The organism is Streptomyces sp. 135, assembly GCF_020026305.1.
Taxonomy (GTDB): Bacteria; Actinomycetota; Actinomycetes; order Streptomycetales; family Streptomycetaceae; genus Streptomyces.
The window spans coordinates 3,693,649-3,751,319 of sequence record NZ_CP075691.1 but is presented as its reverse complement, the minus strand read 5'-3'; the positions used below and the strand labels follow the sequence as shown (position 1 = coordinate 3,751,319).

Here is a 57,671-nt window from a genome sequence, read left to right as displayed (position 1 = left end):
CTGCTTCCACAGGTGCCGGGCGGCCGTCCAGGCGGGCCCGGAGAGCGGGTCGTCGTTCCAGTAGTTGACCATGCCGTGGTGCTGCGCGGGCAGGCCCTGTGCGGCGGAGTGGACGTACACGGGTCTGGTGCGGCAGTCGCGGGCCCGCTCCGCCGACACGACCACGCACGCCAGCGCGCCGTCGGTCTCCAGGCAGTTGTCGAAGAGGCAGAGCGGTTCGCTGATCCAGCGCGACGTCATATACATGTCGCGGGTCAGCGGACGGTCGTACATCATCGCGGCGGGGTTCTGGTTGGCACGGTTGCGGCAGGCCAGGGCGACGTTGAAGAGGTGGTCGCGGGTGGTTCCGTACTCGTGCATGTGGCGGCGCGCGAGCATCGCGATCTCGTCGACGGGGCGGAGCAGGCCGAAGGGGCGGGTCCACTGGGCGGGCGTGGGGAGCTGGACGGCGGTGTTCTTCCAGGGGCGGGGGCCGCTGCCGCGTTTGCGGGAGCGCCAGGCGATGCCCACGCTCGCCTGGCCGGTGGCGATGGCGGAGGCGAGGTGGCCGACGGTCGCGCAGGAACCGCCGCCGCCGTAGCCGACCTTGCTGAAGAAGGTGACGTCGCCGGCGCCGATGGCCTTGGCGACCTCGACCTCGTCGGTCTCCTCCATCGTGTACGAGGCGAAGGCGTCCACCTCGGACGGGGCGATGCCCGCGTCGTCGAGCGCGGCGAGGATCGCCCGGCACGCCAACGTCTTCTCGCTGTCGGCGAGTTGTTTCGCGAAGGGGGTCTGGCCTATCCCGACGATCGCTGTGGCGTCCTGGAACGAGGGCATGGGAAGCGGCACCTCCGGGAGACGGGAAACGGTCAGCGCCCGGCGGCGTCCCGCCTGCTGACAGTGCGTCAGGCTACCGCTAATCTGACGGACAGTCAGCTACTGCGGTGGGAGGGCTTGCGATGCGCGGCGATCTGGGGCGAGCGATGCGCGGTGACCTGCGGTGGGGCAGCATCCCGGGGCTGGTGCGGGCGGCCGCCGAGCGGTACGGCGAGCGGGAAGCGGTCGTGGAGGGCCGCACCCGCGTCTCGTACGGAGAACTGGGCCGGCGCGTGGAGCACGCGGCGGCCGCCTGCCTCGCGAACGGCGTCGAGCCCGGCGACCGCGTCGCCGTCTGGGCCCCCAACACCCTCGACTGGATCGTCTCCGCACTCGGCGCGGTCTCGGCCGGCGCCGTCCTCGTCCCCCTGAACACCCGCTTCAAGGGGTCCGAGGCCGCCTACGTCCTGGCCCGCAGTCGCGCGAAGCTCCTCTTCGTCACCGGCACCTTCCTCGGTACGTCGTACGTCGCCTCCCTGCGCCGCGCGGCGTCCGACGGCACCGGGAGCGGGCCGCTGCCCGGTCTGCCGCACCTGGAGCAGGTGATCGTCCTCTCCGACGACGCGCCGCAGGACTTCCGTACCTGGAAGGAGTTCCTGGCGAGCGGCGACGGGGTGGACGCGGCGGCCGTCCGCGCGCGGGCGGCCTCGGTCGACGGATCGGCGCCCTCGGACATCATCTTCACCTCGGGCACCACCGGCCGCCCCAAGGGTGCCGTGATCACCCACGCGCAGACGCTGCGCTGCTACGACGTGTGGAGCGAGCTGGCGGGGCTGCGGGAGGGCGACCGCTATCTGATCGTGAACCCCTTCTTCCACACCTTCGGCTACAAGGCGGGGATCATCGCCTGCCTGATGCGGGGCGCCACGATGGTCCCGCAGCCCGTCTTCGGCGTGGACACCGTCCTCGCGAACGTCGCCGCCGAACGCGTCTCCGTCCTGCCGGGGCCGCCCACCCTGCACCAGTCGATCCTCGACCACCCCTCCCGCGACCAGCACGACCTCTCCGCGCTGCGGCTCGTGGTGACGGGCGCGGCGGTCGTCCCCCTCCGGCTGGTCGAGCGGCTGCGGCGCGAGCTGCGGGTGGGCACGGTCCTGACCGCGTACGGCCTCTCGGAGGCGAGCGGCATCGTCACGATGTGCCGGCGCGGCGACCCGCCCGAGGTCATCGCGTCGACGTCGGGCCGTGCCATACCGGACACGGAGGTGAGGGTGGTCTCCCCCGCGGGGCGGCCGGTGCCGCCCGACCACCCCGGCGAGGTCCTCGTCCGCGGCCACCACGTCATGCGGGGCTACTTCGAGGACCCGGCGGAGACGGCCCGCGCGCTCACTCCGGACGGCTGGCTGCGCACCGGGGACGTCGGTGTCCTCGACAAGGACGGCAACCTCCGCATCACCGACCGCATCAAGGACATGTTCATCGTCGGTGGCTTCAACGCCTATCCGGCCGAGATAGAGCAGCTCCTCGGCCTCCACCCCGATGTCGCGGACGTCGCGGTGATCGGCGTGCCCGACGCGCGGCTCGGTGAGGTCGGCAAGGCGTACGTGGTGCGGCGGCCCGGTGCGGTGGTGACGGCGGACGACCTCATCGCCTGGTCCCGGCGGGAGATGGCGAACTACAAGGTGCCGCGCGGCGTCGAGTTCGTCGCGGAGCTGCCGAGGAACGCGAGCGGGAAAGTGGTGAAGGGGGAGCTGCGGGGCGGGGTCACCCGCTGACGGCTGCCGTGAGGGCGGCGCGCTCGGCGGCGCTGCACTCCACGCAGAATTCGTTGCCCTCGGGGTCGGCGAGTACGGCCCAGCCGCGGCCGTTCGGCTTGCGCCGGTCGTCGATGAGTTCCGCGCCGAGGGCGAGGAGCCGCTCGACCTCCTCGTCGCGGGTGCGGTCCTGCGGCTGGAGGTCGACGTGCAGGCGGTTCTTGACCGTCTTGGCGTCGGGCACGGTGACGAAGAGCAGCGTGACGCCGCCGCCCTCCACCAGGGCCTCGGGGTCGCCGGGGAAGTCGTCGTCGGCGAGCTTGCCGCCGAGTACCTCCGCCCAGAAGGTGCCCTGGCGGTAGGCGTCATGGGCGTCGAACGTGAGGTGGCGCACGAGAGAGGCCATGGGCGGCACTATTCGCCGTGGCGGCGGCGCCTGTCCACAGGTTATGGAACGGGGCCGAGCGCTGGGCCCGGCCCCGTGGGGTGGCGCGGCGGTCAGTCTCTCGGGGATATCGGCGTGTGGCCGTCCCCCAGGGGCGCCGTCGGCCCGTGGCTGTCCTGTGCGGTGATCGGCGCGCGGTCACCGTAGGGGGAGACCGGGGTGTGGCCGTCGGCGAACGCCGGGGTCGCCGCCAGGCCCCCGGTGGCGACGACAGCGGCGCAAGCGACGAACAACCTCTTGGTGTGACTCATTCCGACTCTCATTCCAACTCCTCTGACCTCGAACGGACTTCGGACGTCGTGGACCCTACTGACCAGGGTGTCCGAACGTTCGGTTCCGTCCATCCGCCGGGCGTGGCATCCCGCCCCGTTGCCCGGACATGCGTCGGCCGCGACGGCTCCCCCTCCGCGCCGCCGCGGCCGATCGATCCCCCGTCGGGATATGAAGTGGTTCAGTCCTCGGGCGGTTCAGTCCTTGGGCGGGGCGGGCGTGTGGCCCTCACCCATGGTGGTGATGGTGCCGTCCTTCGGCGGGGCGGGCGTGTGGCCCTCGCCCTGCGTCGTGACGGTGCCGTCCTTGGGCGGAGCCGGCGTGTGGCCCTCACCCATGGTGGTGATGCCGACGTTCTTGTCGATCTCGCTCATGTGTGACAACTCCTTGGGTCAGAACGGGGTTCCGGTAGTGGTTACGCCCGCTCGGCGACTCCCCCGAGGACCGCCGAACGGGCGTACCGGGCCGCTCACCTTATCCACAGGGCCCTGGCGACCCGTCTGCCCCCCGACGCGACGGATCGACTCCATGAGAGTGCCAGCCGCTCATAAACGTTCGATGAACGTCACCCGGGTGCCGTCAGGTGACGGTGGTGGGATGGAGGAGGTTCCTGACCCGAGCGGCTTCCGGCGCGCCCGCTTCCTCGAGGATGGCCAGGGCCTCGCGCCAGCAGGCCTTCGCGCGGTCCAGCTGCGCCAGTTCCGCCAGTGACCTTCCCAGTAGCGTCAGGACGTTGGCCCGCATCCACTCGCCGCCGACGCAGCCGATGGCGAGCGCCTGCTCGGCGTGCTGGGCGGCGCGGGCCGCGCGGCCGTACGCGAGCTCCACCTGGGCGATGCGGTAGTGCGTCGTGCCCTCCCACAGGCGCTGACGGTTCTCCACGAAGATCTGTACGGCGTCGGTCAGCTGGCCCAGGGCGTCCGCGTGCCGGTTCGCGTCGCTGAGCGCGAGACCGAGGGTGTACTTCGCGTTGGCCAGGCGGAAGGTGACCCCGAGGTCGGTGTAGATGGTGATCGCCTGCCGGGCGAGGTCGATCGATTTGTGGATGCGGCCCATCGCGAGCAGCGCCCGGGACAGGTTGCACAGGGCGCTCGCCTCGCTGTGGCGGTTGCCGTCGGCACGGAAGGCGTCGATCGCCTTCAGCAGGTGCGTCTCACTGACCTCCGGCCGGTTGATGCAGTTGTTGACGATGCCCTGTTCGTTCAGGGCGTTGCCGGTGGTCCACGGGTCCCCGGATCCCGTGGCGAGCGCGGCGGCCAGTTCCAGCTCGGTGGCGGCGGCGTCGAAGCGGCCGACCTTGTTGAGCACCTGGGCGAGGCTCACCCGCGCCCGTCCCTCGGCGAGCGCGTCACCGGCCGTGGCGGCCGCCGCGCAGGCGGCGCGCGTCGCCGTCTCGTACCGGTGCGATATGGCCCCCGACTCCGCCAGGTCCTTCGCGGCGAGGAGCAGGTCGACCGCCCGCCGCAGCCCCGTACGGCCCAGCGACTGCTGGACGCACGCCAGAATGCAGGAGGCCTCCGCGTGCAGCCAGTCGAAGGCCGTGGTGCCGTCCGTGAAGTCGAGGCCGACCCGTTCGGTGACCTCCAGGTGGTCCACCGTGCGGTCCCCGGGGCGCTCTATCGCGTAGACCCGCGCCGCCGATGCCAGATAGAAGTCCAGGAGCCGCGACATCGCCGCTTCGCGTTCGCTCGGGGGCTGTTCGTCGCGTTCGGCGCATGCACGCGCGTAGAGGCGTACGAGGTCGTGGTAGCGGTAGCGGCCCGGCGCCGCGGACTCCACCAGGGACGTGTCCACCAGGGACTCCAGGAGGTCTTCCGTCTCCTCCGGGGAGAGGTCGAGGACCGCCGCGGCCGCCGCCAGGGACAGGTCGGGGCCGTCCGCGAGGCCGAGGAGGCGGAAGGCCCTCGCCTGGGCGGGCTCCAGCTGGCCGTAGCCGAGTTCGAAGGTGGCCTTGACCGCGAGGTCGCCCGCCTGGAGCTCGTCGAGGCGGCGCCGCTCGTCCGCCAGCTTCGCGGCCAGCGTCGAGACCGTCCACGTGCGGCGCGCCGCCAGGCGGGACGCGGCGATGCGGATGGCGAGCGGCAGGAAGCCGCACGCCGCCACCACGTCGAGGGCCGCCTCCCGCTCCGAGGTGACGCGCTCCTCGCCGACGATGCGGGTGAACAGGAGCAGGGCCTCCTCCGGGGACATCACGTCCAGGTCGACCAGGTGGGCGCCCGCCAGGTCGACCATGCGGACGCGGCTCGTGACCAGGGCCGCGCAGCCCTCCATGCCGGGGAGCAGCGGCCTGACCTGGGCGGCGTCGCGCGCGTTGTCCAGGAGGACCAGCACCCTGCGGCCGTCCAGGGCCGAGCGGTACAGCGCCGCCCGCTCCTCCAGGGAGTCCGGGATCGCCGAGTCGGCCGTGCCGAGGGCCCGCAGGAAGGCGCCGAGCACCGTCTCCGGCTCCGCCGCCCGCGCGCCCGCCCCCTGGAGGTCCACGTACAGCTGGCCGTCCGGGAAGTGGGTGCGCGCGACGTGCGCGACGTGCACGGCCAGCGTCGTCTTGCCGACGCCCCCGATGCCCGCGAGCGCCGAGACCGCCATCACGCGGCCCTCGGCGGCGGAGAGGATGTCGCTCAGCTCGTCCACGAAGGACGCGCGGCCCGTGAAGTCGGGGACGGTCGCCGGGAGCTGGGCGGGCCGGACCAGTTTCCCGGTGGGCTCGGGCGAGGGCGCCGAGGGCTCGGCGAGCGCGGGGTCGGCCTGGAGGATGCGCTGCTGGAGTTCCTTGAGGCCGGGGCGCGGGTCGACGCCGAGCTCGTCGGCCAGCAGGCGGCGCGTGTCGGCGTAGACGGCGAGGGCCTCGGCCTGGCGGCCGCTGCGGTAGAGCGCGAGCATCAGCAGTTCGCGCAGTCGCTCGCGCAAAGGGTGGGCCGCCGTCAGGGCGGTCAGTTCCGAGACGGCCTCCGCGTGGCAGCCGACCTCCAGGTCCATGTCGAGGCGGGACTCGACCAGCTGGAGCCGCCATTCGTCGAGGCGGGCGCGCTGCGTCTCGGCGTACGGGCCGGGCACGCCGGCCAGGGGCTCGCCGTCCCACAGGTCGAGGGCCTTGTTCACCAGCGTGCGGGCCTGGCACAGGTCGCCCACGCCGCGCGCCTTCTCGGCCGCCGCCCAGAGGTCCTCGGCCTGGGCGAGGTCGAGGGCGCCGTCCGCGACCTGGATCGAGTAACCGCCGGATTCGCTGACGAGAACACCGGAGGGCAGTACCTTCCGCAGCCGGGACGCGTACGTGCGTACCGCGGCCAGTGCCTGCGAGGGCGGTTCCTCGCCCCAGAGGGCGTCGATCAGCTCCGAGGCCGTGGCCGTGCGGCCGTCCCTCAGCAGGAGGGCCGCCAGCAGGGCCCGCTGCTGGGGCGAACCGGTCTGGAGCTGATCCGTGCCGTGCCACGCGCGCACCGGGCCGAGCACGCCGAAGCGTGACGCCTGGACCTCGGGGGGGTGCCCCTCGGTCCGTCCCTCGGGGGTGTTCCCCGAGGCCGGACGCCACTGCTCCGGTACTCGCGGTACATCGACCATCGCTCCCCCTGCCGCCCTGCCGTTCCCAAGTCCTGCCGGTCGCGGGCCTGCCCTGCCCGCGTCGTGCCGTATTCGGTCGTGCCTCGGCCGGGCCGCGGCCCCGCTTCGGGCGGTCCGTGGCCGTACCTCGGTTCGTGCACCCGCCAGTTTGCCTTGTCCGCGGCGGATGCGTCAGCCATGGGAGACGGCTCTCACAGGGTCCTCGCACGCCGTTCCGCACGACGCCGTGCTCCCGTGCGCCTCGGCGAGCGCCGTACGACTTGCTGACGCCCCGTCAGATCGGCGCTACCGTGGCCGCATGGAGACCATGGCGAGCCCGGAGACCTTCCCGAAGATCATCTCGGTGGACGACCACACCGTCGAACCCCCGCACGTCTGGCGGGACCGGCTCCCGTCCAGGTACCGGGAGAGCGGACCCCGCGTCGTGCGCGCCCCGCTGAGGCAAATGACCTTCCTGGGCGGGAAGTTCGCTCCGGTGATGGGGCGGCAGGGGGACGACGGGCCCATCGGCGACTGGTGGGTGTACGAGGACCTGCACCGGCCCCTCACCCGCCTCGACACGGCGGTCGGCTACGACCGGGACGAGATCAAGCTCGAAGTCATCACCTACGAGCAGATGCGGCCCGGCTCCTACAGCGTGCCCGACCGCCTCGCCGACATGGACGTCAACCACGTCCAGTCGGCCCTGTGCTTCCCCACCTTCCCGCGCTTCTGCGGCCAGACGTTCACCGAGGCCAAGGACCGTGAACTCGGGCTGCTCGGGGTACGCGCGTACAACGACTGGATGGTCGAGGAATGGTGCGGCCCCGAGGCCCACGGCCGCCTCATACCGCTCACCCTCATCCCCCTGTGGGACGCCGAACTGGCCGCCGCCGAAGTGCGGCGCAACGCCGCGCGCGGGGTGCGGGCGGTGGCCTTCTCCGAGATTCCGCCGCACCTCGGGCTGCCGTCCATCCACACCGACGAGTGGGACCCCTTCCTCGCGGCGTGCGACGAGACGGGGACGGTCGTGGCGATGCACATCGGCTCCTCCAGCCGGATGCCGTCGACCTCGGCGGACGCGCCGCCGGCCGTGGGTTCGACGATCACCTTCGCCAACTGCTGCTTCTCGATGGTGGACTGGCTGATGAGCGGCAAGTTCGAACGCTTCCCGAACCTCAGGATCATGTACGCGGAGGGGCAGATCGGCTGGATCCCGTACATCCTGGAGCGGGCCGACGTGGTGTGGGAGGAGAACCGGGGCTGGGGCGGCGTCGCCGACAAGGTGCACCGGCCGCCGTCGGAACTCTTCGCGGAACACGTCTTCGGGTGCTTCTTCGACGACGCGTTCGGGCTGCGGAACCTCGACTCCATCGGCGTCGGGAACGTGCTCTACGAGACGGACTACCCGCACTCGGACTCGACGTGGCCGAAGTCGAGGGAGGTGGGGGAGGCGCAGATGGGGCACTTGGCGCCGGACGTCGTGGAGCGGATCGTACGGGGCAACGCGATCCGCCTGCTGGGACTGACGGATTCGGGGCTCTGGTCCGGGGCGTGAGGCGGGGGCTCCGGGCCTACCATCGGGGTACAGCAGCCGGAGCGAACGCACTGGGGTGACCGTGAGCAACTGGGCGGATCTGACGAACGGCAAGCGCATCAAGTGTCTGCGGGGCTCCGATCTGACCCAGCAGGGGCTGGCGGAGGCGGCGGGGCTGTCGCTGGCCCTGGTGCAGAAGGCGGAGCAGGACCGGGGGGAGTTGTCCATCGGCTCGCTGCTGAAGCTGGCGCATGCGTTGAATACGGACGTGTCGGTGATCCTGGGGCAGCAGGCGCCGCGGCGGGGGATGGCCCAAGGGGACCGCGCCGCGCTGCGTCAACTGTCCGACGCCGTACACGGGAGTGCCCTCGGCGAGTGGGACGGCATCGACGAGCCGAGCAGCACCGATGAGCTGAGCGAGGCCCGCGACCGGGCGTGGGACGCGTACTGGGCGAGCGATACGGCGGCGCTCAGCGCCTACGCCTCGAAGGTGCTCATGGAAGGGCAGGCCAGGTACGCCGGTTCCACCGGCGCTGAGCGTGAGCGGCTGGGAGCCGTCCTGGCGAGCACGTACCGCGTGGCCGCGTCCTGCTCGAACGGGTTCGGGCGACGTGACCTCGCGCTGAGCGCGCTCACGTCGGCGAAGTGGCTCGCGAACGACGTCGGCGACCCCGTGCTGACGGCCCTCTTGGAGTCCACGCTGTCGTGGGTCCACCTGCGTGGCGCCAAGTTGCCCCGTGCCGTGGCAGGGGCCGAGCGGGCGGCGCTGGCGATCGAGCCGTCGTTCAGCAGCGGGTCGCGCCCCCAACTGCTCGCGTACGGGCGGCTGATGATCTCCGCGGCCGTGGCGGCGTCGAGACGCGAGGACGAGAGCGCGGCCGACGACTACCTCTCCCAGGCGCACGCCGCGGCGGCGAGGCTCGGCCGTGACGAGAAGCTGTACGGCACCAGCTTCGGCCCAACGGCGGTGAAGGCAGAGGCCGTTGGCATCCACGTTGCACTGAAGAACTACGGGCGCGCCCTCAAGCTCGCAGGGCACCCCGACATGAAGAAGCTCCCCCAGACCATGTCGAAGGTGGCCCGCAACCGCTACAAACTCGACGTCGCTCTCGCGCAGTGCGCGGCAGGGCTGCACGACAAGGCGGCGGACACGCTGATCGAGGTGGGCCTCGACGCCCCGGAGTGGGTCAGGCACCAGGCGCTGCCCGGCGTCATCGGCAAGCGCCTCGCCAAGGTATCCACGGCACGGGTGCGGCACATCAGCGAACTGATCGGTGTGCCGCTGATCGCGTAGGTCCGACGGAGCGTACGAGCGGGGGCCGGGTGACCTCGGCCGCTCCTATGACCCATCCCTTCACCGTGGGTGATCAGCTGGGCACTATGAGTGCATGGCCAGCATGGACGAGGAACAGCAGCAGAGCGGCACCCGCACCGGTCGAACCGACGGTGACCTGAGACGCCGACGCGCACTGGCGGACGCGGCGGCCGGCATCGCACCGGAGGGGTCCGGCCGGATCAAGCGATTCCGCTGCGTGATCTACCTGTGCGGGGCCCCGCAGGCGAACATCGTGGGGCCCCGCATCGACTGCGTGGAGTACGCCGAGGCGTTCGGCTGGGAGATCACCGAGGTGATCGAGGAGCGCGCGGGGCTGCTGCCGCCGCAGGGGCGGGACGGGCTGGGGCGTGCCCTGTGGCGCGTGCGCCGCGGGGAGGCGGGGGCGGTGCTCACGGCGTGCCGCTCGATGATCTCCGCCGTGCCGCAGGAGTACGACGAACTGGCGAGCGAGATCGAGAAGGCCGGGGGCTTCCTGCACGTCGCGGGCGCGCCGCGCGCCGAGCGGTAGCCGTGATCTTCACCCCGGCCGCGGCACGCCAGTGGCGCGACGCGTGGCCGCTCGTCGCGCGGACCGACGACGGGAACCGGTGGGTGACCGGTTCCTGCTGGCTGTACTGCCGGCGCCGGGACGTGCGTGTGCTGTGGATCGGTTCGGTGACCACGCCCGGCGCGACAGGCGACGTATACGGTTGCGGCCCTTGCGTCGCCGAACTCGCGCACATGACACGCGCTCAGGCACACGAGCGGGACCGGATCCCGGACCACCCCGAGGGAACCACTTCGGCGCGATGGGCGAAGGAGAGGTGAAAGCCCAAGTATTCGAGCATCGTCCCTTGGACGAAAGGAGCCCCGATGGCCGTCGGACCAGGCGTCGGCATCGGCACCACACGTGCCGATCCGGAGAGCGACGCCTCAGTGATCGCGCGGTCCCGGGATGAGCCCGAGGCGTTCGCCGCGCTCTTCGACCGGCACGCCGACGCGGTGCACCGCTACGCGGCCCGCCGCCTCGGCGGCGAGGTCGCCGACGACCTCATGGCGGAGACCTTCACCACCGCGTTCCAGCAGCGGCACCGCTACGACCCGGCCCGTGGCGCGGGCGCCGACGCCCGGCCCTGGCTGTTCGGCATAGCGACCAACCTGGTCGGCCGGCACCGGCGGGCCGAGGCGCGCCGGTTCAAGGCCATGGCCCGGGTCCCGGCCCCCGCCGATCACGACGAGCCGCTGGCCGACCGGGCCGCGGACCGGGTGGTGGCGCGGGCCGTACGCCGCGGGACGTGCTGCTGCTGGTGGCCTGGGGTGGTCTCGGCTACGAGGAGACGGCCCAGGCCCTCGGTATCCCCGTGGGCACGGTCAGATCACGGCTGCACCGGGCTCGCGGCAAGCTGCGCGAAACATTGGGCGGATCCGATCCGACGGCACTGCGAGAGGTATCCGACCATGAATGACGAACTCGAACTCCTGAGGGAGTGGGACGCGGACGCGGCCCCGCTCACCGGTCCGGCCCGGGACCGGGCCCGGCACCGGCTGCTCAACACGATGGTCCACGCGGACCGTCACACCGGCACCGGTACTGGCCCCGGTCGCCGCCGCGCGCTGCGCCTCGTGGCGGCCGCGGTGGTCGCCACGGCGGTCACGGGGACGGCGGTGCTCATCGGCACGGACGGCTCCGGGGAGGGCGGCGGTGCTCCGGGCACGAGCACCCCGCGGGTGGAGAACGCCGCCGCGACGGTGCTGAACGGGGCGGCGGCGTGGGAGCGCCAGCGGGAGAAGGAGCCGGTGGCGCCGCGCGACGACCAGTTCATCTACTCGAAGCGGATCATCAAGGAGACGGAGCGGAAGACCGGCGAGGTCAAGACCTACACCGACGAGATGTGGGACTCGGTGGACGTCTCCAAGCGCTCCTTGTCCATGGAACTGGGCCGCGAGATGTGGGAGGAGCCCGCGGGGAAGGGCGGCGGGGTGTGGCCACCCCGGAAGTGGAGTGAGCTGAAGAAGCTGCCCCAAGATCCGGAGAAGCTCATCTGGGCCATCATCTCCCTCGGCTCCCGCGGCGGGTCCGACGACCGGTCGGTCAGCGATCTCGACAAGCACCAGCGGTTCGAGGCCTACTGGCTGCTCGGTGAGCTCCTGAAGAACCCGGTGCTGCCCCAGGGACTGCGCCCCGCGGCGTACGAGGCGCTGGCCCTCGTGCCCGGCGTCAGGACGATCCCGGGAGTGAAGGACTCCGCCGGGCGGGCCGGGGTGGGGGTCGCCCACGCCGAGCGCGGGTCCCGCGAAGGCGCGTACCTGATCTTCGACCCTGCCTCGTATGAGTTCCTGGGCTTCCGCGACGAGCGGATCTCGGCTTCCGGGAAGAAGAAGTACATCCAGTTGTCGCACGTGGTGGACTGGGGGATCGTCGACCGGGTGAGGCAGCGCCCGTAGGCCGCTGTCCCGCAGGGCCGCCGGCACCGGCAGACGGTCGTCGGCGGCTCACCGGCGAACAGGCGGCGGGCGCTCTCCCGCGACGAAGCCACATGGCCAGGCCCTTGCCTGACGGACCGTCAGCCCGCACCATGGCCACCGACGCGTAAGTGACGTGCCGTCAGGTCTCGTCCGGCCGAGAGGCAGGAGTCGCCAGCCATGTCCCCGCCAGCGCAGTGGAATTCGTCCCTCGCGTACGGGATGCAGCTCCCCGTACAGTCCCAGAGCTCCCTCTACGCCGAACCCTGGGAAGCCGACGCGACCCCCGGCGACCTCGTCGAGATCGCCCGCACCGCCGACCGCGCGGGCTTCGCCTACCTCGCGAGCTGCGACCACGTCGCGATCCCCCGCCGCCTCGCCGAAGCCATGGGCACCACCTGGTACGACCCCGTGGCGACCCTCTCCTACCTCGCCGCCGCCACCGAGGGCGTCCGGCTGATGAGCCACGTCGCCATCGTGGGCCTGCGCCACCCCCTCCTCACCGCCAAGCAGTACGCGACCCTGGACCACCTCAGCGGCGGCCGCCTGATCCTCGGGGTCGGCGCCGGGCACGTACCGGAGGAGTTCGAGGCGCTCGGCGTCGACTTCGCGCGGCGCGGGCCGGTCCTCGACGAGACGATCGACGCGCTGAGGGCCGCGCTCGGCCCGGACGAATACCCCGAACACCACGGCACCCGCTACCACTTCGGCGGACTCGGCCAGCGCCCCCGCCCCGCCCAGCGGCACATACCCCTCTGGGTCGGCGGCTCCTCACCCGCCGCCATCCGCCGCGCGGCGACCCGCGCCGACGGCTGGCTGCCCCAGGGCGACCCGCGCGACAAGCTGCCCGCGCAGATCGCGAAGCTCAGGCGGCTGCGGGCACAGGCGGGGATCGAGGAGCCGATCGTCATCGGCGCGATCACCGAGGCCCTGTACGTCGGCGAGCCGGGCTGGCCCGTGGGGCGCCGGACGCTGCACGGCAAGCCGGAGGCCCTCGCCGAGTCCCTGCGCGCGTACACCGCGATGGGCGTCGACCAGATCCAGGTCCGCTTCCGCAGCCGCGGGCGGGACGAACTCACCGACCAGATGCGGGCGTTCGCCGCCGACGTGGCCCCTCACCTCACCGACTGAAGGAAGTGACCCCATGGGCAAGCTGGACGGCCGCGTCGTCATCGTCACCGGCGCGGCGCGCGGACAGGGCGAGCAGGAGGCCCGCCTCTTCGCCGCCGAGGGCGCCGAGGTCGTCGTCGCCGACGTGCTCGACGACCAGGGCGAGGCGCTGGTCAAGGAGATCGTCGAGGAGCGGGGCGAGCGGGCGGCCACGTACGTCCACCTGGACGTGAGCAAGGAAGCCGACTGGCAGGCGGCGATGGCCACCGCCAAGGACGCCTACGGCAAGGTCGACGGGTTGGTGAACAACGCCGGAATCCTCCGCTTCAACGAACTCCTCGCCACGCCCCTGGAGGAGTTCCAGCAGGTCATCCAGGTCAACCAGGTCGGCTGCTTCCTCGGCATCCGCACCGTCGCCCCCGAGATCGCGGAGGCCGGCGGCGGCACCATCGTGAACACCGCCTCCTATACGGCGCTCACGGGCATGGCCTTCGTCGGCGCGTACGCCGCGACCAAGCACGCCATCCTCGGCCTCACACGCGTCGCCGCCATCGAGCTGGCGGCGAAGGGCATCCGCGTCAACGCCATCTGCCCCGGAGCCGTGGACACCCCCATGACCAACCCGGCGCGGCTGGACCCGGCCGCCGACCCGGAGGCGGCGCGCGGGGCGGTGGCGAAGCTGTACGAGAAGCTGGTGCCGATGGGACGGATCGGCACGCCCCAGGAGATCGCGGCCCTCGCGCTCTTCCTCACCGGCGCGGACTCCTCGTACATCACCGGCCAGCCCTTCGTCATCGACGGCGGCTGGCTGGCCGGGGTCAGCGTCATCTGACGTTACGTCAGCTATTGACGCCCCGCCCACCCGGTGGAACAGTCGACGCATCCTGAACTGACGGCCCGTCAGAAAACGTGTGGTGCGAGCCCGGCCCGTCAGAACCTCACGAGGACGGTGAACCTCCTTGGAATTCGGTCTCTTTGTACAGGGATACGTGCCCGCCGCGCGGGCCCAGGTCGACCCCGAAGCGGAGCACAAGGCGCTCATCGAGGAGACCGAGTACGTCATCCAGGCGGACAGGTCCGGGTTCAAGTACGCCTGGGCCTCCGAACACCACTTCCTGGAGGAGTACTCCCACCTCTCCGCCAACGACGTCTACCTCGGATACCTGGCCCACGCCACCGACCGCATCCACCTCGGCTCGGGCATCTTCAACCCGCTCGCGCCCGTCAACCACCCGGTGAAGGTGGCGGAGAAGGTCGCCATGCTCGACCACCTCTCCGAGGGCCGCTTCGAGTTCGGCACGGGCCGCGGCGCCGGATCGCACGAGATCCTCGGGTTCATGCCGGGCATCACCGACATGAACCACACCAAGGAGATCTGGGAAGAGACCATCGCCGAGTTCCCGAAGATGTGGCTCCAGGACGAGTACGCCGGTTTCCAGGGCAAGCACTGGTCCCTGCCGCCGCGCAAGATCCTTCCCAAGCCGTACGGGAAGTCGCACCCCGCCATGTGGTACGCCGCCGGGTCCCCCTCCTCGTACGCGATGGCGGGGAAGAAGGGCCTCGGGGTGCTCGGATTCAGCGTGCAGAAGGTGTCCGACATGGAGTGGGTCGTCGACTCCTACAAGTCGGCCGTGAAGGAGGCCGCGGCGATCGGCGACTTCGTCAACGACAACGTCATGGTGACCTCCACGGCCATCTGCGCCGAGACACACGCCAAGGCCGTCGAGATCGCCGTCGGCGGCGGCCTCAACTACCTCCAGTCGCTGCTCTTCCGCTACCACGACACGTTCCCGCGCCCCGAGGGCATCCCCGAGTGGCCCGAGCTGCTCCCCGCGTACAGCGAGGAGATCATCGAGCTGCTCATCGCCGAGGAGCTGATGATCTGCGGCGACCCGGACGAGGTCTTCCGGCAGTGCAAGCGGTGGGAGCAGGCCGGTGCCGACCAGCTCAGCTTCGGGCTGCCGATCGGTATCTCGCCCGAGGACACGATGAACACCATCAGGCTGATCGGCGAGCACGTGATCCCGAAGATCGACACGGATCCGGTCCACCGCACCACGCGCTTCCGGCAGGCCGCCGGCGCGTGAGCCCTGAAGCCACCCCGGCCTCCCCTCCCGGACGGAGGCCGGGGTTCCGCCACGCCCGCCTGCTTCCGGCCGCCCGCCCCACTACAGGCACTACAGGAAGGGACACGCCATGCTCGACCACCTCATCCGCGCGGCGACCGTCGTGGACGGCACCGGCGCCCCCGCCCGCGTCGCCGACGTCGGCATACGGGACGGCCGCATCGCCGTCATCGCCGCACCGGGAGCCGTGTCCGAGGAGGCGCGGACCAGCGAGGACGCCCAGGGCCTGGTGCTCGCCCCCGGGTTCGTCGACCCGCACACGCACTACGACGCGCAGCTGTTCTGGGATCCGTACGCCACCCCGTCCCTCAACCACGGCGTGACGACCGTCGCGGGCGGCAACTGCGGGTTCACGCTCGCGCCGCTGCACCCCGGCCGGCCCGAGGACGCCGACTACACGCGGCGGATGATGTCGAAGGTCGAGGGCATGTCGCTGGTGTCGCTGGAGGAGGGCGCGCCCTGGACGTGGAGTTCGTTCGGGGAGTACCTCGACGCCCTGGAGGGGCGGATCGCCGTCAACGCCGGGTTCATGGTGGGCCACTGCGCCCTGCGGCGGTACGTCATGGGCGCGGACGCCGTCGGCGGGCAGCCGACCCCCGCCCAGCTGGAGGAGATGCTGCGCCTCTTCCACGACGCGATGGACGCGGGCGCGTGGGGCCTGTCCACCACGCAGTCCTCGACGCACTCCGACGGCGACGGACAGCCCGTCGCCTCCCGCCACGCCCGCCCCGACGAACTGCTCGCACTCTCCCGCGCCGTCGCCGAGCACGAGGGCACGCAGCTCGAAGCGATCGTGGCGGGGTGCCTGGACCAGTTCGGCGACGACGAGATCGATCTGCTGGTGGAGATGAGCGTGGCCGCCGGGCGGCCCCTCAACTGGAACGTCCTCACCATCGACGCCGCCGTCCCCGAACGCGTCCCGCGCCAGCTCGTGCCGAGCGAACGCGCCCGCCAGGCCGGCGGCCGCGTCGTCGCCCTCACCATGCCGATCCTCACCCCCATGAACATGTCGCTCGGCACCTTCTGCGCCCTCAATCTCATCCCCGGCTGGGGCGACATCCTCGCCCTGCCCGTCCCGGAACGCATCGCGAAATTGCGCGATCCCGCCGTGCGCGCCGAGATGCTGCGGCGCGCGGACAGCAAGAAGGCGGGCGTCTTCCGCCGCCTGGCCCGCTTCGACCGGTACGTCATCGGCGACACGTACTCCACGGGGAACGAGGGCCTCACCGGCCGCGTCGTCGCCGACATCGCCGCCGAACGCGGCCAGGACCCCTTCACCTGCCTCGTCGAGATCTGCGCCGCCGACCGGCTGCGCACCGTCCTGTGGCCGATGCCGACCGACAACGACCCCGACTCCTGGGCCCTGCGCGCCCGGACCTGGCAGCACGAGGACGTCCTCCTCGGCGGCTCCGACGCGGGCGCGCACCTGGACCGCATGTGCGGGGCGCCGTACACGACCCGGTTCCTCGGCGACTGCCTGCGCGGCCGCAAGCTCGTCGGCCTTGAGCAGGCCGTAAAGATGCTCACCGACGACCCCGCCCAGCTCTTCGGGCTGCGCGAACGCGGCCGGATCACCGAGGGCCACCACGCCGACCTGGTGCTCTTCGACCCGGCGCGGATCGACGCGGGCAAGGCCACCCTCGTCCACGACCTGCCCGGTGACAGCCCGCGCCTGGACTCCAAGGCGATCGGCGTCAACGCCGTCTGGGTCAACGGCGTCGAGGTCATCCGCGAGGACGTCGTCACCGGCGCCGTGCCGGGCACGATCCTGCGGTCCGGCCGCGACACCAGGACGGTGAGCACCAAGTGACGGGCGCGCGGCGGCTGTTCATCGGCGGCGAGTGGGCCGAGCCCGACGGCGGGCACTACGAAGTGATCGACCCGGCGACCGAGCGGGTCGTCGGCCTCGCCCCCGAGGCGAGCCGCGAGCAGGCGTACGCGGCGGCCTCGGCGGCCCGCGACGCCTTCCCCGCCTGGTCCCGCACGGCCCCCGAGGAGCGGGCGGCCGTCCTGGACCGCGCGGCGGGCATCCTGCGCCGCGACCTCGCCGCGCACGCCGAACTCGCCCGCGCCGAGACCGGCGCGACGACCGGCACGGCGCGCGGCATGCAGGTCGCCGTGGCCGTGTCCCGTTTCCAGCGGTACGCGAAGGGGGCGCTGGAACCGGTGGAGTCCGCCCTGCCGCCGCAGATCAGCGAGGCGGGGCCGATGGGCCCGGCGGCGGTCACGGGCGCGCTCGCCGTGCGCCAGCCCGTCGGCGTCGTCACGTGCGTCACCTCGTACAACAACCCGTGGGCGAACCCGGCGGGCAAGGTGGCGCCCGCCCTCGCCATGGGCAACACCGTCGTCGTGAAACCGGCGCCGCAGGACCCCCTGTCCGTGTACGCGATGGCCGCCGCGCTGGAAGAGGCGGGCGTCCCGCCCGGCGTCGTCAACGTCGTCTCCGGCACGGACGCGGCGGTGGGCGAGGCCGCCGTCGCCTCCCCCGACGTCGACATGGTGAGCTTCACCGGCTCGACGGCGGTCGGCCGGCGCATCGGCGAGGTCTGCGGCCGCGACATGAAGCGGCAGCTGATGGAGCTGGGCGGCAAGGGCGCGGCGATCGTCTTCGACGACCTGGACGACAAGGGCCTGGCCGCGGCGGTCGCCGGTATCGGCACCACCTTCTCCTTCTACAGCGGCCAGATCTGCACGGCCCCGACCCGCGTGATCGCCGAACGCGGCGTGTACGACCGGCTGGTGCGGAAGCTGACCGAGTACATCGGCTTCCTCAAGGTCGGCGACCCGCGCGAGCGGGACACGGTCGTCGGCCCGGTGATCTCGGCGGCACACCGCGACCGCGTCGAGTCGTACGTCGAACTGGGCCGCAAGGAGGGAGCACGCGTCGTCACGGGCGGCGAGCGCCCGGCGCTCCCGACCGGCTTCTACGTCGCCCCGGCCCTCCTCGCCGACTGCACCCCCGACATGCGGGTCGTCCGCGAGGAGGTCTTCGGCCCGGTGGTGGCGGTGGTCCCCTTCGACGCCGACGGCCCGGAAGCCGCCGAGGAAACGGCGATCACGCTCGCCAACGACAGCGAGTACGGCCTCATCGACTACGTCTGGTCGGGCGACGTGGCCCGCGCCTTCCGCGTCGCCCGCCGGCTGCGGGCGGGCGGCGTCGGCGTCAACACGGTCGGCCGCAACATGGAGGCACCGTTCGGCGGCTTCAAGCGCAGCGGAGTGGGCCGGGACGTGGGGTCGTACGCGCTGCACGCGTACAGCGAACTCCAGGCGATCGTGTGGCCGGGCGGCTGAGCGTTCCAAGGCGGCGCCGCGGTACTCGTGACGCGGGAGCCGCACCTCCGCCACTCCGCTGAGGCGCCGCCCTTCCCCCACCCACCCGCCCCCACCGAGCCCGGCTCGCCGCCACCGGCCACTCGACGCCGGCCGCCTCGCCGTATGGAGGGTGGACTCACCGGGCACAGGATCCCCGGCTGGAGATCGCCGAGCGTGGAGTACACGTACACCACGCCCTTGGCTCGTGACCGTGACCCAGACATGTCGCCGTAGTAAGGCAACCGCGGCCGGTCCCGGCCCGGCCCGGTGCGTTCAGTCGCGCTGCCGCGCCAAGGTCAGCGCCCCAGGAAGATCGGGTTCGTGAACCCCCGCAGTGCCCCCGGCAGGGCAGCCGTCGTCGTCGGGTGGCGGATCTCCGCGCGGACGTACGCCGCGTATGAAGGCGTCGTGCGCCACTCCACCGTGCCCGTGCCGGAGGCCGGGAGGGGTGGGGACGTGTGCAGGACGCCCTGGTCGGTGATGAGGCGGGCCGTGCAGCCGGGGGCGCCCCTGACGTCCAGGCGCACCGTGACCGGGGTGTCGTGGTCCACGGTGAGGCGTTCGCCGATGCCCGCGTGCCTGCCGCGGCCGCCCGCCGCGGAGAAGGTGAGTTCCACCTCCTTGGACTCGGCGACGTAGGAACGGCCGCGCCGCAGGCCCTCCTGGATGGCCTCGCGGGTCAGGTCGTCGGCGAGGACCACCGTCTGCGGGCCGCCGATCCGGTCGGGGTCGCGGTGCGCGTCGCTGTTGCCCAGGGCCGGGATCCACGGTTTCCCGCCGCGTACGGAGGCGACGAGCATGCTGTCCCAGTCGGCGAGGGAGACCTCGTCGTCCGGCGTGTAGGGGCCGTTCCACACCTCGACGGCGTCCGCCTCGCCGAAGCCGAACTTCCAGTTGCAGCCGACGCAGGTGGCGTGCGGGTGGGCGGGGACGACGAGGCCGCCCGCGTCGCGGATCTCGCGCGCGTATCTGCCGAAGCGGTTGTCGCGGGCGCGGTAGCGCCAGTCGACGAACGTGCCCGGGTCCGTACCGAGCGCCACCACGTGGCCGTTGCGGGTGGTGACCTCCTCGCCCAGCATGATCAGCAGGTCGTCCCCGGCGTGCTCGGCCCAGTGCGCGTGCGCCGAGTGGGTGTTGTGCTCGGAGCTGTTGATGAAGTCGAGGCCCGCGGCGCGGGCGAGCGCGGCGATCTCGCCGGGGGTGCGGCGGCCGTCGGAGTAGACGGAGTGCAGGTGGCAGTCGCCGCGGTACCAGGCGCGGCCACGGCCCTTCGCGCGCTCCGGCGGATAGGCGGGCCTCGGGGTGCTGCCGGGCGCCCCGTAGGTGAGGGTGATCGTCACCTCGTAGGGGAGGCCCTCGGGGGCGACCGTGTAGGGGCCGAGCGCGATGTGCCAGGTGCCAGGACGGACGCGGCCCGGGATGTAGCCGGGCGTCGCCTCGTCGGCGCGGATGAAGAACTCGGTGCGGGCCCCGCCGGACCAGCCGCGGAAGCCCTTGCCGCCGAGGTCCGTGCCGCGCTCGTCGAAGATGCCGATGTCCAGGGCATTGCCCTGCGTCCCGGCGGGCACGGGCGGCTTCTCGTAGGTGTACGCGACGCGCAGCTCGCTGACGCCGGCCGGGATCCTCAGCGGCAGGTACACGAAGTCGGGGGCGCCCGGCGGCAGGGTCCCGCGGAGGGTCTTGGTCTCCCGCGTGCCCTGCCGCTCCTGGGGCGGGACGCGCCCTTCGGCGCCGTCGGCGAAGCTCACGCCGTTCAACGTAAGCGCGGCGGCGGCTCCCGTCACGAACAGTCCGCGCCGGTTCATCGTGCCGTGCTGCGGGTGGTCCTCACACATGCTGCGGCTCCCAGGGTGTCGGTGGTGACGTGGGCGGTGCGTGCAACCCTGGTATTGAGCCGTGAACTGAGCGGCAAGGGAAGGCGAGTGACGGTTTTACACCCGGTGTCGCCCGGTGTCGCCTGCTGTCGGCCTTTGTCGCCCCGTGTCGCCGCTGGTGGTCTCAGGGAGCGGCGAGTTCCACGACGACGTCGTAGACCGCGGGGTTCGGTGTGACCGGCCGGCTGGTCTCCTCGCGCGCGGCCCTGGTGCGGGACGCGAAACCGGGGTCGGCGGTGGCGGCCTCCCACGCCTCCTGGCTCTCCCAGTGGGAGACGTTGACGAGCTGGAAGCGGGAGTCCGACGAGCGGGCCCGGTGCATGCGGGAGTCGATGAAGCCGGGCTTGTCCCGCATGAGGCGGGCCCGCTGCTCCCACTTCCCGACGAACGCGTCGAGGTCCTCGGCGGCTATCTCGAAGACGTTGATGAAGGTGACGGGAGAGTTGTCCGTAGTCATGCCGGAAGCCTAACCGCGCCCCTCTACCGCACCCCTCAACCGGGCGGCGTAGACCTCTCGTTGGCGCCCGCCGCCACCAGCACCGCCTCCGTCTGTGGATGCGGACCGCCCCGCGCCCAGCGCAGCGGCGTCCAGCCCGTGCCGTGGTCCTCCGGCAGGTTCGGGTCCGCGCCGTGGGCGAGCAGTTCGCGCACCGCGTCGACGTGGCCCCAGCAGGCCGCGCCGCACAGCGGGGTGCCCTCGGAGCCGTGGCCGCTCTCGGCGTCGGGCAGCGCGCCCGCCCGCAGCAGGAGCCGCACCGCCTCGGCGTCGCCGTGCACCGAGGCCGCGTACAGGGGCAGCGTGCCCTGCGCGTTCGGCAGGCGCGGGTCGACGCCGGTGCGCAGGACGCAGGCCACGGTGGCGGTGTCGCCGAGCAGCGCGGCGAGCACCAGGCGACGGGTCAGCTTCTTCTGCCGTCGTCTGTTCACCGGCGCCAGGGTAATGAGCGCGCGGCCATGGACCAACCGGCTTTCCGGGGATAGGAAGTGCCGAGGAAGCAACGACTCCCCGGAGGCACCCGTGCGCATCTCCGCGACGCTGTACATGACCGACGGCACGATCGGGCCGGTGCGGCTGGCCCGGGAGTTGGAGGGGCGGGGCTTCGACGGGCTCTACCTCCCCGAGCACACCCACATCCCCGTGCCCCGCGAGACCCCCTACCCGGGCGGCGACCTGCCGCCCGAGTGCGCCCGCATGCTCAGCCCCTTCGTCGCCCTCGCCCAGGCCGCCGCCGTCACCGAGCGGATCACCCTCGGCACGAACATCGCGCTGGTCGCCCAGCACGACCCCATCGACCTCGCCAAGCAGGTCGCGACCCTCGACCACCTCTCCGGCGGCCGCGTCACCCTCGGCATCGGCTACGGCTGGAACCGCGAGGAGGCCGAGGACCACGGCGTCCCCTGGCCCCACCGGCGGGCCGTCGTGCGGGACCGGATGGCGCTCATGCGGGCTCTGTGGGCCGAGCAACCCACGGAGTACGAGAGCGAGTACGGCTCCGTGCGGGCCAGCGAGGTCCATCCGAAGCCCCGGCGCGCGCCCCGCAAGCGGCTCGGGAAAGGGCCGCTGCACGGGCCGCTGACCCTCATCGGCGGCGCCGCCGGGCCGGGGCTCTTCGCGCACGTCGCGGAGTACGCCGACGGCTGGCTGCCCGTCGGCGGCAGCGGACTGCGCCGGGCGCTGCCCGCGCTGCGCACGGCGTGGGCCGAGGCGGGGCGCGAGGCGGCCGACCTGTACGTGGCGCTGACGGCCGTGGCTCCCGAGGCGGGCAAGCTCGCGCACTTCGCGGAGCTGGGCGTCGACGAGGTCATCGTGCAGCTGCCGGCCGCCGGGGAAGCGCGGGTGTGCGCGGCGCTCGACGCGGCACAGAAGGCCATAAGCCCTCCGTAGCCACCAAGGAAGTCCTCCGTAGCCACCACGGAAGTATCCGCCCAGGTCACGCGTTGTCGCTCGTATGCTCGGAGACATGACCAACAGCGCGCAGCCCGACGAGGCCGGACGACCCACCGCGAACGCCATGCGGCGCGCGCTCAGGAGGGCGCGAGACGGTGTCGCGCTCGATGTGACGGAGGCCGCCGTCCTGTTGCAGGCCCGCGGTGAGGACCTCGACGACCTCACCGCGTCGGCCGCCCGGGTGCGCGACGCGGGCCTGGAGGCGGCGGGCCGCGCCGGCGTCATCACGTACTCGAAGAGCGTCTTCATCCCGCTCACCCGGCTGTGCCGCGACAAGTGCCACTACTGCACCTTCGCGACCGTGCCCGGCAAGCTGCGCCGCGACGGGCACGGCATGTTCATGTCCCCGGACGAAGTGCTCGACATCGCGCGGCGCGGGGCCGAACTGGGCTGCAAGGAAGCCCTCATCACCCTCGGCGACAAGCCGGAGGACCGCTGGCCCGAGGCCCGCGAGTGGCTGGAGGCCGAGGGGTACGACGACACCATCGCGTACGTCCGCGCCATCTCCATCCGCATCCTGGAGGAGACGGGGCTGCTGCCGCACCTCAACCCGGGCGTCATGACCTGGACGGACTTCCAGCGGCTCAAGCCCGTCGCGCCCAGCATGGGCATGATGCTGGAGACGACCGCCGAGCGGCTGTGGAGCGAGCCGGGGCAGCCGCACTACGGCTCCCCGGACAAGGAACCGGCTGTCCGGCTGCGGGTCCTGGAGGACGCGGGACGCTCGTCCGTGCCCTTCACCAGCGGGCTGCTGATCGGGATCGGCGAGACGTACGAGGAGCGGGCGGACTCGCTCTTCGCGCTGCGCCGCGTGGCACGCTCGTACCACGGCATCCAGGAACTGATCATCCAGAACTTCCGCGCCAAGCCGGACACGGCGATGCGCGGCATGCCCGACGCCGAGATCGACGACCTCGTCGCCACGATCGCCGTCGCCCGGCACATCATGGGCCCGGCGGGCAACATCCAGGCCCCGCCGAACCTCATCGCGGGGGAGTACGAGCGGCTGATCGGCGCCGGCATCGACGACTGGGGCGGCGTCTCGCCGGTCACGATCGACCACGTCAACCCGGAGAAGCCGTGGCCGAAGCTGGACGAACTGGCCGAGCGGTCCGCCGCGGCGGGCTTCACCCTCGCCGAGCGGCTCTGCGTCTACCCCGAGTTCGTGCGGCGCGGTGAGCCCTGGCTCGACCCGCGCCTCCTGCCGCACCTGCGGGCCCTCGCCGACCCGGAGACCGGCCTCGCCCTCCCGGACGCCACCGTCGAGGGCCACCCCTGGCAGGAGCCCGACGAGGGGTACGTCGCCACGAAGTCATCGGGCCGCACCGACCTGCACCGCACCATCGACACGGAGGGCCGCACCGCCGACCGGCGCGAGGACTTCGACGAGGTCTACGGCGACTGGGCGGCCCTGCGGGAGCAAGCGGCACCCGGCATGGTGCCGTCCCGCATCGACGGTGATGTGAGGTCCGCTCTCGCGCAGGCCGCCGACGATCCGACCAAGCTCACCGACGACGAGGCGCTGGCCCTGCTGCACGCCGACGGGCCCGCGCTGGACGCGCTCTGCGGGATCGCGGACGACATCCGCAAGACGGTCAACGGCGACGACGTCACGTACATCGTCACCCGCAACATCAACTTCACCAACGTCTGCTACACCGGCTGCCGCTTCTGCGCCTTCGCGCAGCGCAGGACCGACGCGGACGCCTACACCCTCTCCCTCGACCAGGTCGCCGACCGCGCCGCGCAGGCCTGGGACGTCGGCGCCGTCGAGGTGTGCATGCAGGGCGGCATCCACCCCGACCTGCCGGGCACCGCCTACTTCGACATCGCGCGGGCCGTGAAGGAGCGCGTGCCGGGCATGCACGTGCACGCCTTCTCGCCGATGGAGGTCGTCAACGGCGCGACCAGGACGGGACTCTCGATACGGGAGTGGCTCGGCGCGGCCAAGGAGGCGGGGCTCGACTCCATCCCGGGGACGGCCGCCGAGATCCTCGACGACGAGGTGCGCTGGATCCTCACCAAGGGCAAACTGCCGACCGCCACCTGGATCGAGGTCGTCAAGACCGCGCACGAACTGGGCATCCGCTCGTCGTCCACGATGATGTACGGGCATGTGGACCAGCCCCGGCACTGGCTCGGCCACTTCCGCACGCTGGCCGCGATCCAGCAGGAGACCGGCGGTTTCACGGAGTTCGTGACGCTGCCCTTCATCCACACCAACGCGCCGGTCTATCTGGCGGGCATCGCCCGGCCGGGCCCGACCACCCGCGACAACCGCGCGGTGACGGCCATGGCGCGGGTCCTGCTGCACCCGCACATCCCCAACATCCAGACGAGCTGGGTGAAGCTGGGCCAGGAGGGCGCCGCCGAGATGCTGCGGTCCGGCGCGAACGACCTCGGCGGAACCCTGATGGAGGAGACCATCTCCCGTATGGCGGGCTCCAGTTACGGCTCCTACCGCTCGGTCGAGGACCTGGTGGCCATCGCGGAGGCGGCCGGGCGGCCCGCGAAGCCGCGGACGACGCTCTACGGCGAGGTGCCCGAGGAACGGCAGCGGGCAGCCGCTGCCTCGGACGGGCACCTGCCGGAGCTGCTGCCGCTGGTGGACTGACGTCCCTCAGCGGCAGCAGGGCGGGCGCTGACTAGCGGGTCAGCGCGCCGCCGAACTCCACGCGGTTCTCCGGGAGTCCGAGCGACTTCGGGCTGTAGGACGTGATGCCGGTGACGGTGAGGCCGCTCGCGGCACCGCGCAGGTACCAGGCGGCACCGGAGTCGGCGTAGGTGCCGTCCTCCGTGGGCGCGGTCGCCGTCAGGTCGGCCCTGCCGTCCTTGTTGGTGTCGGAGAGCAGGACCTGGCTGCCGAACTTGTCGTTCTTCTCCGAGGCGCCGGGCACCCCGGCCGTGGACTGCTGGAAGGCCTGCGCGCCCGTGCCGGTCAGGCCGGAGCGGGAGCCCTTGAGCAGCACGGTGCTCCCGGCGTCCGCGACCGACTCGATGTCCTCGCCGGGGATGCCGACGGCGACGTCCGCGTAGCCGTCGCCGTTGACGTCGCCCGCGCTGATCGAGGAGCCGAACTCGTCGCCCACCTCGCCGACGCCGGGGACGCCCGCCGTCTCCTGGGTGATCTTCGCGGTGCGGGTCGCGGAAGGCCCGTCCGGCGTTCCGTACCTGACGAGGACCGTGCCCTTCTGGTAGGGCATGTCCTCGTAGTTGTTGCCGATGTCGCGGACGATCAGGTCGCCGTAGCCGTCCTTGTCGACGTCGGCGATCGCCCCGCTGTAGGTGGCGGCGAGCGGTGTGGACGTGGTGCTCACACCGTTCTTGCCGCCCTTCCAGAACTGGCTGGCGTGCGCCTTCTCCTCGAAGCCGTGGCTGGAGACGATGTCGTCGGCGCCGTCACCCGTGACGTCGCCGACCACGAAGGCGGATTCGCCGAACTCCCGCTGGGTGGGCACCTGCTGCTTGCTCGCGGCCTTGCCGTCGCGGGTGAACGGTCCGTACGACACCGACATCCCGAAGAGGTCGTCGCCGGGGTCGGGCTCGCCCTCGATATCGCCCGTGACCAGGTCCCGCTTGCCGTCGCCGTTGAAGTCGCCGGCGGTGACGTCGCTGCCGCGCCAGGGCAGCTCGGAGCTCCTCTCGCCGTGCAGGCCCAACGCCGAACCCCACAGGACGACGGCGTTGCCGTCGCCGCTGATGACGAGGTCCGTGTACTGGTCGTCGTCGAGATCGGCGGCAGCCGTCTGCGAGCCGAAGCGTCCGCCGTCCTGCGGGTCGCCGGGGACGCCCGGGGTGGCGCGGCCGAAGGTCGCGTGGGCGGTGTCGGGGCCCGAGGCCGAGCCGTAGATGACCGTGACCGTGCCGGGCGTCGTGCCTTGCCAGCCGCCGACCGAGGAGATCGCGACGTCGGCGTACCCGTCGTGGTTGAAGTCGACGAGCGGGGTGCGCGGCGGCACGGGCGCGGCCGACGCGGAGCCCGCGGTGGCGACGAGCACGAGGGGCGTGATGAGGGTGGTGACCGCGAGGGCGGCCGTCAGAGAGCGTCGCACTGGTCCTCCAGAGAGCCAGAGAGCGTGTGGGGCGGGGTGGGTCAGGCGCCGAGCCGCAGGCCGAAGGCGGCACCCTTCTCGGGCGCTCCGAGCTTGGCCGGGCTGAGCGTGCCCGCGCCCGTCGTGGTCAGGCCGCTCGCGGAGCCGTACAGGTTCCACAGGGCGCCCGAGTCGGCGTACGTGCCGTCCTCGCCGGGGGCCGTCGCGGTCAGGTCGGCCTTGCCGTCCTTGTTGAGGTCGGTGAGGCTCACCTGGCGGCCGAAGTCGTCGCCCGTCTCGGAGACGCCGGGCACGCCCGCCGTGGACTGGTTGTAGGCGACGGCGCCCTTGCCGGTCATGCCGCCCTCGGCCTTGGCGGCGCCCTTGAGCAGGATGACCGCGCCGGTGCCGGTGGCGGCGTCGAGGCTCTCGCCGGGGACGCCGACGGCGACCTCCGCCTTGCCGTCGCCGTTCACGTCACCGGCGCTGAGGGACGCGCCGAAGGCGTCGTTCTCCTCGCTCGCCCCGGGGACGCCCGCGGTGGCCTGCGTGATGACCTTCTTGCGCGCGTCCGAGGGGCCGGTGGAGCTGCCGTACTGGATCGTGATGCTGCCCGGGGCGGAGTCGATCACCTCGGTGACGGAGCCGATGTCGCGGGTGATCAGGTCGCCGTAACCGTCGCCGTCGACATCGCCGACGGTGCCGCTGTACGCCGTGCCGAGGGACTTCGCGGTGTGGCTGACGCCGGTTTTCGAGCCCTTCCAGAAGCGGGCCTCGTGCTGCATCTCCTCGAAGCCGTGCGTGGTGACGATGTCGTCGACGCCGTCGCCCGTCAGGTCACCGGTGATGAAGGAGCGCAGACCCGAGGAGCCGTCGTCCGTGGTGATGCTGTCCTGCGTGCGCGTCTTGCCGTCCCGGGTGAACGGGCCGTACTGGATCGTCATCCCGGAGACGTCCGGGTCGTCGCTCGGGTGCGAGTTCACGACGAGGTCACGCTTGCCGTCGCCGTTGAAGTCGCCCAGGGCGAAATCGGAGTACGTGTAAGGGAGAAGGGTGTTCTGGCCGGTCAGGCCGTCCTTGGAGCCCCAGAGCACGGTGGCCTTGTTCTCGTCGCCGCCACCCGCCACGAGCAGGTCGGTGTACGAGTCGCCGTCCAGGTCACCGGGGATCGACTGGTAACCGAAGGCGTACGTACCCTCCAGTTCGCCGGGGACGCCGGGCGTGGCCCGGCTGATGAGCTGGTGGCGCGCCGTGCCGGGCCCGGAGGCGGTGCCGTAGACGACCGAGACGTAGCCGGCCTTCTCGACTCCGTCGACCGTGCCGTGCGGCGCCGCGACGGCGAGGTCGGCGTACCCGTCGTGGTTGAAGTCGGTCATCGGCGTGCGCGGCGGCACGGGGGCGGCCGACGCGGAACCGGACGTGGCGAAGAGGGCGAGGGGGGTCGTCAGCGCGGCGACCGCGATGGCGGTGATGAGTGTGCGGCGGGGCACGGTGCCTCCTGTGAGGAACGTCTGTGACGTAACGGGAGACGGGTCATTTCGAGTGAAGGTTGTACACCACAGGAACTCCGTTACGAGACGCGGACGTTCGCTCGAAGATGGCGGCCGTTCACCTCGCGGCCCGCCCGTATGCGTGAGACTGGCCGCGGGCCGGGAGCCCGGGGGACGGAGGGGAGGGGCGGAATGGCACGGACGAGGATGTCGATGCAGGAGCTCATCCGGCGCAGACGGCGGGCGGCGTTCGTCGGGCGCCGCGAGGAACTGCGCCTGTTCGAAGCCAACTTCGAGATGCCGCCGGACGACGACCGGCACCGGTTCCTCTTCCATGTGCACGGCCACGCGGGGGTCGGCAAGACGTCACTGGTGCGGGAGATGGCCCAGCTGGCCCGCGACCGGGGCGCACTCGTCGCGTCCGTGGACGAGGGCGCGAGCGGCGTCCCGGAGGTCCTCGCCGAAGTGGCCGCGCAATTCGCCCAGCAGGGACGGCCCCTGAAGCAGCTGGAGCGGGCCCTTGCCACCTACCGGCAGCGCAGCCACGAGGCCGTCGCGGCGGCCGAGCGCCGGCCGGGACCCGGCACGCCGTCCACGGGCAGCGCCGTGGCCGCCCGCGCGGGGTCGCCGGGCTCGGCCTGGTGCCGGTCGTCGGCGCGTTCGCGCCGTCGACGCCGACCGCCTCGCGCTGGGCGCCGACCGGCTGCGGGCCCGCTTCCGCAGCCAGGAGGACGCCCGCCTCGTCCTGGAACCGGAGCGATCCCTCACCCCCGTGCTCCTGGACGAGCTGGCCGGGGCCGCCGACGCCGCGCCGTGGCTCGTCCTCTTCTTCGACACGTACGAGCGGACGTCACCGTTCCTCGACCGCTGGCTGCACGACGTGATGACGACCGACCGGTACGGCGAACTCCCCGCCCACACCGTCGTGGTGACCGCCGGGCAGCGCCCCCTCGACCCGGCCCGCTGGGAGGGCGCCGCCGACTTCGCCGCCGACCTGCCGCTGCGGCCCTTCACGGAGGCCGAGGCACGTGACCTGCTCGCCGCCAAGGGCGTCACCGAGGAGCCGGTGGTCGCCGAGGTCCTGCGCCTGACGGGCCGCCTGCCCGTGCTCGTCTCCACGCTCGCCGAGAGCGGCCCCACGGCCCCCGGCGACGTGGGCGACCCGAGCGCCACGGCCGTGGAGCGCTTCCTGAAGTGGGAGCCGGACCCGGCCCGCCGGGCGGCCGCGCTCGCGTGCGCGCTGCCCCGCCGGCTGGACGAGGAGGCCATCCGCGCGGCCACCGGCGAGGGCGGCGTCGACCCGGCGGAGCTGTTTGCGTGGCTGCGCACCATGCCGTTCGTCCGGACCGACGGCAAAGGGACGGCGCGCTATCACGGCGTCGTCCGCGCCCCGATGCTCCGCCTGCGCCGCAACGCCTCCCCGGAGAGCTGGAGCTCGGCGCACACCCGCCTCGCCGAGGTGTACGAGCGGCGGCGCGGCGCGCTGGAGGAGGGCGGCCCGGCCAGGCCTGACCGGCCGTGGACACGCCCGGCGTGGCGGGCGCCGCGCGTCGAGGAGCTGTACCACCGGCTGTGCGCCCGGCCGCGCGCCGCGCTCCCGGAGGTGCTGCGCGAGGGGGTCGAGGCGTGCCGCGTGGCCACTGCGGTGGCCCGCGAGTGGGCGCGGGCCGTGACGGACGCGGCCGAGGACACCGCGGGCGCCGAGGGCTCCGACGCGGCCACGGACCCCCTGGCCGGGGAGACGGAGCCCCTGAAGTCGCTGGCCACCGCCTGCCTGGGCCCCCTCGCCCTGGAGCGGGAGGGCGCCCTGCTGGTCCTGGAGGTGCTGCTCGGCCGCGCCGAGCTGGACGACGAGGGCAGGGTGGCCGCGTACAACGCGCACGGCCTGCGGCTCTTCCTCCTCGGCCGGCTGCGCGAGGCCCTCGGCGACCACGAGCGCGCCCTCGCCCTGGACCCCCGCGACCCGTGGGGCCACCACGGCCTCGCCGTCACCCGCCGGGCGCTCGGCGAGTACGAGGCGGCCCTCGGGCATCTGGCCGACGCCGCCGAGGTGGCGCCCGACGCCGCGTGGCCCGCGCGCGAGCGCGGCGAGACCTACCGCCGCATGGGACGCCCGGACGAGGCGCTGCCCTGGCTGGAGCGGGCGCACGCCCTCGACCCCGCGGAGCCGCTCACCCTCGGCAGCCTCGGCCAGGTCAAGTTCACCCTCGGCCGCGTCCGCGAGGCCCTGGCCGACCTGGACCGCGCGATCACCCTGTGGCCGGACTACGCCTGGGCGCTGACCCGCAGGGCCCGGGTGCGGCAGTCCCTCGGCGACACGGCCGGCGCCCTCGCCGACCTCGACCGCGCCCAGGATCTCGCCCCGGACGCGGCGGGCACCCGGGGCGAGCGGGGCGACGTGCTGCGCCTCACGGGCCACCACGAGGAGGCCGCCGCCGAGTACGCCGCGGCCCTCGCGCTCGACCCCGGCTACGCCTGGGCGTGGGGCGGCAAGGCCCTGTCCCTGGAAGCCCTCGGCCGCCGCGACGACGCCCTCACCGCCCTGGACGAGGCGCTGCGCATCGACCCCGGCTACGGCTGGGCGAGCGAGCAGCGGCAGCGGATCACGGGCACCGGCGCGGGCCCGGCCCCGCCCTGCGGATGACGGCCGGGGGCGCGGTGTCTGTAGCAACTGCGAAGCTCCCGTGAACGTCGTCCAAAAGCGACCTCAAGGGCGTCTTGCCGCATACCACTTGCCGTCTGAATCGAGCGTTCCCGTTCGATTACAGTGCTGCGCAGTCGCAACCGGGCGAGGCACGGAGGGAGGTCCGGTGGGCACAGCAGCAGCCACCGGTGTCTGGGGCCGCGCCGAACAGCAGGACTTCCGCAGCCGGGTGCGCGGCACGCTCCTCGGGGCCGCCGTGGGCGACGCCTTCGGGGCACCCCTGGACGGGCTCTCCCTCGACGAGATACGCGCGGCGCACGGCGCCGAAGGCCTCACCGAGCCCGTGCCCGCGTACGGCAGACGGGGCGCGGTCACCGCCGCCACCCAGCTCGCCCTCTTCACCGTGGACGGCCTCATCCGCGCCCAGGTCCGCCGCGACACCGGCGCCTGGCACCCGCCGACCGACCTGCACCGCGCCTACCGCCGCTGGGCGGCGACCCAGAGCGACTGGGGCCCGGACGAGCGGCGAAAGGAGGACGGCTGGCTCGCCCGCGAAGAGTGGCTCTACTCCCGCCGCGCCCCCTCCCGCGCCTGCCTCCTCGGACTGGGCAACGCGGTCATGGGCACCCTGGAGACCCCCAAGAACCCCGACGAGCGCGGCCCCGAGGCCGCCGTCAGGTCCGCGCCCTTCGGTCTCCTCGTCGGCTGGGAGCCGCAGCTCGTGCTCCAGCTCGCCGTCGAGGGCGCCGTCCAGACGCACGGCCACCCCACCGCCTACCTCGCGGCCGGCGCGCACGCCGTCATCGTGCACGGCCTCGCCCGCGGGGAGTCCCTCGACGGCGCGATCCAGCGGACCCTCGCCCTGCTCGCCGCCCACCCCGGCCACCCGCCCGTCGCGGACGCCCTGCGGCACGCCCTGGGCGCCGTACGCCAGGGCATGCCCACGGCCGCGCGGGTGGCGGAGCTGCTCGCCGACGGCACCGCCGAGGGGGCGCTCGCCGTCGCCGTGTACTGCGCCTTGGTCGGCGAGGACATCCGCCACGGGGTGCGCCTGGCCGTCAACCACGGCGGCCCGTCCTCCGCCACGGGGGCGCTGTGCGGGGCGCTGCTCGGCGCGCTGCACGGGGAGACCGCGCTGCCGCCGGGCTGGCTCACGGAGCTGGAGGGCCGGCCCACGGTCCTGGAGCTCGCGGACGACTTCGCCATGGAGATGACCCAGGGCCCGGCGCTGCACGGCCCCGCCGTGTCCGCGCCGGGCTGGCTGGCCCGCTATCCGCGCGGCTGAGGCGCCTGGGCCGGGGCGGGCATGGCCGCCGCGCCCGTGGAACCGGCCGGGCTGTCATCGTCCGTGTTGATCCGCTCGATGAGCGCGTCCCGCTCCGGGGTGTCCTCCGGCTTCACGTAACCGATGACGATGTAGAGGATCAGCGAGACCGCCAGCGGGATCGACACCTGGTATTGGAGGGCCACACCGCCCTCGACGGCGTCGTTGATCGGGTAGTTGACCAGGTAGAAGGCGAAGAGCCCGGCTCCCCAGCTGGTCAGCGCGGCGGTCGGGCCGGACTTGCGGAAGGTGCGCAGCAGGCCCAGCATCATCGGGATCGCGATCGGCCCCATCAGACCGGCGACCCACTTGATGACGACCGTGATGATGTCCTTGAACGTGGGGGAGTTGACCTGCGTCGCGACCGCCATGGACAGCCCCAGGAAGATCACCGTGGTGAGGCGGGCGGCGAGCAGCCCCGTGCGCTCCGACCAGACCTTCGCCCGCGCGGAGAGCACGGGCGCCACGTCCCGGGTGAAGACGGCGGCGATGGCGTTGGCGTCGGAGGAGCACATCGCCATGGTGTGCGAGAAGAAGCCGACGATGACCAGACCCAACAGCCCGTGCGGCAGCAGCTGTTCGGTCATCAGGGCGTACGCGTCCGAGCCGTCGGGCTTCTTGGCGTCGACCAGGAGGGGCGACATCCACATGGGGAAGAAGAGGACGAGCGGCCAGACCAGCCACAGGATCGCGGAGAGCTTCGCGGAGCGCGCGGCCTCCTTGGCGTTGGCGGTCGCCATGTACCGCTGCGCCTGGTTGAGCATGCCGCCGTTGTACTCGAAGAGCTTGATGAAGAGGAACGCGAGCAGGAACACCGTGCCGTACGGCCCGACCAGCGGCTTCGCGTGGCCCGCCAGCTCGGGCTCGTCCCAGACGCCGAAGAAGCCGCCGTGCGGCCCGAGCTTGGCGACGACCGCCACGAACATCGCGATACCGGCGAAGAGCTGGATGATGAACTGCCCCAGTTCGGTGAGGGCGTCCGCCCACAGGCCGCCGATGGTGCAGTAGATCGCCGTGATGACGCCGGTGATGAGGATGCCCTGGTTCAGCGAGACCCCGGTGAAGACCGCGAGCAGCGTGGCGATGGCGGCCCACTTGGCACCCACGTCGACGATCTTCAGCAGCATCCCGGACCAGGCGAGCGCCTGCTGCGTCTTCAGGTTGTAGCGGTTCTTGAGGTATTCGAGCGGCGAGGCGACGTGCAGCCGTGAACGCAGCCGGTTGATGCGGGGGGCGAAGAGCCGCGCGCCGATGGCGATGCCCAGGGCGATGGGGAAGGACCAGGTGACGAAGGACGTCACGCCGTAGGTGTACGCGATGCCGGCGTACCCGGTGAACATCACCGCGCTGTAGCCCGACATGTGGTGCGAGATGCCCGACAGCCACCAGGGCATCTTTCCGCCGGCGGTGAAGAAGTCGCTGACGTTGTCGACCCGCTTGTGGGACCACACGCCGATCGCGACCATCACGCCGAAGTAGCCGATGAGCACGGCCCAGTCGAGACTGTTCATATGGCCCTCCAGGGGTCCGCCTGGTGAACTGCGCATAATGGCTCGCACTTCGCCAGTACCGGCCACGGAAGACATGAACGACCCGGAAGTGCGTGCTCATCGTGGGTTCGGGCACACGTCGGCGACAACGGGGGGTAGGGTCAAGAGCAGGCAAAATCGTTCGCTGAACTGATTGTTGTTCACATACTTGACCACCCGAGGCGCACCCCCGTAGGGGCGCGGGGAACTGCGCGCCCAGCCACGACAGCCCGCAGCCGACGACGGACTACCGCATCAACTCCCCGGCGTTCACCAAGAGCGACTGCCCGGTGATGGACCGCGCCCGCTCCGACGCCAGAAACACCACCGCGTCGGCCACATCCCCATCCGTGGCCAACTCCGGCAGAGCCATCCGCGCCGCGAGGCGCCCCCGCACCTCCGCCTCCGGCACCCCCTCGGACTCCGCGGTGAACTGGACGTACGCCTTGACCGGCGGCCCCCACATCCACCCCGGCAGCACCGAGTTGACCCGGATGCGATGCGGTCCGAGCTCCCGCGCGAGGGAGTACATGGCAGAGGTCAACGCCCCCTTCGACGCCGCGTACGCGGCCTGCCGCACCTGCGACGGCGCCGCCACCGCCGACTGTGTGCCGATGAACACCACTGACCCGCCCCGCTCCTTCAGCGCGGGCAGGCACGCCCGCGTCATGCGCAGCGTGCCGAGCAGATTGACGTCGACGACACCGCGCCACGTCTCGAAGTCCGCGTCCTCCAGGCCGCCGAAATGACTGTCCCAGGCGGCGACATGGACGGCGGCGTCGATCCCGCCGAAGCGGTCGCACGCCAGCGCGGCCAGGGCCTCGCACTGCCGCTCGTCGGTGATGTCCGTCGCCCGGTACGCGGTGCGTACGCCCCCGGGGTCGATCTCCGCGGCGGACTTGGCGAGATGCGCCTCCGTGCGCGCGCCCAGCACGGCGTTGCCCCCGTCGCGCACCACGGCTGCCGCCACCTGGTGGCCGAGCCCGGCACCGACACCCGAGACGACGACGGTCTTTCCTTCGAGGAGCGGCGACGGCGATGTCGGCATGGAGCCCTCCCGGCTCTGGCAGTTCGTCTGACGGGGCGTCAGAGTATGGGCGTCGGCAGGAGGAAGGAAGAGAGAGGCAGGCGAGAGGCATGGGAGAAGAAGCCCGAAGCGACGACACCCGAAGCGACGACACCCGAAGCGACGTGTACGCCGAGCTGGCCGCCGTCGGACCCTATGGCGTACGCCCGGGGCACGCCCTGATCACCATGGTCGAGCCGCACCCGGGGCACGAGTTCGCCTACAACCGCTGGTACGAGGACGACCACTACTACGCCGGCGCGATGGCCATGCCCTGGATGTACGCGGGGCGCCGCTGGGTCGCCACGCGCGACCTCCAGCTCCTGCGCTACCCGGTGAGGTCCGCGGTCGCCGAACCGGTCACCGCCGGGTGCTACCTCTCCACGTACTGGGTGACGGAGGGCCGCTACGACGAGCACATGAAGTGGACCGTCGGCATCAACAGACGGCTGAACCGCGACGGCCGCGTCCACCAGGAGCGCACCCACGTCTTCACCGCCTTCCAGGACCACGAGGCGACCGTCTACCGGGACGGCGCGGCGGGCCCGCGCGACTTCCACGCGCTCGACCACCCGTACAAGGGGCTGGTTCTGGAGGTCATCGACGCGGAAGGGCCGGGGGCGAGGCGGAAGTTGCTGGAGTGGCTGCGGGTCCGGCACCTGCCGGGCGCGGTCGCCGGTTCACCGGCCGCGATGGTGACGGTCTTCCGGCCGACGCCGCTGCCGGGCGACCGGATGGCGTACGTCAAGCAGGTCGAGGGCGTGGACACCCGGCTGACGCTGCTGTGGTTCCTCCAGGAGGACCCGCGGGAGTGCTGGGAGGCGCACTTCACCGGGCGGGACGCGGCCGTGGCCGGATCCGGGCTCGGGCGGGTGGAGCTGGTCGCGCCCTTCATTCCGACGGTGCCGGGCACGGACCGGTACGTCGACCAGCTGCGCTGACCCAAGGCCGAGCCCCCTCGGCCGGGACGGCGGGCCAGTCGAGAGGGCTCATACGGTGCTGCTTATCCGATTGTGGCGCTGCGGTTGTTCTGCTGTGTACCGGTATCACGGGCCGGCGCTGCCGCGTCACGCGACGTCGGCAGCCCCCCGGCCGACCTCGGTGACGAACGCGTTCCACGAGTCGGCGGGGAAGGCGAGGACCGGACCCTCGACGACCTTGGAGTCACGCACCGAAATGCCGGTCTTCAGTGGAGACTTGACCTCGACGCACGCACCGTTGCCGGTGGAGTACGAGGACTTGACCCAGGCATGCGAAACGCCCTGCTGAATTGCCATGTTTTCTCCGGTTTGCACAGTTGGTGAGTTGCTCCCACCGCATGACCGCGGTGTGCGCCAACGCTTCTGCTCGATGGCGTGATTGACGCTACTCGCCAACCTCGGCGCGTGAAGGGGCCGTTCACTCGACCGGATGGCATATTCCAGGTGGGTCTTCCGCCTCACCCCGGCAAGGGTGTACCGTGCGGCGCCCTCACGCGCGGGGCACGGTTCCGCGGGCTGTGGCCCGGCTGGATCAGCGGGCGTAGTCCTTCGCGATCCCCGCGATGAGCTGGCGTGATTGCTCCACGTTGAGCGCCTGCGCCCGCAGGTGCTCGTACATCACGCTGTACTGCTGGACGTCGTTCGCCTTCTCCAGGTACAGGTCGCTCGTGACGCCCTCGATGTAGACCACGCTGGAGTCCGCCGCGTCGGGGAACTCCAGGATCGCGTACTGCCCGTTCAGTCCGGGGTGGGCGCCGAGCTCGAAGGGGATCACCTGAACCGTCACGTGGGGCAGCTGGGACTGCTCCAGGAGGTGCTCCAGCTGGTCACGCATCAGCTGCCGGGAGCCGACCACGCGACGGAGCGCGGACTCGTCGAGAACGGTCCACAGGCGCAGCGGGTTGTCCGGCGCGGCGATGCGCTCCTGGCGGCGCATGCGCACCTGGACCCGTTTCTCGATGTCGGTCGTCGTGGTCTCCGGGAGCGCGCCGGTGATCAGCGCCTCGGCGTAGCCACGGGTCTGGAGCAGGCCGGGGACCACCTGGGGGTCGTACACGCGCAACGACGCGGCGTCCGTCTCCAGACCGATGTACACGCTGTACGGGATGTCGCCGAAGGAGTGCCACCAGCCCTGCTGGCGTGAGTCCTTGGCCATCTGCATCAAGGAGTCGACGATGCGGTGGTCCTCGACCTCGTAGACACCGCACAGGTCACGGACGTCGCGCTGGCTGATGGAGCGGCGGCCGTTCTCGAGGCGGCTGATCTTCGACTGCGAGACGAGCAGGCGCTCGGCGACCTCCTCGGCCGTCATGCCCTTGAGCTCACGGAGCCGGCGCAGCTCCTGACCCAAGCGACGTCGCCTGACGGTGGGATTGACATTGGACGCCACGGGACGTGCACCTCCGGCTTGCCTGCCTCGATTTTGCGTGTCTACCGCTCAGCAGAGTGCCACCAACGTGTGTGGCAGCGCTGGAAAACAGCCGATGTGCGAACGTGCGGGCGGACGTATAGGGGTGCGGATGTGCGGCCGCGCGGGGCGGCGGCACCGGGATGTCGTCGTCCGGACGGTCCGGTGCCGTGCCCCGCGCGGCCCAGCGGCTCCCGTACCGGGTCTGGGGGACTGCGGTGCGGCGCTGGTGCGGTGGTGCGCTTGCCTGGTGCTGCGGCGCGATGCCGTGAGATGTGATGTGAGGTGGTGTGCTGTCTGTCGCCGTACTCAGTGGGCCACGGCGCGTGCCATGGACCCTCGGCGCGGCTGCATGGGGATCCGGTCCGGGTCCGCCACCGCCCTGGCCGGTTGCCGGCCGCCAGGACCCGTGGGGCCTGCCGGTGCGGCGCTGCGGCGCGGCTGAGCCGCCACACCGTTCTGGACGTCCATCACGGCGTGCGCCACGAGGCCGCCCATCGGGTCGTGCCTGATGAGGTCCCGGAGACGGGAGCGGGATGAACGCCCTTCGTTCCCGGGATACAGATGCTTGCCGAGACCGACCGCGTGGGCCAGGGCGGCGAGCGCGGCGGTCCGCGGGTCCGGCGGCACGCCGGTGCGGATCGCCGAATCCAGCCGGGACCTGATTTCCCGGCTGATGGCCGTCTCCGTCGCTTGGTAGCGAGTCGTCGGCAGCACCCCGCACATCTGACCCGCCACGGCATGAACCATGCCGCACCGCTCCAGGTGCGAGAGGTACGTCTGGCGGAGCCCCAGTCGGGGTCCGCCGATCCAGTGGACGGCCCGAACCGGGCTGCCGCGCCTGCGCAGCAGTTCCAGTGCGGAGTCCAGAGTCGGATCTCCGGTCGGCCGTGGCATCACCACGGCGATACGATCCCCGTCTGGGGCTATCCGTCCGGCCAGCGCCAGCTCCACTAGCTGTGCTCCGGCCAGACCGAGGTCGAGCGACTGCGGCTGCGCTGTGGTACCCGTGGCCGGGTCCAAAGCGAGCAGCAGAAGCTCCTCCGGAATTGTTCTGCGGCTCCTGCCCATCCATGCCTCCCCGCGTGGATGAATGACAGGGTGACCCCTCTCACATTGGTCTGTCGAGAGTGCGTGGGCGGGATGTACTGGAACCAGTAGGTATGTCGTTCTCGTCTACCACGGGGGTTAAGCCCTCACACAGGACACTGGTACACGGTTCGGACAGTGGGGTCCGGACCGGTTTTGACGCACGGCCGGGCACCGGCCGCGTCAGCATCGGCATACGGCATGGCGTACGAGGAGGCATCGGTGGCGGGCGAGACCCCCGACAGGTCGAAGCAGCGGAAGTCGTCGGGGAACCCGACTGCGGCGGATCCTTCTGTGCCCGCACCGGAGGAACGGGACCCGCGCCTGGCGGTGGCCCGTGAGGTCCCCGCGGCGCGCAAGGACCAGGCGACGGCGGTCTTCTCCACGAAGACGGTCTCCGAAGGCCGGGGCGGTGCCTCCGGCGGTGACGCTTCGGAGGGTGCCGCTGCCTCCGGCGGTGACGCCTCGGAGGGTGCCGCTGCCTCCGGCGGTGACGCCTCGGAGGGTGCCGTGGCTTCCGGCGGCGACGAGCGGCTCCGGGACGCGGTGGCGGCGTGGGTCGCAGGCTCGGACGACGAGAACCCCGAGGCGGACCCGGACGACTCCCGGGCGCGCGGGGCTTCGGCCGGCAGTGACGGTCCTGCTGAGGCCGGGGACCGGGTTTCCGGTGGCGAGGCGGCCGGTGGGGACACGGGGTCCGGGGCGGGTGGCTCTGCTGCCGGTGGCTCCGCTGCGGGGGGCGTGTCCGTGAAGGGCGATGAGTCGGGCCAGGGTGACGCTTCCGCCAAGGGCGATGCTTCCGGCAAGAACGGTGCTTCTGGCGAGGATCAGGCTTCCGCCGAGGGTGACGCCTCCTCCGAGGGCGCCGGCTCCGCGCGGGACGACGCTTTTGGGAAGGCGGCTTCGGCCAAGGGGAACGCCGCGAAGCCTGCGCTCACCGAGGACGACGCGGCGGCTTCCGCCGAGGGCGACGCCCCGGCCAAGGCAGCTCCCGCCAAGTCCGACGCCTCCGCCACGGAGGGCGCCGCCTCGGCGGCCACGGCTGACTCGAAGCCCGCCGGTGACGCCACGCCGAGCGGTGCCGCCACGTCTGGCGCCAAGGCGAAGCCCGCCGGCGACGCGAAGTCCGACGAGGCGACGAAGCCCGGCGACGACGCGAAGGCCCTGGCCGACGCGAACCCCGTCAGCGGCGCCGAGCCTGCCGCCGACGCGAAGCCCGTCAGCGGCGCCAAGTCCGATGAGACCACGAAGCCCGGCGATGACGTGAAGGCCCCGGCTTGGGCGAAGCCCGCCGACGACGCGAAGGCCCCGGCCTGGGCGAAGCCCGCCGGTGGTGCCAAGTCCGGCGAGGCCACCAAGCCCGCCGCCGACGCGAAGCCGAGCGCCGACGCCAAGCCCGGCAGCGAGCCCGCGCCCAAGACCGACCCCGCGCCCAAGGCCGACGCCCCCAAGACCACCGGTGTCGATCAAGCCACCGCCGTCTTCAAGGCGCCCCGCGTGCCCGAGGTGGATCAGCCGACCACCATGCTCAAGCTCGGTGGCGAGGCGCCTACAAAGGGCGATGCAAAGGGCAGTGCAAAGGGTGACGCAAAGGGCGGGGCGAAGGCTGAGCGGGATGCCGAGCGGACCAGTAAGTTCGTCGCCCTGAAGCCGCTCGACGAGCCGTCCGGCAAGACCGCGCCCAAGACCGGCGCCCCCGGTGCCAAGCCCGCGGCCGGGGCCAAGGCCCAGCCGAAGACCGCAGAGCAGCCCCCCGCTCCCGTAGAGCCCACCACCCAGCAGCCGCTGCCGCCGAAGCCTCCGCTCGACCTGCTCGCCGAGCTGACCAACACCCCGCCGCCGCCGGAGACCCCGGTCCGCACCGCCGTGCGCAGGGTCAAGATCTGGACGCCGATCGTCCTGCTCCTGGTGGTCGTCTTTGCGGTCGTACAGGCAGTGCGCCCGCTGCCGACGCCCACCCTGAAGCTCACCGCCGAGCAGTCCGTCTCCTTCGGCGGCGACAAGCCGTCCATGCCGTGGCCGTCCCAGGGCCAGGCCGCGATGGACGTCAACGGCATCGGTTCGTTCGGCACCTCCGGTGACCAGAAGCCCGTACCGATCGCCTCCATCGCGAAGGTCATGACGGTCTACGTGATCCTTCGGGACCACCCGCTGAAGAAGGGCCAGGACGGCCCGAAGATCCCCGTCGACGCCGCCGCCGAGAAGCACTACGAGACGGGCAAGGCCGAGCAGGAGTCCGTCGTCAGGGTCGCCGAGGGCCAGAAGATCACCCAGTACGAGGCGCTCCAGGCGGTCATGCTGCCGTCCGCCAACAACATCGCCAAGCTGCTCGCCCGCTGGGACAGCAAGAGTGGCTCCGAGGACGCGTTCGTCGCGAAGATGAACAAGACCGCCAAGGAGCTGGGGATGAAGAACACCCACTACACGGACCCCAGCGGCCTGGACAAGACGACCGTCTCCACCGCCGAGGACCTCGTGAAGCTCGGCCGGGCCGCGATGAAGGACCCGGTCTTCAACGAGATCTCCCGCCAGCCCAGCTACAAGGACCTCAACGGCGAGAAGCAGAACAACTTCTTCGGCCTCGTCCCGACCGTCGCCATCGGCATCAAGACCGGCACCACCACGGCCGCGGGCGGCAACATCCTCTTCGCCGCGGAGAAGAAGGTCGGCGGCGAGACGCAGACGATCATCGGCGCCGCCCTCGGCCAGTTCGGCAAGAACGGCGTCGCCAACATCGACGAGGTCACCGGGGTCACCCGCAAGCTCATCGAGGCCGGCCAGGACGCGCTGACCGCCAAGACCATCGTGAAGAAGGGCGACGTCGTCGGCCATGTGGACGACGGCCTCGGCGGCACCACCCCGGTGGTGGCGACCAAGGACGTCTCCGCGGTGGGCTGGCCGGGCCTGACGGTGAAGCTGCACATGTCGGAGCCGAAGGGCAAGCCGGTGCCGCACACCGGGAAGGCCGGCACCGAGGTCGGCGTACTGAGTGTCGGCGACGGCAAGGGTGACGCCGTCGAGGTGCCCGTCGCCCTCCAGAAGGATCTCGCGGAACCCGGCCTCGGCGCGAAGCTGCGACGCGTCGGCTGAGGCACGGCAGGACGCACCCGCCGACCGGCGGCGAGAACACGCCGAACCCCCGCGGGGGAAGGCCCCACCCCGGGCTTTCCCCCGCGTCTGCGTGCTAGCGTCACAAGCTCGGGGGGCAGTACGCCGGGGCCGAGGACGGGGTGTCCGGGACGGACCCTCGTCGGCTCGAACCCGGGTACTCCGGAAACACGGACGACACGGGGAGAGAGCCTCCAGTGGCAACAGCGGAGCCGACGCGCGCCGACGCAGGGACCGAGCCGGACGGCAGCGAGGGCGCGGGCCGCGGCACCGGCCCGCGAATACCGCTGCCGTCTTCACGGCCCACCGGCACCGACCAGCCGCCCACCGCCTGGGCCACCTGGAAGCAGCGTCTCCTGCGCCGCCCGGTGCTCACCGTGACGGTGCTCGCCGGCGTGCTGCACATCGTCTGGTTCTTCGTCTTCGCCAACAGCGGCGGCGACCTCGCGGCGCAGGACGCCTGGGCGGAGTTCGTCGGCCGGCACCCCGCATCGGCGTACAACCTCGCCTGGTACGGCGGCATGCACCCGGTGTCGTACAGCGTCATCTCGCCGTACCTGATGTCGGTGCTCGGCGTGCGGACGACGATGATGATCGCGGGGACGATCTCCGCCGCGCTGCTCACCATGATCCTGGTCCGCAGCCGCGCGGTGAAGGAGCCGATGTGGCCCGCCCTCGCGGGCGTCTTCGCGCTGCTGTGCAACGCCATATCGGGCCGCGTGACGTTCGGCCTCGGTCAGATGTTCGCGCTCATGGCGGTCGCCGCCGTCTTCTGCTGGCCGCACCGCTGGCGCTACAAGCGGTGGGCCAAGGCCCTGGTCGCCGCGCCGTTCGCCGCGCTCGCGACGATGGGCAGCCCGGTGGCGGGGCTCTTCGTGGGGCTCGTCGCCGTCGCGCTCTTCCTCAGCAAGCGCTACCCGGGTGCGTACGCGCTCGGGCTCGCGCCCGCCGTCGTGGTGGGCGTGTCCGCGTGGCTCTTCCCGTTCTCCGGGACGCAGCCGATGTCCTTCTGGTCGGCGTCGCTGCCGCTGCTGTTCGCGGTGGCCGTCTACTTCCTCGTACCGAAGCAGTGGACGACCGTGCGGATCACGACGGCCGTGTACGCGGCGTTCGTGCTCGGTGTGTGGATCATCAGCTCGCAGATCGGCTCCAACATCACCCGCCTCGCGATGTCCTTCACGGGTGTCGCGCTGATCGCCGCCCTGCCGTACACCGTGCGCAAGTCCCGCAAGTGGTACGCGATCGTGCTGGCCTTCGCCGTCTTCACCGGGTGGGTGGGGTACAAGACCGTCGACGACATCATCCACACGACGCCCGAGGCGTCGTGGTCGCGTGAGCTGGCGCCGCTGCTCAACGAACTCCAGGAGGTCGGCGCGGAGAAGGGCCGCGTCGAGGTGGTGCCCGCCCGCAGCCACCGCGAGGCCTCCGCACTGCCCCAGAACGTCCAGCTGGCCCGCGGCTGGAACCGGCAGGCCGACATGGAGCGCAACCCCCTCTTCTACGACGACACCCTCAACTCCGCGAACTACCACGAGTGGCTCCAGCGCTGGTCCGTGCATTACGTCGTGCTGCCCTACGGCGAGCCCGACGGCGACGGCGGCAAGCGGGAGGCGCAGCTCATCGAGAACGGCCTGCCGTACCTGAAGAAGGTGTGGGCCGACGACAACTGGCAGCTGTACGAGGTCCTCGACCCGACCCCGCTCGCCGAGCCGAACGCCGTGGTGGAGCGGGCCGAGCAGGGCGAGATGACGCTCCGCGTGGACAAGCCGGGCCGCATCCTGATCCGCATCCCCTACTCGCCGTGGCTGAGCGTCGTCGACGCCGAGGGCAAGGGCGTGAAGCGGCCCCAGGAGACCGAGGAGTCGCAGCGGCGGCGCGCGGACGACGAGGATCTCCCCAAGGAGTACAGCAACGTCCACGGCTGCCTGGCGGAGTCCGCGGAGGACCGGGCGGGCGACAAGTGGACCGAACTGATCGCCCCGAAGGCCGGCATCTACCGGCTCGGCTCGCCCTACCAGATCCCGCGCGGCACGCCCTGCCCGCCGGAGCTGCTGCGCTGACTTCAGCCGCCGGGTGGTGCGCAGACGCCGGACGCGGGCAGCCGGCCCGCGGCCGTGTCCGGCGCGGCGTCCTCGCGCACCGCGTCCAGCTGCTCCAGGAGTTCGTCGAGCCGTGCGCCCTTGGGGTCCCTGAAGTACCGCAGGACGGCGCGGTGGAACGCGTCGCGCATTCCCGGCGCCATCACGTCCGAGGCGTCGAAGCAGAGCGTGTCGGCCTCGCGGGTGAGGATCTCGGCGAGGCGCCGCCCCGTCGGGTCGGTGGGCTGGGGGTCGGCCGCGTCCGGGAAGAGCGGCCGCAGCTCCTTCTTCGCCTCGGAGCGCCACAGCGTGCGGGCGGTGCTGCCCGACAGGCGCTCCACGAGGGTGCGGGCCGCCGGGTCGTCGCTGAAGACGGCGGCCATGTCGCCCGCCACCTCGTAGGCGCCGTCGTGGGCGGGGCGGCCGCGCAGGAAGCCCGCCGCCGGGTCGACGCGGACCCGGTCGCCCGCGTAGACGTACCGGATGAAGGCGCTCTGGTGCTCGTGCGTGCAGCGCGGCGTCATGGAGCCGAGCAGGCCGCGCGGGGCCCCGCCGCTCTTCGCCGCCGGGTCGGGAGTGCCCACGTACGTCATGGTCAGGGACTGGTCGACGGAGGCCTTGGAGCGCTTGCCGAGGAGCGCGGCCCAGGTCGTCCACGCGTCGCGGACTCGGGGGTCGCGCCAGCTGAGGCGGCCGGTGGCCCACTCGGTGTAGACGGCGGGGCCCGCCCGGTGGAGCAGGATGTCCTCGACCCAGTCGGTGCCCGGCCAGCCGGAGGTGGCCTGCGAGGCGAGGGCGACGCACCACTTCGGGTCGGCGGCGCGGTCCCCCTTCCCGGCCTTGCTCCACACCAGGCTCTTCAGGTCGACCTTCAGCGGCACCCAGTAGGTGCGGCGGGTGCCGTCGACGGACAGGGGCGGCGCCCAGGGCGGGTAGGCGCGGGCGGCGGCCGTGGCGGTGAGCGGCTTGAGCCGGCCGGCGCGGGCGTACTCGGTGAGCTCGCCGACGCTGTTGAGGATCGCCACGTCCGGCGGGGCGTCGGCCTCCAGTTGCGCGACGAGCGTCTCGCGCAGGGAACGGGTCCCCTGGTAGGTATACGTCGCTCCCGTGCCGTCGTCGAGCTGGTTCAGCATCGCTTCGAACGCCTCGCCCTCGTCGCCCGTCCAGGGGCCGAGGACGACGAGTGTCTCGGGCCGCTCGTCCGTGCAGGCGCCGGCGGTGACGGCGAGCAGGCAGGCGGCGAGGAAGCCGCGGAACGCGGCGCGGGCGCGCGTACGGCTGCGGTTCACAGGGCTGCCCCCGAGCGGGAGATGAGGACGTACTCGCGGCGGTAGGAGTGCAGCGTGGCGTAGCTGAGGGCCGCGCCGAGCAGCCCCACGGGCGCCACCCACGGCGCGGCCCCGCCGAGCCCGGGCAGGCGGCCACCCGCGAGGTCGCGGTCGGCCCGCTCGTCCAGGGAGGCGATCAGGCGGGGGTGCGGGGTCCCGAAGGGCCGCTCCTCGACGGTGGCCTCGATCGCGGGTGAGGTCGCGTCGGACAGCTGGTGCGCGGTGGTGACGGCCCGCTGCTGCGCGCGGTGGGCGAGCACGGCGTCGGCCGTCAGGAACGGCACGGCGAGCAGCGGCAGCGAGGCCACGAGCAGCGGCACGCTGACCCGCAGGTGGAAGCGGTGGCGGAGGAAGACCTGGGTGCGCCAGAGCCCGAGGCCGAGGAGGGCGAGGGAGATCCCGGCGACCCCGGCCGCGCCGAGCACACCACCGCCGAGGGCCGCCCGCTCCGCCAGCCTGCCGCGCAGGCTCTCCTCCAGCGCGGAGATGCGGTCCACCACGGCGGTCGCGTCGGAGCCGCTGCCGGGCTCGCACGGCGGGTAGCCGCCGGGGCCCACCTCGTCCGGGGGCGCGGGGGGTGTGCAGAGCATGCTGCGGGCGTAGCTGAGGCCGGCGGCCCGCAGCGGCGGATCGCCGACGTTGTCCTGCGCGAAGTCGATCCACGTGCCGTAGTCGACGACGAGACCGGAGACCACGTCGAGCTCCTGGCGCTCGGCGGTGGTCAGGGCGCCGCTGCGGGCCACCTGGTTGAGGCTCTGCGTGGCGCGGGTGGTGCGGGTCAGGTAGCGCTTCCCGATACCGCTGAGCCGCACCGACTCCCCGGCGGCGAGACTCCGCTCGGCCTCGCGGTCGGCGATGCGCAGGGACATCTCCGCGTCGGCCAGGTCACCGAGGGCGGGCGTGTAACTGTCGCGCAGCGCCGTCGTGTCGGACCGGATCTCGGCGTACGCCCAGCCGAAGGCGACGGCCGCGACGACGGTGAGCAGGGGCAGTGCGATGAGCCGCTCGCGCAAGTAGGCGCGGTTGCGGGTGTGTTCGGTGTGCGGCGCGGGCCACAGATGGCGCAGCAGTCGGCGCAGCACGTCGGCGGCGACGAGGCGGAGGGTGCGCCAGGAGGCGCTCATCGGCGGCCCCCGGCGGGACGGGCGCCGGGCAGGCGGCCGCCGGGGAGGACCGTCATGCTCGACTGGATGCGGGCCGCCTCGACGTCGAAGCGGGCGATGTGGTCCAGGAGCCGTACCGTGCCGCGCTCGGCGTCGTCCACGCGGATCAGGCGCCGCAGGTGGTCCCGCATCGCCGTGTCGCCCGTCTCTCCCGCGAGCCGCCAGGCCGTGCCGAGGAGTGCCTCGGCCGAGTCCCGCGCGCCCCGCTTCAGCTCGGCGCAGGCCTGTTCGAAGGTGCGGTGCAGCTCCTCCTCGTGCTGGTAGTGGGCGACTTGGGGGTCGAGGCGGCTGTAGAGGTCGGCGTCGTCGGTCCAGCGCATCAGGACGGGCTGCGGCGCGGGCAGTTCCACGTTTCGCGCGTCGTCGGCCGCGTCGATCTCGGCCTCCGTCAGCAGGAGTTCCTTGCCGAGTTGAGCCGGGTCGTAGGGCGCGGTGACGCAGAGGAGATAGGCGCGGGTCTCCTCGCCGCACGGGCCCAGTTCGTACTCCTGGACGGGACCGCCCGCACCGGTGCTGACGCCGGTCAGGTCGACGTGGGAAGGGGTGAGCGCCGTACGCGTGGGGTGGACCTGCTCGAAGGAGAGCGGACGCACCCCGGCCCGGTGGTAGAGGCGCAGCCGCAGGCCGGTCACGTCGCGTTCGGCGGCGCGCCCGGTGAGCGCGGCCAGTTCGCCGGGCAGCCGGGTGAGGTCCTCCACGGCGCGCGTTCGGCCGCCCAGGGCGCCCGCGATCAGCAGCAGTTCCTCGGTCTCCCAGGCGTCGCCGATGCCCACGACGTCGCAGTCGAAGGCCCGCGCGCACCGCTCGACCCGCGCGCGCAGGTCCTCGGGCGCTTCGTAACCGGGCTCGTTCTTGCCGTCGGTGAGCAGCAGGGCATGGCGTACGTAGTCGGCGGACCCAGCGGCGGGCAGTTCGCGGAAGAGGAGCCTGGCCCGCTCCAGCCAGGTGCCCATCGCGGTGCCGCCGCCCGGCGTGCAGTCGTACAGGGCGGCCTCCGCGGCGGCCCGCGACTCGGCGTGCGCGACGGCGAGGCCGGGCTTTCCGGGATAGATCATGGTGGCCTTGTCGCCCCCGGCGACCAGGGCGAACAGCGCGCCGTCCGGGATCTTGGCCAGCGCGCTGACGGCGGCGGCGCGGGCGGCGGCCAGCCGGCTCGGCGGGATCACCATCGAGGAGGAGTGGTCGATGAGCAGCACCTCCGCGAGCCGGGGCCGGTGCCCGCCCGCCGCCGGGTCCCCCTCGGTCGCGCCGGACGCCGCGGGCGGTGCGGCGCCGGGCCTGCGCACGGTCACCGTGAGGACCGCGTACATCCGCGCCGGTTCCGCGCTGCCGGGCAGGCGCGGGCGGGGCAGCTCGACGACCTGGCTCACCTCCAGGCCGACGCGGGCGCGCGGGCCGGACGTCACGTTCAACCGCCCGGCTGCGTCGGCGTGTTGTTCCTGATCCAGTCCTTGATCTTCTTGCCCGGCCATGGGGTGTCCCTGTGGTGTCGGAAGGCGAAGGGGCGTACCGCGTAGGCGCGGTCCAGGAGGAGTTCGGCGAGCGGCGTCTCGGTGCCCCGCGGCGGTGCGTCGCGGGCGGCCTGGAGGGCGAGGCCGCGGTAGAAGCGGGACAGGTCCTTGCGCAGCGCGCGTTCGTCGGCGGGGAACTCCAGCAGCGGATCGGCCCGTCCGGCGACGGCGCGCAGTTCGGCGCCGGTCATCCGCGGGGCGCCCTCGGCGGGCGCGAGCAGGCGCTGGGCGACGCCCCACACCTCCGCCTTCATCCGCACGCGGGCCTGTTCGTCGGTCAGGCCGTGCGCGGAGAACAGCCCGGCGAGGGCGCGCACCGCCGTGCCGAGTCCGTCCGCGTCCCGCGCGTGGTCGGCGCGGATGCGCACCGCGGCGGTACGGGCGGCCGTGCGGTGCCGGGAGTGCTGGGGCACCGCGTCCAGCGCGGCGATCGCGGCGGTGAGGGCGTCGGGGCCGCCGAGGGCGAGCCGGGCACGGGCGGCGCCGAACGCCGCGCTGCCCAGCGAAGGATTGCGCAGCCGCACCGCCTCGTAGAACGTCAGCGCCTCGTGCGGCCGCCGCAGGTGCTCGGCGCAGTGGCCGAGAGCCAGCTTGGGGGCGTACTCCCCGGGGATCGCGCCGTAGACCCGGTCGAAGTGGCCGCGCGCCTCGGCCACCCGGGACCGGGCGAGCGCGAGCAGGCCGCGGTGCCAGTCGAGCCGCCAGTCGTGGGGCGCCCGCGCGGGACCTATGGCGTCCTCGGCGAGGGCGAGCGCGGTCTCGGCGGCGGACAGGGCGCCGGGGCCGCCGTGCGGCTCCACCCGCAGCCGCAGCCGGCAGCGCAGCAGGTGCACCTCGGGGGAGTCCCGCCAGTCGCCGGTGTGCTGGAGCAGCGCCTCGGGGTCGTCGTCGCTGAGCCTGCTCAGCTCGCCGTGGTGGTCGTCGTCCGGGTCGGGGCGCGGCACGGGCAGCCGCCGGGCCACCTCGGGCGGGGCGGGGGCCGGATAGCGGGGCGCGGAACCCCCGGCACCGCAAGCACCAGAGGCACCAGGGGCGTCGGGGGGGTCGGGGGCGGCCCAGCGCGACACCTCGGGCGCGGCGCCGAGCCCGCCGTCCAGCGCGTACGCCGATTGCAGGAAGAGCGGCGAGGGCTCGAAGGTCTCCATGCCCGTGCGCAGGGAACGCAACTCCCGGAAGACGCCCCGCAGTTGCTCCTCCATCTCCCTGGCGGTGGCGAAGCGGTCGGCGCGCCGGGTGCGGGTGGCGCGGCGCAGGGCGCGGGCGAGGGAGACCAGGCCGAGCCCGCGGTGCCCGGCGGCCGGGTCGTCCAGCGGGCCGAGCGCGGCCAGCTCCGCCAGGTCGTGGCGGGTGGCGCCGAGGCCGCACAGGCTGCGCAGCGTCTCGCCGAGGCTGAACAGGTCGTCCTGCGGCAGCGACTCGCCGTGGTCGCCGACGCTGGGCGCCCGGTAGGCGGAGGTGGTGAGGCCGGGCGCGCCCGCGCGGCGCACGCTTCCCACGTCGATGAGCTTGGTGGTGGAGCCGTCGTGCATGACGTTGGGCGGCTTGAGGTCGCCGTAGACCTTGCCGCGTTCGGGGGCGTGCAGATAGGCGAGCCCGGCCAGGATCCGCACGCCGTAGGCGAGGGCGAACTCCAGGAACCGCTCGTGGCCGAACTCCTCGGGGCGCTCACGGGCGCGGGCCCGCACCTCTTCGAGGTTGAGCCCGTCCACGTACTGGAGGACCAGGAAGTCCCCGATGCCGTCGTGGTGCCCGTAGTTGAACACCCGGATGAAACCGTCGTGGTTGAGCTCGACCAGCTCCTTGCGCTCGCCCTTGAGCAGGCTGTACGAGTCCGTGGCGAGATCCGCGTGCAGCATCTTGATGGCGACGGCGCGGTCGTCGACCTTCGTGTCATGGGCGAGGCACACCTCGCCCATGCCGCCGTAGCCGAGCGGCCGCACCAGGCGGTACTGGCCCGCGAGCAGCGTGCCGGACGGCAGCGGCAGCGAACCGGGCGGGGCGAGGCGGGCCGCGTCGCCGCTCTCGCGGTCGGCGCGGTCCAGCAGGGTGATCTCGGGCAGGACCGTGGGGTCGGGGTTCTCGGGCGGGAGCGTGACACCGGCGGGGCGCGGCGGGGGCGCGGTGGCCGGGCCCGGGCCGACGATCCAGTACGGGGGCTCCTCGTGACCGTGGGAGGAGTACGAGGGGGGCGGGGGCCCGGAGGGGTCAGGGCCGCCGCTCACCGCGACGGTCGGCGCGAGGCCGGGTTCAAGGCCGGGGCCGGGGGGCGCGGGCGCCCCCGCCGAGTGCCCTCCCGCCGCCGAGTGCCGCCCCGTCTCCGGGTCCACCCGCTCCCCGCTGGCCAGGCAGTATCCGGTGGGCGTGATGGTCCCCGAACAGCCGGGATGCGTACAGGACCTGACCGGGCTCACGCGTCACCGTCCGCCTCGGCCAGGCGCCGCACCACCCGCGCGAACGCCTCCACGGCCCGCTCGGCGTCGGCGAGCGGACACGGTCCCGCCATCAGGAGCCGCTGCGCCTCGCGGTAGGGGCCGACCGCGTCGGCGTGCTCGGCCAGGCCCCGCCGCGCCAGGCGCGCCAGATGGTCGCGGAGCAGCCCGCGCAGCCGCAGATGCTCGTCGAGTACCGCCCGCAGCTCCTCCTCGGCGGCCCTGGCCCGTAAGAGGTAGGTGTCCACGGCCTGTTCGGCGTACGAGAGCTTCTCCAGGAAGTGCGGCCCGCCCCGCCCGGTGAGCGGCCGCAGTTCGTCGCTGAGCTGCACGGTCCACAGCGCGGCCCGCGCCGCGTACCCGGTGGCGAGCGGCGGGTCCACGACGTGCGGCTCCACGCGGTGGAAGAGGCGCCGCGCACGCCGCTCGGTGCCGGACAGTTCGTCGACGCGGGCGCCGATCCGCCGCAGCCACCGCGCGGCCCGGTCGGCGGGCAGCAGACGTTCGGCCATGGCGTAGGGGAAACCGTGCGTGCCGTCGCGCACGACGAGCAGCAGCCGCGCCCCGGCGTCGGCGAGTTCCCGCAGGATCCGCACCGCCGTGGCGGGCTCGGTCGGCGACCGGTCGGCGTACAGCACGGCGACGGCCGGGCGGTGGCGCGGGGCCGTGTGCCGCCGCGCCGCGTGCCGCAGCTCGTGCCGCAGCACGGCCAGGGCCTCGCGCAGCTCCGGCCGGTCGGGGTCGTCGAGGGCGGCGCCCTCCAGGTCGAGGACGAGGCCGATGCTGCCGACGCGGGGCGCGATCCCGGCGCGGGACAGGAGCGAGGCGCCGGGCTCGGCGGGACCGGGTCCGGCGGCGTCCAGGGGGCTCACGGCCAGGTGCGGCGCCTGCTCCCGGTCGGCCATGTTCAGGACGACGTACAGCGCCTGCCTGGCCCGCTCGTCGTCCTCGGTGATGAAGAGGACCTCGGTGTCCCAGGCGTCCTCGTCGCCGTTCAGCCAGCGGGTGACGGTGCGCTGGAGGCCGTGCGGGCGGGCCGCGCGGGCCGCCTCGGCGGGCACGACGCGGTGGCCGGGCACGGCGTGCGGCCCGGTCACGTACCGCTCGGCGAACCGGCGGAAGTACTTGGCGACCGTGGCCGCCGGGATCATGTAGCCGTGCTCGCCGCTCTCGTCGGCCTGCGCGACGATGCCGAGCAGCCGGTCGCCGCCCTCCTCGCGCACCCCCGAGCCGCTGAACCCGCCGCGCAGCCTGCCCGCCCCCGTCAGGTCGATCTGCACCCGCTCGTCGCCCTCGCCGCCCGGACCCATGCAGGCGCCGGTCAGCCACTCGCCGCCCGACTGGTACTCGGGGAAGCCGTCGATGAGGACGGGGGCGCCCCGGTAGTCGAGCGTGCGGTGCAGCGTGACCGGTGACGGCACGGGCGCGGGCTCGTCCAGGACGAGCAGCGCGAGGTCGCCCTGCGCCTTGCCGAAGGGGGGCACCCAGTGCCCGGCCGCCACCGCCGCGGTGCGGCGCGGGGTGCGCGTCAGCCCTTGGAGCATCGGGAACTCGACCTGGACGCGTTCGGGGCGCAGGCCCGTCACCGGGTCGCGGATCACATGGGCGCAGGTGAGTACGTGCTCGCCGCCGAACAGCACCCCGGCGCCGAGCACGTCACCGCTGCCCGACGCGGCCCACCGCCGCAGACGTACCCGCCAACTGCCGTGATCAGCAGGGGCGTTCACGCCCTCGCCGAAACCTTCCCGCCTCTTGTCCCCATCCCCCATGCTTCCTCAGGATAGGCGCCGGGACGGGCAATGACGCCTGGGCTGCATGGGGCGGCGGGGAGGGAATCCACAGGGCGCGCCCTACGCCCCCGACACCGGGAACGCCACGTCGCACACCTCGTCCTCGGGCCCGCTGCGGTCCCAGTCGGCGAAGTACACCTCGCGGCACGGCCCCGTCAGGGTCAGACCCCGCTCGGCCGCCCAGGCCTCCACGGCGTCGAAGGCCGCGATGATCTGCGGATAGGCGACCTGCGCCTTGGTGATCCTGGTGTAGGCGAGGCGGTGCGCGGGCTCCACCCGCACCTGGAGGTCCCGCGAGCGCCCCTGGGCCGCGACCCACGCGCGGGCCGCCTCGGCGTCCGCGACCGGCACGCAGGACTCGGCGGGCCCGTCGCTCTCCTCGGTCACGTCCGCGTGGTAGGCGACGAAGTGCGGGGCGGCGATGCCCCCGCACTCCTCCTCGGCCGCCCGCTCCAGCCGCTCCGCCGAGGCGGCGATCCAGGCCGGCAGCTCCCGGGCACCGACATGGCGGGTCTCACTCAGGACGTACCTCTCCGGTACGTCCACCGTCTTCACCTCGAATGTCGCGTACAACTCGGCGTTCCTTCCCGACAGTCGTCCACGGAGGTAGCGCGCGAGGGTCCGCTGCTCGGCGAAGCGCTCCTCGACCCCGGCCCAGTAGGCGTCGAGCGTGCGCGCCGCCCGCTCCCCGTCGAGCCCCAGCATCCCGGCGATGCCGGCCAGCGGCATGTCGAGACGGCGCAGCATCGCCACCGTGCGGGCCTGTTCGATCTGGTCGGCCCGGTAGTAGCGGTAGCCACTGGCCTCGTCGACGTGCGCGGGCGTCAGGAGCCCGAGCCGGTCGTACAGCCGCAGCGCCTTCGGCGAGAGCCGCGCACGGGCGGCGAACACGCCGATGGAGAGCAGTTCTTCTGGTTGCGCGGTCACGGTCGCCATCCTCCGTCACCGGGCCGGCCGGCCCGGTGACGCAGACTCTGGGGTCTGCCCCAGGGGCAAGGTCAACGCCCGCCGCAGCCCGTCACTTCTCTCCGGCGTACGCGGCCCAGATCCGCGGCGGCAGCACGTTCCCGCGCCGCGAGTCCTTCCCCGCGACACCCGACATCGGCAGCAGCCGCGGCTCGCCGGGACGGACGCGGAAGACGGTCACCGCCGTCGAGAGGTCCTTGGTGAACCCGGTGACCCAGGCGGTCCGCAGCCGGTCCTGGTCGCCCGTGCGGCCCGCCGAGACCCCCGGCCCGAGGTCCTTGCCGCCCGCGCGCAGGGCGTCGGCGACCTCGCCCGCCACCCCTTCGTCCAGCGCGCGCCCCGGAGCGGGCCGCTCCAGGCCGGGCAGGGCCGAGCCGTCCTTGACGGCCTTGGTCACCGAGTAGGGGTCGTGCCGCAGCCCGCCGCCCGCGAAGGTGCCGTACGCCGCGGCCATCCGGATCGCGCTGGGCGTCGAGGTGCCGACGGAGAAGGACGGCTCCAGGGGCGCCATGCTCTGCGACAGCAGCCCCGCGTCGACGGCCGTCCGGCGGACCCGCTCCCGGCCGACGTCCTTGCCGAGGCGTACGTAGGTCGCGTTGCCGCCGGGATACAGGGCCGCGCGGAGGGTGGGGTGGTCGGGGTCGGGCCCGCCCGTGGCGCGGCGCAGGGTGCCGTCGGCGGCGTAGGAACTGTCGGCCAGGACGCTCTGCTCGGCCCCGGCGAGCGGGGAGTCGGGCGCGGAAACGCCGTGCTGGAGCGCGGCGGCGAGCACGAACGGCTTGAACGCCGAGCCCACCGGGACGCCGGACGTGTCCGCGTTGTTGCTGAAGTGCTCGGTGGCGTCGCGGCCGCCGTAGAGCGCCACCACCGCACCGTCGGACGGGCGCACGGACGCGGCGCCGACCTGCACGTGCCGGTCCGCCGCGCGGGTCTTCGGCGCGAGGTCACGCTTGAGGACCCGGCGCACGGCGCGCTCCAGGCGGGCCACCTTCTCCTTGTCGAAGGTGGTGTGGATCTCGTACCCGCCGCGCGCCAGCTCCTCGTCGGTGAGGCCGGTGCGCTGCTTGAGGTACTTGTTGGCGACGTCGACGAGGTAACCGGTCTGGCCGCCGAGGCTGGTGGAGCGCGACTGCCTGCGCGGCTCGGGGAACGTGCGGTGCTTCGCCCGCTCCTTCTTCGACATCAGGCCCACGTCGACCTGCCGGTCCAGGATCCACGCCCAGCGCCCGCGCGCCCGCTCGCGGTTGGCCTTGCCGCCCGCCGGGTCGTACAGCTCGGCGCCCTTCAGCATGGCGGCCAGGAACGCGCCCTGGCTGGGGTCCAGCTTCTCGGCGGGGATGCCGTAGTACGCGTGGGCGGCCGCCTCGATGCCGTTGGCCCCGCGCCCGAACCAGCTGGTGTTGAGATACCCCTCCAGGATCTCCTCCTTGCTCTTCTTGCGGTCCACTTTCAGCGCGATCACGAACTCCTTGACCTTCCGCGTGACGGTCTGGTCCTGCGAGAGGTAGGTGTTCTTCACGTACTGCTGGGTGATGGTGGAACCGCCCTGCGTCTCCTGCCCGCGGACCATGTTGACCGCCGCCCGCGCCAGGCCCTTCGGGGAGACGCCGGAGTCGTCGTAGAACGTCTCGTTCTCGGCGGCGATCACCGCGTTCACGGCGGCGGGGGCGATCTGGTCCAGCTCCACGTTCTGCCGGTTGACCTCGCCGGTGCTCACCATCTGGGTGCCGTCGGACCAGTAGTAGACGTTGGCCTCTCGGTGGATCCCGGCGTTCTCGTCGGGAATGTCCACGCTGGCGTACACACCGATCAGGAGCGCGGTGAGGGTGAGCGCGAAGAGACCGGCGGAGCCGAGCAGCTGCCGCCAGGAGGGCAGCCAGCGGCGGACGCCCGCGCGGCCGGAGCGCGGGTAGTCCACGAGACGCCGCACACGGCGGTGCACCCTCTTCCCACGAGCATGAATACCCATGTCGTGGGAGAGGGCGCCGCGCGCCGCCGGGTTGGCCCGGAAGGTGTTTGCGGTACGTAACAACCGCCGGGCCGCAGGTGAGCGGTGGTGCCGGTGGGTCCCGGTCAGCGGATCTTCGTCAGCTCGCCCTCGTCCTTGAGGACGGCGACCCCACGGGACCAGATGCTGTCGACCCGCTGCCGCTCCTGGGCGTTGGGCCGCGCGTTGGTGCAGGACGGGCCGGGGCCGCCGCCCGACATCAGCTCGCTGCACGGCCCCGAGTAGTGGTCGGGGAGACCGAGCACGTGACCCGTCTCGTGGGCCGTCACGCGCAGGGAGTTGTACTGCTGGTTCTGCCGGTAGTCCAGGAAGATGTAGCCGTGCCCGCGCCCGTCGGTGTAGGCGTACGAGCCGCGCGAGTCATTGCCCTCGCGGTACTCGAAGTCCGTGCCGCTGCTCGCCTCCTGGAGCTTCACGTTGCTCACCGAGGAGTTCCATATCTGCGTGCTCTGCGCTATCTGGCTGCGGAAGCTCGGGGCCCGGCTGGTGCTGTAGGTGACGGTGACGGCCTGGATGCCGGGCTTCGCCGCCTGCTTCTTCAGCGCCGACTTCATGACGGCTTCGAAGAACTGCCGGTTGGCGGCCTGGCTCTCGCCGGTGTACGAGGACGAGGAGTACGCGGAGGTGGCGTACGCCGCCGTGGACTTCTCGGCGGCGGGAGCGGGGGCGGCGGGGGCCGCGAACGCCGTGGGGGCGGTCAGGGCGGCCACGAGGGCGGCGGCGCCGAGGGCGGCGACGGCTCCGGTTCTGGTTCTGTTCATGTGGGGTGTGTCCCTTCCGGGATGGAGGCCTGCGGGTGCGGCCTCCGGTCGGGACGAGTATCGGGAGCCGGAGCGCGGTCGGACCCGATGCCATTAGGTGATAACTCAACGACATCAACCCCCGTGCAGACGGCGGGAGTTGGCGGGGCGGGTGCGGCTACGGCAGGCGCCTGACCTGATGGATGTCCCGTACGCAGAGATTGAGCACCGCGGTGGCCACGATGACTCCCGCGCAGACCAGGAGCACGGACCGCTCGGCGAACGTGTTCGAGAGCAGCGCGACGACAAGGTAGCCGAGCGGGATGGCGAGGCGCTCGCCGACCTGGTTGAAGGCGCTCATGCGGCCCAACTCCGCCTCGGGCACCTGCTGCTGGAAGGCCGTGACCCAGGTGACGCCCGCGACGTCCAGGCAGACACCCGCCAGCGCGGCGCACACCAGCAGCCACGGCAGCCCCAGGCCGAACGCCATCGCGGCCAGGGGCAGTGCCAGTCCCGCACTGGCGGCCACGGCCACGACGAGCAGTCGGCGCGGCTTCCACCGCAGGCACACGGCCGCACCCGCGAGCAGCCCGAAGGAGAAGGCCCCCTGGATCAGCCCCCAGGTGCGGGCCCCCGCGTAGTGCTCCTCGGCGACCACCGGGCCGAGCAGCTGGTAGCCCGCGAGGAACGCGGCGACCAGGACCGTCCCCGCGGCCGTGTACGTCCACAGCCAGGTCCGCGACCAGAAGCCCGTCCAGCCCGCCCGCAGGTCGGCGAGCGCGCCGCCACGGGTGGCCGGGGCGCCGAGCCGCAGCCCGAGCAGCAGGAACGCCGCGCCGGCGAAGGTGAGCGCGTCGAGGCCGAGCGCCCAGGCCGGGCCGCCGGCGGCGACGATCAGCCCGCCCGCGACCGGCCCGGCCACCTTGACGGCGTTGGTGGGCAGCCGCAGCAGGGCGTTGGCCTGCTGGAGCAGGTCCGGCGCGACGAGCTGCGGGAGGACGCCCTGCGCGGCGGGCGTGGTGAAGGCCACCGCGACGCCCGAGACGAAGCCGCAGGCCGCGATGGAGCCGGTGCCCGCGTGCCCCGTGGCCACCACCAGGGCGAGGGCGCCCTGCGCGACGGCGGCGATGAGGTTGCCGCCGAACAGCAGGCGGCTGCGCGAGAGCCGGTCGGCGAGGACGCCGCCGACCAGCAGGAAGGCCACGGTCGGCACGGTGTTGGCGGCGAGCACGGCACCGAGCGCCCCGGCTCCGCCACCCGCGCCGATGACCGCGTAGGCGAGGGCGAGCGGAGCCATCGCGGACCCGGTGGCGGAGACGAGCTGGGCGAGGAGGAACCGCCGGAAGGCGGCGAGGCGCAGGGGTGAGCGGGGGCGGGGGGCCGGGTGCGGTGCCGGTCCGGCCGCGGTGTCCGTGACGCTCATGTTCTCCCTGGTCGCTCGGCATGGTGGTGCGGCTCGGCGGGAAGCGTACGCCGGGCGAGGTCGAGGCCGCGCTGACCTCGCTGTCGTTCAGAGTGCGGCGCTCATGTCGGGGCAGGGACAGACGTGAAGGAATTGTGGTGCCCGCCGAATACGCCGTGGCATTCTGGCGCTGGCCCCCTAGCCCCCGGAGGCGATGTGACGTCATCAGACGTGGATGCGAGACGACGACCGGACGAGCCGGAGAAGCCGACAGGCCAGTACGGCGCGACCGGCACGGTCAACACGGCCAACGCGGCCAACGCGGCCAAACAGGGCGAAAAGGTCATCGAGTTGCAGCGCAAGGTCATCCAGCTGGAGAAGGCCGTGGAGTCCCACGCCACGGTGGACCAGGCGATCGGGATCGTCGTGGCCTTGGGGAAGCTGACCCCCGACCAGGGCTGGACCGTGCTCCGGGAGACCTCCCAGCACACCAACATGAAGCTGACCCGCGTCGCGGACCTGGTCGTCGCCTGGGGGTGCGCGGGGGAACTGCCGGAGAACGTACGCAGAGCCCTGGACGCCAGCCTCGCCCGCGCCCGGGCGACGTCCGAGTGCACGGAACCGACGGCATAGCGAAGGCAGCTCTCCACGCTGCATTTCCAACGAGGAGAGCCTGTCGCAGGAAGCTCCCGGGCGCCACCTGCGATTGCGGCCCCGGGTACCCGGGGCCGCACCTTCGAACCGTCCGTCTCAGGAGAAGTACGGCAAGCGCGGCAGCCGGGCCCCGCTAGGCCACGGTTTCGGCCAAGGTGTGGGCGACGATCGCGTTGGCGTGGCCGTGACCGATGCCGTGCTCGCTCTTGAGCCAGGCGACGAGTTCCATGTGCCGGGTCAGCGGGGAGTCGCGGACGAGCTGCTTCCACTCCTCGACGGGGCGGCCGTACTTCTTCTCGATGGAGGGGAAGTAGCTGGCGGGGCCCTTCACTGCGTTGCTCATGGCGCTCGGTTCCTCACGGTCGTGTGGTCGTATCAGCCCGCCGTACGCGGCGGCGTGCGGCGGTTCACTCATAGGACGTCAGGAAAGCCCCCGACTCA

The 57,671-nt window shown here is 72.7% G+C and carries 43 protein-coding genes and 2 pseudogenes (1 of these 45 running past the window's edge); 20 read left to right on the top strand and 25 right to left on the bottom strand.

Annotated elements, in window-relative coordinates; translation table 11 throughout:
* On the bottom strand, positions 1-819 hold the 5' portion of the coding sequence (locus KKZ08_RS16770) for a lipid-transfer protein (protein WP_223775226.1). The gene continues 333 nt to the left of window position 1, outside the view; only the first 819 of its 1,152 coding nucleotides appear in the window; its start codon is at positions 817-819; the stop codon falls past the left edge of the window.
* Positions 820-941: 122 nt separating this feature from the next.
* On the opposite strand from KKZ08_RS16770, the gene KKZ08_RS16765 reads away from it, so the two are divergent.
* Positions 942-2,573, top strand: a complete 1,632-nt coding sequence (locus tag KKZ08_RS16765) for a FadD3 family acyl-CoA ligase (RefSeq protein WP_276573895.1) — start codon at positions 942-944, stop codon at positions 2,571-2,573.
* Here KKZ08_RS16765 and KKZ08_RS16760 read toward each other — a convergent pair.
* From KKZ08_RS16760 to KKZ08_RS16745, 4 genes are all read right to left on the bottom strand, one after another.
* Complete coding sequence (locus tag KKZ08_RS16760) at positions 2,563-2,958, bottom strand: VOC family protein (RefSeq protein WP_223775225.1); 396 nt, start codon at positions 2,956-2,958, stop codon at positions 2,563-2,565. The two genes, KKZ08_RS16765 and KKZ08_RS16760, sit on opposite strands and share 11 nt — an antisense overlap.
* A 92-nt stretch (positions 2,959-3,050) precedes the next feature.
* Positions 3,051-3,248 carry a hypothetical protein gene (locus KKZ08_RS16755; RefSeq protein ID WP_223775224.1) on the bottom strand — a complete coding sequence of 66 codons (198 nt, stop codon included), beginning with the start codon at positions 3,246-3,248 and terminating at the stop codon, positions 3,051-3,053.
* Positions 3,249-3,464: 216 nt separating this feature from the next.
* Positions 3,465-3,641: a sigma-like protein gene (locus KKZ08_RS16750; protein WP_223775223.1), complete on the bottom strand. Its 177-nt coding sequence runs from the start codon at positions 3,639-3,641 to the stop codon at positions 3,465-3,467.
* Between the two features lie 205 nt (positions 3,642-3,846).
* Entirely contained in the window at positions 3,847-6,825 is a 2,979-nt protein-coding gene (locus tag KKZ08_RS16745; protein WP_223775222.1) for a BTAD domain-containing putative transcriptional regulator, read from the bottom strand.
* A 307-nt stretch (positions 6,826-7,132) separates the two neighbouring features.
* Here KKZ08_RS16745 and KKZ08_RS16740 point away from each other — a divergent pair, with 307 nt between their 5' ends.
* From KKZ08_RS16740 to KKZ08_RS16695, 10 genes and pseudogenes are all read left to right on the top strand, one after another.
* Positions 7,133-8,362 (top strand): amidohydrolase family protein, encoded by a 1,230-nt coding sequence (locus KKZ08_RS16740; RefSeq protein WP_223779084.1) that lies wholly within the window; start codon positions 7,133-7,135, stop codon positions 8,360-8,362.
* Positions 8,363-8,423: 61 nt separating this feature from the next.
* Positions 8,424-9,635 (top strand): helix-turn-helix transcriptional regulator, encoded by a 1,212-nt coding sequence (locus KKZ08_RS16735; RefSeq protein ID WP_223775221.1) that lies wholly within the window; start codon positions 8,424-8,426, stop codon positions 9,633-9,635.
* Positions 9,636-9,729: 94 nt separating this feature from the next.
* Positions 9,730-10,185, top strand: coding sequence for a hypothetical protein (locus KKZ08_RS16730; RefSeq protein ID WP_223775220.1), 456 nt, complete (start codon positions 9,730-9,732; stop codon positions 10,183-10,185).
* A gap of 344 nt (positions 10,186-10,529) precedes the next feature.
* A pseudogene (locus tag KKZ08_RS16725) lies at positions 10,530-11,122 on the top strand (RNA polymerase sigma factor).
* Complete coding sequence (locus KKZ08_RS16720; protein ID WP_223775219.1) at positions 11,115-12,101, top strand: CU044_5270 family protein; 987 nt, start codon at positions 11,115-11,117, stop codon at positions 12,099-12,101. Before KKZ08_RS16725 ends, KKZ08_RS16720 begins: the two are co-directional and overlap by 8 nt.
* A 198-nt stretch (positions 12,102-12,299) precedes the next feature.
* Positions 12,300-13,250 carry a TIGR03619 family F420-dependent LLM class oxidoreductase gene (locus KKZ08_RS16715; protein WP_223775218.1) on the top strand — a complete coding sequence of 317 codons (951 nt, stop codon included), beginning with the start codon at positions 12,300-12,302 and terminating at the stop codon, positions 13,248-13,250.
* A 13-nt stretch (positions 13,251-13,263) separates the two neighbouring features.
* Positions 13,264-14,061, top strand: coding sequence for a glucose 1-dehydrogenase (locus KKZ08_RS16710; protein ID WP_223775217.1), 798 nt, complete (start codon positions 13,264-13,266; stop codon positions 14,059-14,061).
* Positions 14,062-14,188: 127 nt separating this feature from the next.
* Positions 14,189-15,316: an LLM class flavin-dependent oxidoreductase gene (locus KKZ08_RS16705; RefSeq protein WP_223775216.1), complete on the top strand. Its 1,128-nt coding sequence runs from the start codon at positions 14,189-14,191 to the stop codon at positions 15,314-15,316.
* A 109-nt stretch (positions 15,317-15,425) separates the two neighbouring features.
* A complete protein-coding gene (locus tag KKZ08_RS16700) occupies positions 15,426-17,165 on the top strand; it encodes a D-aminoacylase (RefSeq protein ID WP_223775215.1) in 1,740 nt (579 codons plus the stop codon).
* Entirely contained in the window at positions 17,162-18,649 is a 1,488-nt protein-coding gene (locus tag KKZ08_RS16695; RefSeq protein ID WP_223775214.1) for an aldehyde dehydrogenase family protein, read from the top strand. The genes KKZ08_RS16700 and KKZ08_RS16695 overlap by 4 nt, the downstream gene beginning before the upstream one ends.
* Positions 18,650-18,966: 317 nt before the next feature.
* Here KKZ08_RS16695 and KKZ08_RS16690 read toward each other — a convergent pair whose 3' ends face one another.
* The 3 genes from KKZ08_RS16690 to KKZ08_RS16680 form a co-directional block, all read right to left on the bottom strand.
* Positions 18,967-20,505: a CehA/McbA family metallohydrolase gene (locus KKZ08_RS16690; protein ID WP_223775213.1), complete on the bottom strand. Its 1,539-nt coding sequence runs from the start codon at positions 20,503-20,505 to the stop codon at positions 18,967-18,969.
* A 163-nt stretch (positions 20,506-20,668) separates the two neighbouring features.
* Positions 20,669-21,001: an antibiotic biosynthesis monooxygenase family protein gene (locus KKZ08_RS16685; protein ID WP_223775212.1), complete on the bottom strand. Its 333-nt coding sequence runs from the start codon at positions 20,999-21,001 to the stop codon at positions 20,669-20,671.
* A gap of 35 nt (positions 21,002-21,036) precedes the next feature.
* Positions 21,037-21,471: an ankyrin repeat domain-containing protein gene (locus KKZ08_RS16680; protein ID WP_223775211.1), complete on the bottom strand. Its 435-nt coding sequence runs from the start codon at positions 21,469-21,471 to the stop codon at positions 21,037-21,039.
* A gap of 91 nt (positions 21,472-21,562) precedes the next feature.
* On the opposite strand from KKZ08_RS16680, the gene KKZ08_RS16675 reads away from it, so the two are divergent.
* Together KKZ08_RS16675 and KKZ08_RS16670 are read left to right on the top strand one after the other, a co-directional pair.
* Complete coding sequence (locus KKZ08_RS16675; RefSeq protein WP_223775210.1) at positions 21,563-22,429, top strand: TIGR03619 family F420-dependent LLM class oxidoreductase; 867 nt, start codon at positions 21,563-21,565, stop codon at positions 22,427-22,429.
* 76 nt (positions 22,430-22,505) lie between these two features.
* On the top strand, positions 22,506-25,106 hold the full coding sequence (locus KKZ08_RS16670) for a bifunctional FO biosynthesis protein CofGH (RefSeq protein ID WP_223775209.1): 2,601 nt from the start codon (positions 22,506-22,508) through the stop codon (positions 25,104-25,106).
* A 31-nt stretch (positions 25,107-25,137) separates the two neighbouring features.
* Here the strand turns inward: KKZ08_RS16670 and KKZ08_RS16665 are convergent, their stop codons facing one another.
* The gene (locus KKZ08_RS16665) at positions 25,138-26,544 is read right to left on the bottom strand and encodes an FG-GAP and VCBS repeat-containing protein (RefSeq protein WP_223775208.1); all 1,407 of its coding nucleotides are present in this window, start codon (positions 26,542-26,544) and stop codon (positions 25,138-25,140) included.
* A 41-nt stretch (positions 26,545-26,585) separates the two neighbouring features.
* Complete coding sequence (locus KKZ08_RS16660) at positions 26,586-28,013, bottom strand: FG-GAP-like repeat-containing protein (protein ID WP_223775207.1); 1,428 nt, start codon at positions 28,011-28,013, stop codon at positions 26,586-26,588.
* A 138-nt stretch (positions 28,014-28,151) separates the two neighbouring features.
* On the opposite strand from KKZ08_RS16660, the pseudogene KKZ08_RS38980 reads away from it, so the two are divergent.
* The 3 genes and pseudogenes from KKZ08_RS38980 to KKZ08_RS16650 all read left to right on the top strand — a co-directional run.
* Positions 28,152-28,535: pseudogene (locus tag KKZ08_RS38980) on the top strand (ATP-binding protein); the annotation flags it as partial.
* 250 nt (positions 28,536-28,785) lie between these two features.
* The gene (locus KKZ08_RS16655; RefSeq protein WP_346657880.1) at positions 28,786-30,657 is read left to right on the top strand and encodes a tetratricopeptide repeat protein; all 1,872 of its coding nucleotides are present in this window, start codon (positions 28,786-28,788) and stop codon (positions 30,655-30,657) included.
* A 166-nt stretch (positions 30,658-30,823) separates the two neighbouring features.
* Positions 30,824-31,942 (top strand): ADP-ribosylglycohydrolase family protein, encoded by a 1,119-nt coding sequence (locus KKZ08_RS16650; protein ID WP_223775206.1) that lies wholly within the window; start codon positions 30,824-30,826, stop codon positions 31,940-31,942.
* Here KKZ08_RS16650 and KKZ08_RS16645 read toward each other — a convergent pair.
* On the bottom strand, positions 31,927-33,492 hold the full coding sequence (locus KKZ08_RS16645) for a sodium:solute symporter family protein (RefSeq protein WP_223775205.1): 1,566 nt from the start codon (positions 33,490-33,492) through the stop codon (positions 31,927-31,929). The genes KKZ08_RS16650 and KKZ08_RS16645 overlap by 16 nt on opposite strands.
* A 265-nt stretch (positions 33,493-33,757) precedes the next feature.
* Positions 33,758-34,558: an SDR family oxidoreductase gene (locus tag KKZ08_RS16640; RefSeq protein ID WP_223775204.1), complete on the bottom strand. Its 801-nt coding sequence runs from the start codon at positions 34,556-34,558 to the stop codon at positions 33,758-33,760.
* A gap of 89 nt (positions 34,559-34,647) precedes the next feature.
* On the opposite strand from KKZ08_RS16640, the gene KKZ08_RS16635 reads away from it, so the two are divergent.
* Positions 34,648-35,517, top strand: coding sequence for a hypothetical protein (locus KKZ08_RS16635; protein ID WP_223775203.1), 870 nt, complete (start codon positions 34,648-34,650; stop codon positions 35,515-35,517).
* Positions 35,518-35,643: 126 nt separating this feature from the next.
* Here the strand turns inward: KKZ08_RS16635 and KKZ08_RS16630 are convergent, their stop codons facing one another.
* From KKZ08_RS16630 to KKZ08_RS16620, 3 genes are all read right to left on the bottom strand, one after another.
* Positions 35,644-35,853, bottom strand: coding sequence for a DUF397 domain-containing protein (locus tag KKZ08_RS16630; RefSeq protein WP_223775202.1), 210 nt, complete (start codon positions 35,851-35,853; stop codon positions 35,644-35,646).
* Between the two features lie 235 nt (positions 35,854-36,088).
* The gene (locus KKZ08_RS16625) at positions 36,089-36,946 is read right to left on the bottom strand and encodes a helix-turn-helix transcriptional regulator (RefSeq protein ID WP_223775201.1); all 858 of its coding nucleotides are present in this window, start codon (positions 36,944-36,946) and stop codon (positions 36,089-36,091) included.
* A gap of 327 nt (positions 36,947-37,273) precedes the next feature.
* Positions 37,274-38,035 (bottom strand): GPP34 family phosphoprotein, encoded by a 762-nt coding sequence (locus tag KKZ08_RS16620; protein ID WP_223775200.1) that lies wholly within the window; start codon positions 38,033-38,035, stop codon positions 37,274-37,276.
* Positions 38,036-38,254: 219 nt separating this feature from the next.
* Here KKZ08_RS16620 and KKZ08_RS16615 point away from each other — a divergent pair, with 219 nt between their 5' ends.
* Both KKZ08_RS16615 and KKZ08_RS16610 read left to right on the top strand, forming a co-directional pair.
* Positions 38,255-41,143: a D-alanyl-D-alanine carboxypeptidase gene (locus KKZ08_RS16615; RefSeq protein WP_223775199.1), complete on the top strand. Its 2,889-nt coding sequence runs from the start codon at positions 38,255-38,257 to the stop codon at positions 41,141-41,143.
* A 215-nt stretch (positions 41,144-41,358) separates the two neighbouring features.
* A complete protein-coding gene (locus KKZ08_RS16610; protein ID WP_223775198.1) occupies positions 41,359-43,221 on the top strand; it encodes an MFS transporter in 1,863 nt (620 codons plus the stop codon).
* A 2-nt stretch (positions 43,222-43,223) separates the two neighbouring features.
* Here KKZ08_RS16610 and KKZ08_RS16605 read toward each other — a convergent pair whose 3' ends face one another.
* The 9 genes from KKZ08_RS16605 to KKZ08_RS16565 all read right to left on the bottom strand — a co-directional run bounded on the left by KKZ08_RS16605 (position 43,224) and on the right by KKZ08_RS16565 (position 56,597).
* Complete coding sequence (locus tag KKZ08_RS16605; protein WP_223775197.1) at positions 43,224-44,528, bottom strand: extracellular solute-binding protein; 1,305 nt, start codon at positions 44,526-44,528, stop codon at positions 43,224-43,226.
* On the bottom strand, positions 44,525-45,691 hold the full coding sequence (locus KKZ08_RS16600) for a hypothetical protein (protein WP_223775196.1): 1,167 nt from the start codon (positions 45,689-45,691) through the stop codon (positions 44,525-44,527). The genes KKZ08_RS16605 and KKZ08_RS16600 overlap by 4 nt, the downstream gene beginning before the upstream one ends.
* Positions 45,688-47,136 (bottom strand): vWA domain-containing protein, encoded by a 1,449-nt coding sequence (locus KKZ08_RS16595; RefSeq protein ID WP_223775195.1) that lies wholly within the window; start codon positions 47,134-47,136, stop codon positions 45,688-45,690. Before KKZ08_RS16595 ends, KKZ08_RS16600 begins: the two co-directional genes overlap by 4 nt.
* 2 nt (positions 47,137-47,138) lie before the next feature.
* On the bottom strand, positions 47,139-49,652 hold the full coding sequence (locus tag KKZ08_RS16590; RefSeq protein WP_223775194.1) for a tetratricopeptide repeat protein: 2,514 nt from the start codon (positions 49,650-49,652) through the stop codon (positions 47,139-47,141).
* A complete protein-coding gene (locus KKZ08_RS16585) occupies positions 49,649-51,439 on the bottom strand; it encodes a serine protease (protein ID WP_223775193.1) in 1,791 nt (596 codons plus the stop codon). Before KKZ08_RS16585 ends, KKZ08_RS16590 begins: the two co-directional genes overlap by 4 nt.
* Before the next feature lie 81 nt (positions 51,440-51,520).
* Positions 51,521-52,387, bottom strand: a complete 867-nt coding sequence (locus KKZ08_RS16580) for a MerR family transcriptional regulator (RefSeq protein WP_223775192.1) — start codon at positions 52,385-52,387, stop codon at positions 51,521-51,523.
* Between the two features lie 91 nt (positions 52,388-52,478).
* Positions 52,479-54,395 (bottom strand): transglycosylase domain-containing protein, encoded by a 1,917-nt coding sequence (locus tag KKZ08_RS16575; RefSeq protein WP_223775191.1) that lies wholly within the window; start codon positions 54,393-54,395, stop codon positions 52,479-52,481.
* Positions 54,396-54,499: 104 nt separating this feature from the next.
* Positions 54,500-55,195 (bottom strand): snapalysin, encoded by a 696-nt coding sequence (gene snpA, locus KKZ08_RS16570; RefSeq protein ID WP_223775190.1) that lies wholly within the window; start codon positions 55,193-55,195, stop codon positions 54,500-54,502.
* A 157-nt stretch (positions 55,196-55,352) separates the two neighbouring features.
* Positions 55,353-56,597 (bottom strand): MFS transporter, encoded by a 1,245-nt coding sequence (locus tag KKZ08_RS16565; protein ID WP_223775189.1) that lies wholly within the window; start codon positions 56,595-56,597, stop codon positions 55,353-55,355.
* 195 nt (positions 56,598-56,792) lie between these two features.
* Here KKZ08_RS16565 and KKZ08_RS16560 point away from each other — a divergent pair, with 195 nt between their 5' ends.
* Positions 56,793-57,209 carry an ANTAR domain-containing protein gene (locus tag KKZ08_RS16560; RefSeq protein WP_346657879.1) on the top strand — a complete coding sequence of 139 codons (417 nt, stop codon included), beginning with the start codon at positions 56,793-56,795 and terminating at the stop codon, positions 57,207-57,209.
* Between the two features lie 154 nt (positions 57,210-57,363).
* Here KKZ08_RS16560 and KKZ08_RS16555 read toward each other — a convergent pair whose 3' ends face one another.
* The gene (locus KKZ08_RS16555) at positions 57,364-57,573 is read right to left on the bottom strand and encodes a DUF4287 domain-containing protein (RefSeq protein ID WP_223775188.1); all 210 of its coding nucleotides are present in this window, start codon (positions 57,571-57,573) and stop codon (positions 57,364-57,366) included.
* Positions 57,574-57,671 lie beyond the last annotated feature (98 nt).

What these genes read in the sequence shown, in the direction of transcription:
- KKZ08_RS16640 (WP_223775204.1), bottom strand. Translation starts at nt 34,558, where the DNA reads ATGCCGACATCGCCGTCGCCGCTCCTCGAAGGAAAGACCGTCGTCGTC.
- KKZ08_RS16620 (WP_223775200.1), bottom strand. Translation starts at nt 38,035, where the DNA reads ATGGGCAGGAGCCGCAGAACAATTCCGGAGGAGCTTCTGCTGCTCGCT.
- KKZ08_RS16715 (WP_223775218.1), top strand. Translation starts at nt 12,300, where the DNA reads ATGTCCCCGCCAGCGCAGTGGAATTCGTCCCTCGCGTACGGGATGCAG.
- KKZ08_RS16740 (WP_223779084.1), top strand. Translation starts at nt 7,133, where the DNA reads ATGGCGAGCCCGGAGACCTTCCCGAAGATCATCTCGGTGGACGACCAC.
- KKZ08_RS16630 (WP_223775202.1), bottom strand. Translation starts at nt 35,853, where the DNA reads ATGGCAATTCAGCAGGGCGTTTCGCATGCCTGGGTCAAGTCCTCGTAC.
- KKZ08_RS16765 (WP_276573895.1), top strand. Translation starts at nt 942, where the DNA reads ATGCGCGGCGATCTGGGGCGAGCGATGCGCGGTGACCTGCGGTGGGGC.
- KKZ08_RS16670 (WP_223775209.1), top strand. Translation starts at nt 22,506, where the DNA reads ATGACCAACAGCGCGCAGCCCGACGAGGCCGGACGACCCACCGCGAAC.
- KKZ08_RS16565 (WP_223775189.1), bottom strand. Translation starts at nt 56,597, where the DNA reads ATGAGCGTCACGGACACCGCGGCCGGACCGGCACCGCACCCGGCCCCC.
- KKZ08_RS16710 (WP_223775217.1), top strand. Translation starts at nt 13,264, where the DNA reads ATGGGCAAGCTGGACGGCCGCGTCGTCATCGTCACCGGCGCGGCGCGC.
- KKZ08_RS16600 (WP_223775196.1), bottom strand. Translation starts at nt 45,691, where the DNA reads ATGAGCGCCTCCTGGCGCACCCTCCGCCTCGTCGCCGCCGACGTGCTG.
- KKZ08_RS16615 (WP_223775199.1), top strand. Translation starts at nt 38,255, where the DNA reads ATGGCGTACGAGGAGGCATCGGTGGCGGGCGAGACCCCCGACAGGTCG.
- KKZ08_RS16755 (WP_223775224.1), bottom strand. Translation starts at nt 3,248, where the DNA reads ATGAGTCACACCAAGAGGTTGTTCGTCGCTTGCGCCGCTGTCGTCGCC.
- KKZ08_RS16585 (WP_223775193.1), bottom strand. Translation starts at nt 51,439, where the DNA reads ATGGGGGATGGGGACAAGAGGCGGGAAGGTTTCGGCGAGGGCGTGAAC.
- KKZ08_RS16750 (WP_223775223.1), bottom strand. Translation starts at nt 3,641, where the DNA reads ATGAGCGAGATCGACAAGAACGTCGGCATCACCACCATGGGTGAGGGC.
- KKZ08_RS16700 (WP_223775215.1), top strand. Translation starts at nt 15,426, where the DNA reads ATGCTCGACCACCTCATCCGCGCGGCGACCGTCGTGGACGGCACCGGC.
- KKZ08_RS16690 (WP_223775213.1), bottom strand. Translation starts at nt 20,505, where the DNA reads ATGTGTGAGGACCACCCGCAGCACGGCACGATGAACCGGCGCGGACTG.
- KKZ08_RS16760 (WP_223775225.1), bottom strand. Translation starts at nt 2,958, where the DNA reads ATGGCCTCTCTCGTGCGCCACCTCACGTTCGACGCCCATGACGCCTAC.
- KKZ08_RS16635 (WP_223775203.1), top strand. Translation starts at nt 34,648, where the DNA reads ATGGGAGAAGAAGCCCGAAGCGACGACACCCGAAGCGACGACACCCGA.
- KKZ08_RS16745 (WP_223775222.1), bottom strand. Translation starts at nt 6,825, where the DNA reads ATGGTCGATGTACCGCGAGTACCGGAGCAGTGGCGTCCGGCCTCGGGG.
- KKZ08_RS16685 (WP_223775212.1), bottom strand. Translation starts at nt 21,001, where the DNA reads ATGACTACGGACAACTCTCCCGTCACCTTCATCAACGTCTTCGAGATA.
- KKZ08_RS16575 (WP_223775191.1), bottom strand. Translation starts at nt 54,395, where the DNA reads ATGGGTATTCATGCTCGTGGGAAGAGGGTGCACCGCCGTGTGCGGCGT.
- KKZ08_RS16720 (WP_223775219.1), top strand. Translation starts at nt 11,115, where the DNA reads ATGAATGACGAACTCGAACTCCTGAGGGAGTGGGACGCGGACGCGGCC.
- KKZ08_RS16555 (WP_223775188.1), bottom strand. Translation starts at nt 57,573, where the DNA reads ATGAGCAACGCAGTGAAGGGCCCCGCCAGCTACTTCCCCTCCATCGAG.
- snpA (WP_223775190.1), bottom strand. Translation starts at nt 55,195, where the DNA reads ATGAACAGAACCAGAACCGGAGCCGTCGCCGCCCTCGGCGCCGCCGCC.
- KKZ08_RS16645 (WP_223775205.1), bottom strand. Translation starts at nt 33,492, where the DNA reads ATGAACAGTCTCGACTGGGCCGTGCTCATCGGCTACTTCGGCGTGATG.
- KKZ08_RS16730 (WP_223775220.1), top strand. Translation starts at nt 9,730, where the DNA reads ATGGCCAGCATGGACGAGGAACAGCAGCAGAGCGGCACCCGCACCGGT.